The sequence below is a fragment of the Desulfoconvexum algidum genome (genome assembly GCF_055382125.1).
In genome coordinates this window covers 1,728,494-1,786,164 of the sequence record NZ_AP042394.1, presented here as the reverse complement: position 1 = coordinate 1,786,164, position 57,671 = coordinate 1,728,494, and the positions used below count along the sequence as shown (strand labels likewise).

The following is a 57,671-nucleotide window of genomic DNA, read 5'->3' as shown; positions in this document are numbered from 1 at the left end:
GGAAACGCCTGACTCGGCACAATGAAGTTCAGGTCCGCCAAGTTCATTGGCCGTAACTTCTTCACCGGTTGCAGCAAGAACAAGAGGAGGGCCGCCAAGAAAGATGGCACCGTGTCCTTTAACATGAACAATCTCATCGCACATGGCAACCCCATAGGCGCCGCCGGCAGTGCACAACCCCATAACACCCACTATCTGGGGAATACCCATTTTTGACATCTTTGCCTGATTGTAAAAAACCCTTCCGCCGGTATTGGCATCCGGAAAAATTTCCGACTGCAAGGGAAGATAGGCACCGGCAGAATCCATTAAATTAACAAAGGGCAAGCGGTTCTCCATGGCAATGGTTTGTGCCCGGATCGTTTTTTTTACTGAAAGCGGGTAAATTGATCCCCCCTTAATGGTTGCATCGTTCAGCGTCACAAGCACTTCGCGGCCTCGAATAACACCGATCCCCACAACGATTCCTGCCTTATGAATTTTACCATCATACATATTTTTGGCAGCCAGGGGGGAAAGTTCAAGAAAAGGCGTGTTCTTGTCCAGCAGGAGTTCAAGCTTTTTCCTTGCCGGAAGCTTCCCGGATTCTTTTTCCCTTTGTCGTGATTTTTCAGATCTTTCATCCCAGGACCTGTCCAGCTCTTTTTTCAAATCATCAACAAGACCGGTTAAATCCTGGTAGTTTTTTTTGTATTCTTCTGAATTCACATCAATTTTACTTTCAATAACATCCATATCTTTCCACCTCGTAATATATAGTTTTAAAACAATTCAATGTTAATTATTCACCTTGCCTGTTTTCAATTTGTACTTTTATCGGGTTCAACGGGCTGTCCTGTCTCTCTTTTGATCGAATTCCTTCAAGAACAGTATCGACCAAAGGATCGACAAGATCGGTCAGATTTTCCGGCTTTCCCGTCATAAGCCAGTTTGTAACAAGATGTTCAATGGTGCCTATTATGATGGATCGAATGAGATACACATTGATATCATCTCTGAACTCACCGGTTTTAACGCCTTCGTCAATTGTTTCGGTAATCACCCGCAACGCTTTTTTGATTTTCAGGTGCCCCTCTGTATTCAGAAACCGTTTATTTTGTTTTAAAAGAAGCATAATGATTGAGGCATTATCAGGGCGTTCCTCATAGGATGAAATAAAGAGGTAGATAATGGATCGAAGCTTGTTTCCAGACCCCCTGATTAATTTAAGATGAAATTCAATCAAATCATAAAGGTCAGATGCATATTTGGTTGGAATGGTAAAAAGAAGTTTTTCTTTTGTGGTAAAATACTCATAGATGGATGCTTCTGAAATTTTCGCCACTTTGGCAATTTCAGATATGGTTGCGTCCTGAAATCCTTTTTTTCCAAAAACATGTTCTGCCGCTGTCAGGATTTTATTTTTCCTAATTTCCAGTTTTACTGAATTCACCACTTCTAACCTCTCGATATTGTAAAAGATTATTTATCCGGCCCGATCCAGCGTGTCGGTTTGCCAAATAAAACAAAGGGTGCAGGATTTATGGACCCGCCTCCGGCCAGCATATATCCCATTCCGATAATTAAATGCTCATTTATTTTTCTCAATTCATCGTGCATTGAATGGACCATACCGCTGTTGTATGATTTATAAACAATATGAAAAGAGTCATTCTCATCTATTTTGGAGGGTCCAATAAAGGTGTCCATTTCTCTGGTTCTGTATAATTTTGAGCCTGTATCTTTAAATATATTATACCCTTTTCCCAGGTTTCCCTTAATCGGAGAAAATGCTTTCCCAATCCAGCGGCCGGGTCCGAAAAAATTATGGGTAAAAAAATCAGCTGCTGGAGACAATATGCCAGCAGGTATGGTTTTGGCTTTATATTCACCGTTAATCTCTAAAAAAGAAGGGGGGTTTGCTGAATAGAACAGCTGCATCAATTGATGTTTTGAAAGCTTTTCTATATCTTCAACACTTGCTTTTTCCACTGCAACACCCAGTATCTGGGATGAATTTTCACCCTTCCATCCCCCTGTACCGTTTTGAAGAATACTAACCCCCATTAAGAGTATATTGATAAGGAGCAAAATTCCTATTCCAAAAAATATTTTTTTTAGTAAGCTCATAAGATTCTCCTTTCCTGATTTTTTTTCATTTATCTACCCTTCCACGAATCATTAATACGCCACAGGCCTAAGAGTCGATTTAAAAAATCCATGAGGTTAACCGGCAAGATAAGTTTGGACAATGGGGTTAAAAATTTTACCGGAATTGAGGGAATCGCCAATGCAGCCTGATTTTTTTTGATTGATTTTATTATTTTTTTACTTACATCACGGGGATTTAATTCCCGGGTTCCGGTTGCCATTTTAGACCCCTCAAACATTCCTGTTCCAACCGTATTGGGGCAGACATAGGTAAACCCTATTTGATGTTTGTTTTTTTTCATTTCCTGGCGCATGGAATCGGTAAATCCGATGACACCAAATTTACTGGCACAATACGCTGCCAGATCGGGCAACGCCAGGATTCCACCTGCCGATGCGATATTGACAACATGCCCCTCATCGTGTGAAATCATTCCAGGTAGAAAGGCTTTCGTTGTCCAGAACATGGATGCCAGGTTGACATCAAGTATCTTTTTGATCTGAATTTCATCCATCTCAAGAAGCCCTTTGGCAACGACAATCCCTGCATTATTGACAAGGACAGATACGGTTCCCATACTTTTTTCAATTTTCATGGCAAGGGTTGAAACTTCTGCCGGTTCTGAAATATCGCAGACGTAGCTTTCACAAAAACCGCTTGAGGATAATTCACTTTGAGTTTTTTTAAGAATATCTCGATTGATGTCAACCAACGCTACTTTGCAACCCTCCTTGAGAAGAAGCTCTGAAATGCATTTTCCCATTCCCATTGCAGCACCGGTAACCACTGCAACTTTTCCCGATAAATGCTTCATGATTTTATTTCCTTTTTAAAAAAAAAAGACAAATGCGCCATAAACAATGCTTCCCAGCAGGACCTTCGTTGAAATAGAAATACCTATGTTCAAAAAGAATCGTCTAAAATTTCCATGGCAGCAGCATCACTGGCTGCAATGGCATCAAATTTTCCCATGGTAACGGGCAGCTCTGAATTGATGAAAAATTGGGCTGTACGGAGCTGGCCTTCATAAAATGCTATTTTTTTATTGGCTTGGGCCATTTTTTTGCGCTCTGTCGGTTCAAGGCTGCCACACTGATCCTCCAACTGGGCGATTGATTTGATCGCCCGTTGCAAAAGCATCCATCCCATGCTGACATCCCCAAGGGCCATTAAAAAAGGGTGGGAAAAACAAAAGGCGGTCATCACATTGGGACTCATGGCGATGGTGCCTAAATGCATGGCCACGTCACCCGCCTTTTTGACAGCAGCGTCAAGCTTGTCTGCCAGGTCTTTGATCGGGTTAAATTCCCGGGCCTGGTCAATGGTTTTCTGAATTTCCCCCAGAAAATCCATGAACCACTTTCCATTTTTCATTCCCAGTTTGCGCCCCAAAAGATCCATGGACTGAATACCGCTTGTCCCCTCGTAGATGCTGGTGATCTTGCTGTCCCGAAGGTATTGTTCCATGGGAAATTCCGTGGTATAACCATATCCCCCGAATACCTGCAGCGCCTGGGTACAGACATCAAAACTTTTCTCTGAACAATAACATTTAAGAATGGGGGTTAAAATTTCAATCACCCCTTTATACTTTTCCCTCTCCTCTGTACTTTCATCCAATTCAGAAATGTCGAGACAATGGGCCGTAAAATAGATAAGGCTGCGCATGCCTTCAACATATGCCTTCATCCACAAAAGCATCCGTCGCACATCCGGGTGTTGGATGATGGGCACCTGGACCGCCCCGGGATCAAACATCTGCAGCAGATTTTTACCCTGGCATCTCTGTTTGGCATGGGTAAGCGCATGGGCATAGGCTACCCCGGCAACAGACTGCCCCTGCATGGCAACCCCGATCCTGGCTTCATTCATCAAGGAAAACATGGCCTTCATCCCTTTATTTTCCTCTCCGATGAGGATGCCCCGGCAGCCATTCTTGCTTCCCAGACTTAGACTACAGGTAGCACTCCCGTGGATGCCCATTTTCTCTTCAATACCGGTGCAGACAACATCATTGGGCTTGCCCAGGCTGCCATCGGGATTAAGCCGTATTTTGGGAACGATAAAAAGGGAGATCCCCTTGCTGCCTTGGGGGGCACCCTTGATTCGGGCCAGAACAAGGTGAACAATGTTCTCTGTCAGATCATGTTCTCCGCCCGTGATAAAAATTTTGTTACCGGTGATACAATAAGAACCATCCTCATTTTTCAAGGCAGTGGTGGTAAGTTCGCCCACATCAGAACCCGCCTGGGGCTCGGTAAGGAGCATGGCCCCTCCCCACTGGCCTGAATATAATTTCTCCAGGTACAGATTTTTTTGCTCATCAGTCCCATGGAGTTCAATCACTTTTCCAATGCCGTGGCAGAGACCCGGATACATTATAAAGGCCAGGTTTGCACTTATAAAACATTCTGACACAGCCGCCCAAACAACTGCAGGCATCCCCTGACCACCGACAGTCACATCATCCATACAAGCTATCCAATCCCCTTCACAATAGAGTTTATAAGCTTTATGAAAAGAGAGAGGAACCTTTACCTGGCCGTTTTCAAACAGCACCCCCTCCCGGTCTCCGGGGACATTTGTGGGAGCAATCTCCTTAATTGCCAATTTTCGGGCCTCGGTAATAACCTGCTCAAGGGTTTTTCTATCAAGCCCCTCAAACTTGGGATGGTTTAAAATTTTTTCACCTTCAAGCTGCTCAAAAATCACAAAATCAACATCGCGTCTGTCTGCAAGTTCGTGGGCCATACTCTTATCTCCCTATACCCTGTGGGTCCTGTTTTTTAGGGCCAGGATATCCTGGTCTAACTCTGCTTCCCCCTGAAAAAACCATAAAATACTTTTCTTGAACAAAATATTAAAGTGAAACTATTATAATGTCAATAAAAAAAATGTATAACTTTAATAAATATTATTTTTTACAAATAAATTTTATATATGACTTGATATATAAGAACCTTAGAGCAAGTATATTTTTTATAATTATTTTTTTAAAAAAAACCTACAACCCGGCATTTTTGCAACATACTCGGTATTATCTGAAATATAAGGAGAGTTGACTTCTTAAAATGGATGGAAAAAACAAATGGTTTTTATTTATTCACGATAATAAATAGCCTGGCTATAATATTATATCAAAATTTAGTGTAAAACATTTTTAAATGTTCAAAATTCAAACTATTCCATTGGCAAAAGAAAACTTTGTTGCATATTGCAAATTCTTTGCTTGCAAAATGCAACAAAGTTTTCTACGGTAGAATCACACCCGTTTTCATTCGGAGTTGTGGGAATAAATATTTAAACAAGGACCTTACAAATGCCTTTGGAAATTACAGACAGAGAATCAATTAAAACGATTCTATTCAAGGTCCTCAGAGGTGTATACAGGCTTGAACAATATGAGGTGAATAAATTCGGCCTCACATTTCAACAGATATACCTGTTAAAATTTTTGAACCGCAGCTCAAAACTGTCCATCAGCAATATTGCAAAAGAAATGCGGATGAAAATTTTTTCCGCAACAAGACTTGCTGACCAGCTTGAGGAAAAGAACCTTATTAAAAGGGAAAAAAGCACGACAGATCGAAGAAGTGTTCTCGTCAGCCTGAGCAAAAAAGGTCAAACCCTTATAAAACAAATTGATGACAATGCCCTTGATCTAATCCTTGACAATATAAGCGGGTTTCCAAAAGACAAAATTGAAGCCTTTTTATTAACCTCGGAACACTTTGAAGAAATTTTAAACCCAGAGGCTGCCGATGGAAATAAATAAAAAAAACATTGTCATAACAGGCGCAGGTTCAGGTATTGGCCAAGCCATTTTAAACCATCTAAATTTTATGTTTGATTGCAAAATTACGGCCGCAGACCTGAATACAAACCATATTAAAGAGAGCGCCAGCGTGTTCGCTTATCAATGTGATCTGGGAAAACCTGAAAACATTGACAACCTGTTTGACTTTGCCATATCAAAGATGGGCGGTATTGATATCTTTATTGCCAATGCGGGATTTGCCTATTATGAAAAAATCGACAAACCAGATTGGGACCACATTCACAAAATATATGAGATCAACACCTTTTCCCCGATCTATGCTGCGGAAAAAATGAAACAATTGCATGGTGCCCAGCCATACACAATGGTCGCAACAGCAAGTGCCATGGCTTTTTTGCCTCTTGCCGGGTATGCCCTTTATTCCAGTACAAAAGCGGCCCTTAATGGGTTTGCCCTTGCCTATCGGCATGAGCTGAACAAAAATCAGAAATTACAGATAGTCTACCCCATCGCAACACGAACAAAATTTTTCAATGTCGCCGGAGGAAGTCCCCTTCCCTGGCCAAGTCAAACGGCTGAAGCGGTTTCCCAAAAAGTCATCAAAGGCATTTTAAACAATAGAGAAACCATCATCCCCTCTCGGATATATTCCGCTTTAAGATTTCTGGACAGATTCCTGCCTTTTATCATGCGAACAGAAGCCTTTATTGAAGCCCGGAAATTTAAAACCTGGTTAGCCCCCAAAAAAGGAAATTAAAATGGAAAGCAGATATGGCGGATATATGGGTAAGGTTCTCGACATTCATCTTGGTACAAAAAAATGTTCGACCTATGATATAAGCGACAAGGACCGTGCCCTTTTCATCGGCGGCAGATTTCTCAGCACAAAAATTCTATGGGATGAGCTGCCCAAGGGCATTGACCCCCTTTCTCCTGAAAACCTGATTATCATCATGACATCCCCCCTGACAGGAACGGGAGCCCCTTCTACAAGCCGCTATGACATCTCTGCAAAGAGCCCGCTTACAGGAGCCATAGGCCATTCCAACAGCGGCGGTAATTTTGGCATTTTCCTAAAAAAAGCAGGATATGACGGCATTATTATCCGGGGCAAGGCAAAAGAAAAGGTCTATATTGAGATCATCAATGATAAAATCAGTATAAAAAATGCAGATCATTTATGGGGACTTGACACAGAAAAAGCCCAGAAAGCCATGGGAGAAAAAAAGGGAGGACGCCTTGTTATTGGCCCTGCCGGTGAAAATGGTGTAAAATTCGCAACGATTGTGTCCCAGGAGAGGAGTCATGGCCGGACCGGAATGGGTGCTGTCATGGGCTCCAAAAACCTCAAGGGACTCTTTGCCACAGGAAATGCTAAAATCCAATTAAACGATAAAATAGGGTTTAAAACAACCGTAAAAAAATGGGTTAAACAATTGCAAAGTCACCCGGCAACCGGGACGCAGGCGCCCAAATACGGTACGGCTGCATTTCTTACAGGTCTTTCAAAAAAAAATGCATTACCAACAAAAAACTTTTCAACCGGCTCCTATGACCATGCTGACATGATCGGTGGGGAAGCCCTTTTACAAAATCATCTTATCAAAAACTACGGCTGTACTTCATGTCCAATTCGATGCGGCAGAGTTGTACAAATTGACGGTGAAAATAAAAAAGGCCCTGAATATGAAATTCTTTGCCTTTTAGGTTCCAATTTATTGATAAATGATCTTGAAGCCATTATTCGCTGGAATTATGAACTGGACCTTCTGGGCATGGACTCTGTTTCAACCGGAACTGTTTTAGGATTTGCAGCAGAGCTCTCTGAAAAGGGAATCTGGAAGTCAGGTATCGAATTTGGTAAAAAAGAAAATATTTCCCAAAACCTTAAACTTATGGCCAATAGAGAAGGAATCGGAAAAGACCTGTCTGAAGGTGTGAAATTTCTCTCAGAAAAATACGGTGGCCAAGACTTTGCTCCACATTCAAAAGGACTTGAGTTTCCTGCATACGAACCAAGAGCATCCGTTGGCCACGGCCTTGGATACGCTACTGCCTCAAGGGGCGCCTGTCACCTTGACGGTGGTTACCTTGTCTATTTGGAAGTTACCGGACCTGTAAATCTCAAGCAGTTTCATTATCGCTCAAAGCCGTCCTGGGTTGCCCTTGACCAGGATCTTCTTGCAGCTATCAGCGCCTTTGGGAACTGTCTTTTTACCTCATGGACATTTATTCCGAACATTGCCTTCAAAATTAATAATAGCGGTATGCTCGCAAAACTGATTTCATTTTTTTTGACATATTCATGGCCGCTGGTCACTCTGAGCTATCGTCTCCCACCAATTTTTAAAAGATTTCATCTTCCCATGCTGCCGCATTCCAAAGCCATTATCCAGGCAACCGGCATGAAAATGGACTTTGGAAGAATGATGCAGGTCGGGGCAAGAGGGTATACATTGGAACGCCTTTTTAATATCCGCGAAGGCTTTTCAAACAAAGATGACAAACTCGCCAAACGGTTTACAAACCATCCCCTGATAAAAGGGAATAAACACTCTGTGGTTAAAATCGATAAAATGCTGCCAAGCTATTATAAGTTACGAGGCTGGAACAAAAAGGGTGTACCAACTCAAAAAACACTAAAAAAACTCGGGCTCGATTTTATAAAAAAAATAGGTTAGGACCGCTGAAATAAGTTGGACAGAACAAAACCCCAGTCCTTACCTGTCACATTAATCCGTCCCATCAAAAAAAATTAATATTCTTGGTCTTTTGCAAAAAGCTTATCCAATAGGATTTGAGTACTGACCCCAAAAAGGTGATCTCTTCTGCAGATCGTTGGGCGCGAACCGATTTTTTCAGTGACAGCAACCTGCTGTCACTGAGTCATCACAGCATTCATCGCCTGAGCGATCGGAAATTAAAAGCACTTACATTTTATTTTAGTGAAATTAAATTGAAAGAATTAGATGGGTGGCGGGTTGATTCCCCTGAGATTGGTTGGAAGAAAACACTTCGAAATGGATGGAAATTAAATCCCTGATCCATTGAAATGAGAAACTGTAAAATAGATTGACAAATAAGGCCCCTCAGGTGTATTGTTCTTTCCTTATTTAGATGCGGAAGTGCGCGGCTCACTGGTGGGGCCCTCGGACTTCAAATCCGATGTGCTGGGCTAAGACCCTGGCGGGTGGGTTCGATTCCCATGCACTTCCGCCATCTTCAAAACGTTGACAGTCAGCCTTCTTCAACGTTTTCTCCGAGTCAAATCACACATTAAGTTTACCCTTAGATTAACTGAGTTTTCCCTGTAAAATAAAGTCCGAGTTGACACTATGTTGACACTTTTTTTACCATGGAAAGCTAATGTTCATGGGGGTTTTCAATGTCTATAAGCCTGTTTTGCACCATCTGCTGCCTATAAATCTAAAAAACATTCGGTGTTACACTAATGCATCAAGTGTGTATCAATTCTGTTTTTTTTGGCATTCAAAAGCAACTATTTTTCATGTAACCCACTAAAAAAATGGGATTTATATATGCCTTCAAACATGACATAAGATGCATCATATGTCATATTTGAAGGCATGCCAATCGACTCCATTCGGAAAAACTGGAAAAGCGGTTTAAAATCCAGCCAAAATCATTTTTTTAATCAGCAACCATAATTCAATTCTACCAACAAGGCTCTGGTTTACCTGGATTCCTCTCTACTTTATCGAGAGGTACTTTCAAACGAATTTCTTTTTAAAAACCTCAATTTTACAATAACCCGCTTGTTGGTTTACACTGGTACTCAACAGGTAGACTACTTTATTAAAAGGATATTGTTAAAAACAACATCTCTTGAAACATTCTTTTCAAAAAAAAATAATTGAGATGCATTATATTTAATATTGAATGATAAACGGTGAAGGTTTGTCCAATTACTCGTTTGCTTGTTAATATTAATATAAAATTTCGTTGGCACCGACGGAGCCAAGAAAACCTTAACTTCTTGCTTGCTTTGACGCCCAGAGAAATCCATTTCTTTTAGAGAAAGTTCTTCCCCAAATTCATTTAGAGCCAACGGTCCTTCTGTAGACTTGGACACATAAATAGTTTGAGGCTCGTCGCTTTCATTCAAAAGCTGCAAGGTACAGGAAGAACTTTTATCTTCTCTCTCAATGCAACTTATAATTTCAATTTTCAGCTTGTCGAATTTCTTAGTCTTTCCCAAAGATAAGCCCTCAAATGCATCAATAATATTCATTCTGTCCACAATGTTACCAGTTAAAAATCCGACATGTGCTTTCTTGTCATCCAGAGATGAGCTTTTACTTCCAAAATCTGAAATTTCAACCAACTCATTATAAATATACCATCCTAAAAAGACTGAAATGTCTTTCAGATTAAGTCTATGAAGTTTATGGCTTAGGCCATAAACTTCATAGACATATGTAACATATGCTTTGGCTTCGACTTCCTCAATATTTTCACATATCCCTGCCATCATTCTATGAAAGCGACTATCTTTGTTTAAGCCGCCACTTGAATTGAATTTAACGTTGTTTTCATAACAATGAAGATAATCTATAATTGCATTATCATTGGAAACACGATGAGCAACTTGAGCAAAAGTATTCTGTTCATCAGTTGAAAGATCTTGGTATTGTATTGACTCGGTAGGATAATAAGTCGCTTCAGCCACAATAGGGACCAAAAATACAATCATCATTATTAAATATTTGATCATGAAATTCCTCCTCAGGGATAAGATATTTTGCAATTAATTAAGATTGTTTATCAGAGTCTGCGAAAAGTGGTAGTCCAAAGAGTTTTGGGCTTAGTAGAATCACAACAAATAAGGCTATCGCAAAAAAAGACCATAATAAATACATATTTTCTTCCTTACCACCAAAAAGAAAATCTCTAATATATGTTAGGGGCTTTTTTGTTTTCATGGTTTTAATTTGGTAAGATAAGAAAAGAATCAGGGATATACATTTTCTGACATTGACAACACTATCTTTTCTTTTACAATCTCAGCATGCTCTTTGTTGGCATCAAGAACATTAAACTTTCCAAATGTTGTGTGTAACGTGATGCGTCTCAAATTGTATGTGATAATCAAATATACAACAACAAAAACACATGCCACTGATAAAAGTATATGACCAAATATATATTCACATAATGCAAAGGCTATCAAAACTAAAAAACCTAAAATTAATTCTATTTTCAACATGTTAATAGACACAGATTTTATGTCCTTAATTGATATTGATTGTGATCAGGGATTTGTTTTTGCCCCAAAACCAGGATTCTAAAATGCCCCACACCTGAGTTAGGACGTACCTATCCATTTTGATACTAAAAAAACGATCAAGAGGTCTTATATGCCGGTTAAAAAATTACCAGTTTTTCAGTTTTTATTTTTTTCGATTAATTCCTCTTTCTATAGCTTGGGCCCTCCAATACAAGGATATCAGAGTTGTACACAAGACGGTCGGCAATCGCTGTGGCAACAGTAGTGCTGTCAAAAATGTTTCCCCATTGGGCAAATGGCAAGTTGGTTGTAATCATGGTAGATTTTTTCTCATGCCTTGCACTGATTACCTGGAAAATCAGATTTGATCCCTGTTGGCCAAGCGGAAGGTACCCAATTTCATCTACGACTAGAGTATCCGGTGATTGATAATATTTAAGTTTTTTGAGCAGATTATGATCCGCTTCCGCTGCTATCAAATGATTGATCATATCCATGGCAGTAGTGAAAAGCGTTTTTATTCCAGCCTGGGTCGCAGCAAAGGCGATACATTTAGCCAAATAACTTTTTCCTGTGCCAGGATTACCAATCATGATGATATCTTTTTTCTTCTCAATAAACTCAAGATCCATAAGGTTTAAGATTATACTTTTTTGAGCCTGTCGGGACTTGTGATAATTAAAATCAAATTGATCAATGGTGACCTTTGTATCAAGCCCGGACTGCTTGAACCTTAATACCATCCTGGCTTTATCCCGTTCTTCGATTTCAATGTCGATTAACCGTTCAATGGCTTGAAGGGGAGACAGGTTTTTTTGGTTCGCCTGTTCAATGATGCTTTCTATGTTTTGGGCACAATTTCTCAGCCTTAATGTTTTGAACTTTTCTATAACGGTATTCATGTCTTTTTCCTTTTTTTGAGGACCAGAGCATCATATTCTGCAAGGTTTGGGGAGCAAAGTCTTATCTCGTTGAGAGTATCACTTTTCAGTTTCACAGGTGGATGACAGATTTTGGGTGTCATCTCCTGGTAAAGAATATTCTGGATATAACCCGCACCATATAATTTTAGATCCAATGCTTTGTTCAGGGCGATAATTATTGAACTGTCTCCATATTTGTCTTTCAGGGTCATTATCTGGATGATGTCCTTTTTTAATGGAGACCTTGTTTTTTCAAGTTCATTCAAATAATCCAGCGCCGTTTGACCCAAAGACAAAAAGGCAAGAACGTTTTTGTCAGCAAGCCTTCTTTTTCTAAGCTTATGAAGTTGTGATTTATGGGATTCGAGTTCGATCCTTTGTTTTTTTTCCCAGGACCGAGCATGGACGGCAATACATCGGGTTTTGTAATACATCCATACTTTTTCCTGATTTGCTTTCAAAACAACAGTTTTACCAATCGTCCAAACCGGAACACTATACGTATTGGAGTCAAATCTCACGGAAAAATCTTTATGGACATATAAGGAGTGTATTTCCCTGTAATCCGGGGCAGGATACGGAAACTTTTTAAGTCGGTATCTCTGAAGTCTTTTTACCGGGATTTCTCCTGTCATACTATGTGTCCTGGTGTTGGCAATATTGTTTAACCATTCCATAGCCTGGGACTGGAGTTCTGGCAGGTTGTTAAATTCTCTTAATGGCAAAAAATTGTGCCGGATATAATGAATGCTTCTTTCAATTTTTCCTTTTTCATGGGGAGATCTGATATTGCAGGCCACAGGCTTGATACCAAGGGGGAGTAAAAAATGAAGAAAATTGCCATTAAAACGTATCAGAGCGCCCGTCCGTTCAGTCACCGCTGTGATCATGTTATCCACCACAAGTTCTTCCGGAGGGCCGCCAAAATACTTAAAGGCATCAAACAAAGCCTGATGAAGGGCTTCTTGTTTCTGGCTATGGGTAAAAGAAACATAAAGCATCCTGCTGTGGGATTCGATGACGGCAAGCCCATACAGCTTTCTTTTGGTTTTTCCATAGGAGATGGTCCCAAAATGCCCCCAGTCAACCTGCATTTGTTGCCCGGGTTCTGATTCAAATCGGCTATACGCCTGCTTTTTTAAGGACTGTCCCCGGATTTTACGCAGAAAATCCCTCAAAATGCTTATTTCGCCATCAAAACCCTTTTTTTGTATCTGACGTAAAACAACGGGTGCTTTGAGCTTTGGATATCTGTTTATTATTTCCCGGATATAGTCGTGGTATGGTGACAGTTTCAGCGTCCGGCTTTTCCTTTTAGATGGTTTCGACTCTGGGTTGGAGATATACTTTGATACCGTTTTCCTGCTGCAGCCAATTGCTTTTGAGATTTCTCGATTGGACATTCCCATATCTTTTAACCGGTGGATTTCAAAAATCATTCTCATGTCAATCATTGCTCCTCCTTATATCTTATGGGCACTTTGCGGCAGGGAAAGCACCTGGAACAGGGTGCCGTCATAAACGATAAGGTCTTTGTGGATCAAGCAACTGCGGGCAAAAAGATAATCTTGTTCTTTAAGGCCCAGTTTAGAGCAGATGCTTTTGTCTCCGTAATATGAAAGGCCATGTTTGTCTGAGGCCAACACAAGGAACAGGTATAATGCCAACTCATGCCGGGTCAATGATTGTAAAAATCCGTCTGTAAGGAAACGGTGAGGGATAAAACAAAAACTCTTGCCGGTACGGCGTATCCGGTCTTGAATAAGCACTTTTTTTCTTATCATGATGCCCTCCTGGCCTGATGGGGTTCATGATCTCTGTAACACAAAATTTTTCTCCAGTCCTCGAGTCCATCTTTGCAATTATGGCGAACAGACTGGGGCTGTAGCGATAAAAATTTTTACCGGGTCCATCTTTGCAACGACGGGAACAAGCCAATATTGGCCTAAAAGCCCTTGGTTCCTGGATTTGCTCGAGTCCATCTTTGCAATACCGATAGTTCTTGATGCCTTGGAATGGACCTTGTCTTTTTGAATTTTACAGTTTCTGATTTTCTGTAAAGAGCGGTTCCTGTCAGCTTTTTTCGGATTTCTTTGACGATATTTTGTCCAGTAATAGGGGTTATTCTGAAGCCATTTCTGATTAGCCAATTTTTGATCTTTTTTGTATTCCGGGTCACATACCAATTTTTGTTTTTGCCATAGGGCTTTTCTGGTCCTTTGGCAATCCGGATCGGTACAAAAAATCTGTAGTTTATTTCTTGGCACAAAAAACGAATCGCAACCGGGACAAGGTATCGGATCCATCATTCCCTCCATGTAAACATCGTTGGGTACGAAATGGAATTATATGGAAGAAATTAAATTTTGAAAAATTTATTTTTAAGGGAATTAGATGGATTGAATTAAATCGGGCCGGGGAAGTACATTCCCGGATTTTGGGGCGGAATTAAAATCTTGATCACAATATTGATTGACTTTTTGATTTTACATATTCATCATCCACCATAAAGCCATTTCGCCCTTGATAGTAAATTTTCTTTCCTGACTCTTGATTGACTTTAACTGGGGGAATATTCATTGGATGAGATCCTTCATATTAGAATTATTTTGCGTATAAAGAAACATAATGACTACACTGTATATACAAAAATAGAAAGGCTAATAGGCAGTATCCGTTTGTCTTCCTCAATATTAGATGACATTCCCTTTGTATACTCCAATGTCGACTGATTTTTGTCTAAAAGACCAAGTATCTTTGATATTTTGACTTGTTTTAAAAACAACACCTTGTTCACCGGGAAACTATAATCGAGTAATTTCCCGAGTGAAGCAACTTGTTGCAATCGGTTATCTTGCATCTTGAACTGTTGCAATCTGTTCTTGCGCTTTCCTCCTGAACTCAAGGGGTGCATTGATTTTATGGAAGGGGTCCTTTGTGCCTCCTGTGCCACTTACTGTAATTGATCCAAACCCTAAAATTCTCGCTAAAATGCCCTGCTCCACTTGAATACCTTCAACCTTGTTGAGCAGCACTTCAAGAGAATTCCTACGTATAAACCCGACCTTCACGATAACCCGTTTATTAGTTATTCCGAATTCTGATGTTTTGAGATTAATAAAAGGTGGAATACCTGTAAGTATGGCGATCAATATAAATAAAATACCAGCAAGAGCAACGTCGCCACCACAACTAAAAAATATCAATGCAACGATAAACCATACTATTGGCCAAAAAAAAATAACCCAATGCAAATTCGCACGATAAACAACATTCTCGCTATTCATAAGATTCTTATCAATGTAACTCATCAACCTTTTCCTTTCGCATTCTAAAAGTTTAATTTAGATTAATATTCGTTCAGTTCCTATTGCATAACGCTTAACATCCCTGGCTGTTAAAAGCGGTGTGGCTGTGCGTAGCGAAACCCCACGTTGCTTTTCACAGTATGCCTGTAATGCTTTTGCTACCATCTATAAATGGCCAAACTATTGACGCAACGAAGGCAGGAATAAAACCAGAAAAAAAATTCTTCATAAAAACTTTTTCCACACCCAGTAAATTAAATTTAGCAAACATGCTAAGCGCCGGGTGTTTTTACGCCTAACGATTGACCTGAAGGCCAGGTCGACTTAAACTCGTGACCTCAGTTAAAATTTTTCAATTTCTAAAGCCGCGCATTACGACCGGTCCCACTCAAGCGTCGGTTATATTTATTTAGCAAGATCAATTTTATGTTGATTTTGCTCTATTTCAATTAGCTGTTTTTCAAGATTTTTGACAACCGATAATATTTTAAGATTCGTATCCCGTCGAATATTGATAATTCCCATTTGATACACTATTGACATAACAAGAAGTCCACCAGCGATACTGTACTCAAGACCTGTTGCAGTGCAATAGGCAATAGAAAGAGCAACAGAAACTATAGCGGTAATAAAAAGATCAGATAAGTGTGTATGCTCTGTGAGGTATGAGACGGAAGACTTAATATCCAGGTCTATTTTTGAATACCTGCTCTTACCAGCTAATAACAATAGTTTTATATCATGAATTCTTTGTAAAGCCCTATCTACAGGATTGGAAGGCTTTTCTGGATAGGAAATATATGGAGAAAATGCACCATCGGAATGCTTATTGTCTTCTTCGAATATTCTACCATCTTCACATAATGCTGTTTTATATTTGCTGTGTATATTCCCTGTTACAGAAAAGGCTTTTCTGTAACTATTTACTCCAAATAGCATAGCCTGCATATTGATCTTTCCGCTAATATCTCTTCCAACTTTAATTTTTAACCTAAAAAATGGAAAATAAACAATAACTATAAACATTAACCATACAAGAAACGCCGCGTCTGATATAGAATCTTTTAATCTATATATTTCGTATCCATTTAATCCGTCAACTGATAGCGTCCCTGTATTTACCAAAATATCAAGACCACCAAAAAACCAAAACCCCTAAACGATAAAATAAAACAGTGAACTATAAACCGCCAAAAGGACGACATCAGAAAATTCATAAATAGTCCTATTTTTGTCATAAAAATAACCCGTTTTATAATATAAAGACAGTCTGCTCATAATATCATACAAATTATTATTAATTAGTTTCATTATTACAACCGCATCAAATGGGTTCTTTGACCCACACTTGGGGCAGATATTAGCATCTTCAGATATATTTTTAAAACATTCAGTGCATTTTTCCATCGTCATATCCTTACATTAAGATTTTCCGCCAGCAAAAGATATTGCTCTTTTTGACTGACTTGTTGGGAGATTATGAAATTTTTTATTTTGTTCAATTTCTTTGGTGACACAAGACACCCTTTTTCCCTCAAATCCTGGAGTAAAGCACAGGTTATCTGATTTGCATTCTGCTGGCCGAAGGTCTTTGTTTTGCCGGCGGCTAACCAAATTTGGTTCCCTGATCAAAAATCGGCTCATGGCTATACAGTCGGCCACACCATCTTCGATATCTAAAAGTTTTTGAGTTACTTGGCCTTCTGGAGTGACTAATCCTTCCCATGTTGCAGCCCTGACAAATCTATTTTTAAGTTTCAGGCCATTAATTGTAATTTCCGAAAATGACTTATTCATAACTTTATTCAAGTGGCCTATTAGGTGATACCCGATGATTTAGCATATTTCCTTTAAACCCCAACGCCTGCCATACCATTACAGTCATGAGTGCTTTACTTACATTGTTGGCATTTTTATTATAGTTCTGTCTCTACCTTCACTTGTTTTCTGTTTTGCATGGACATAGTCCTTTGGCTGATATAAATCAATACAAAAGCTCTTCTCTGTGAGTAAAAACACAATTTACTCACATTTCCCGGAATTACCGGTTGAGCTTGATGTTTTTGATAGAATATTTGAATTTTCTCTATCCCCTTTAAACAAAGGAATTCAGGCAAAAGTTATCCGCCTATGACCCAGACATACGCCCATCAGAAAGAATTACATGAAGCCAGAATTGATATCAAGATCCTTGAAAAACTTTTTGCCAATGTAATCACTGAAGGAACCAACTGCTCCCCGTTTGAATCCGATAAAAACGTCCAATCATACCATATAGACATGATCTAAACACTCTATTGAATTCAACTTTTTTTGAGAACACCCCTTTCGGTAACTCAATATTGACAATGGATATACAGTTAATAGCTGGTTTTCAGGCATGACAACCCGGTATAAAAGCAAATTTTCTGTGGAAAATATGTGGAAAATATGTGGAATAAATCCAGGTCTTGAATTCTTTGGTCATAGATTATAAAAATACGTAAAATTTAAAATTTTGGTTCTGTCATCGGATCAAAAGAGTGCGATTGAAAATCTTAAATTGTTTCGATCACTTTGTTGGACAAAAACTTTAATTCTTGAAATATTCTATGTATTTCTCCGGTGAAGATTTTCGTCAGCCTTGTACTCAACAAAATTTCAGGTTTTCATTCAGACACGATATATAAAAATTATTTGCTTCTAAGAGGAAAATTTAAGCGTGGAAAAAATTTGTTTTCTTTTATCGTTAGTAGCTGGTGGTACTTGTGCATATGGAGGGATAATCATTCAGCGGAGTAGTCGTCCATGGGATATTAGGAATCGTTTCAAAATTACTATATCAAAATTGTTCTCAAAATCCCTTAAAAGACTGGGTATTTTTAAAACAAATGATCGAGTAATTTTGGAGCCGATCCTTAGGTATAATTCTTCTTTTCGGCCTTGATCATCGTTCTGGTCTTCTAGATCGCATATTAACATAACACAGCGATAATTTTGAATAACATTTAATCATAAACCAGGCTAAGCACTCGGAGGATAACGTCAATGAGCATCTCGGATTTTAACAAGAACCCCCACTCGGGAGGCGCTTTAAAAATATTAGGAAGCTTTAAAGGTACACTGCCTTACATGAAAGATTCTCTCGGAGAAATATTATTTTTTGATATTGCCGGAAACGCACGCAACGGAATCCTTGTTTTGATTTGCGAAAAATCCTCTTCCGTTCAATATATTCCGACTACTTGGGATAACCCCGAAAGAAAATGGGGGAATATAATTAATTATAATTTCTCGAATTTAGAGGGGGAGTTTCGAAAAGCATTTAACGCCTCCAGTCTAAACAACAACGAAAAAGACGTTTTTTTTGAAAAAACCATACACAGAATAAAAGAAGAATTCTTCAACCACACCTTCCGCCACAACGAAAACAACATCGCCTTGTTCACCGAAAACGGAAAATATGGCGTAACCGATAACGCAGGAACCCCTATAATAACCCCCAAATATGACTTACTCCGTCAACTCGATTTGCCAATTATGAAGGGATTCCTCTTTGAGTCAGGGCCGATGTCTGGGGTACTTGATTCCGATGGTAATATAAGATTTGAGTCAGACTGCAAAATTTCTGCATTTAAAGAACACACTATCTTTATCGAGAAAAACGGCAAAAAAGGCCTGAGCAGTCTTGAAACGGGAAAAATTTCCGTGTATCCAGAATATGATTTCTTAAGTGAAAATCTGGATGGCCATTATGATGTACACAAAGGAAACAAATCAGGCGTCATCAACTCAAAAGGGGAGGTCGTCCAGAAGCTAAAATTAAGTTTAGTCCTCATACTATCCAAACTGATCAAATGAGTCGTGCTAACAAGACTTTTGCAGTGGAGCTCAAAAAGCCGCGCCGGCATGTGTCACGGAGGATCGCGCAAGCAATCTATGCTGCATTAATGATGAGGACAGGCCCCTCGGTTTCGGCTATCTCTATGTGATTGATAGCCCCGATGCCATGCGGTTCTACAGCATGTAACATGCTGACTGAACCCTAACGTTTTAAAAAAGCGTCTTCCGGTATCTTAAACCGAGATGTGGTCGCCGCTCAACATAATGTTAGGCCATTTAATACGCCCAGTGCCTATCATTTTTTAATTACAGGGCGAAAAGGCAAGAAGAAAATATAATGAAAAAGACAAAATTAATTTTGCCCAGTTTGCTGCTTGCAATTCTATTTATGTTCACAGCTCCATTGCAAGCAGCAGATTATACCAACTCTATTGGAATGAAATTTAAAACCATCAAGGCAGGCAGTTTTTACATGGGAAGCTGCAAGCTAAGTGAGGCAGATAAAAAAGCCAATAAAAAACGGGCATTCATGGGTAAAGCATCAAAGGCAGGGTCATGTCCGTCAGGGGCAGGTGCTGACATTGCTGCCGGTGATGATGAAACACCACAGCATAAGGTGCGTATCAGCAAGGCATTTCAAGTGGGGGTGTATGAGGTAACCCTGGGGCAGTTTAAAAACTTCATAGCAGGTGCAGGGCGCGATGATCTGCTTACAGATGATTTTATAAAATATAACAGCCATGGTGATAATGCAGCAGTATGCCGTGTGTCCTGGAATGACGCTCAGGCCTTTATTAAATGGCTGAACAGAAAGGAAGGAGGAAATCATTATCGCCTGCCAGCTGAGGCTGAATGGGAATACGCTGCACGGGCAGGAACAACAACAAAATATTTTTGGGGGAACAGCAGTAGTCAGGCCGAACAGTATGCCTGGTACGCTAAAAATGCCTATGATGCTGGCGGTAAATATGCCCATTATGCAGGGCGAAAGAAACCAAATCCATGGGGACTGTATGATATGCAAGGAAATGTTTGGGAATGGGTACAGGATTGGTATGGTGGTACGTATTATCGTCACAGCCCTGGGACGGATCCTAAAGGCCCTTCATCGGGCCGGGGCCGTGTGTACCGTGGCGGCGGCTGGTGCAGCAGTGATAGGCTCCTGCGGTCAGCCTACCGCTACTACGACTCGCCCGGCTACCGCCTCAACGACATAGGCTTCCGCCTCTTGAGGATACCTTAGTATCACTATGCACTTTTATCAGGATTTATTGCCGTCGGCAAAATCGGACCCGAGCATGGGCAAATTTAATTAAATCCAAAAGCCAATGGTTTGTATCTGGGGTTGGTCAAAATATGATTCCAGCACCTTGGACCCGGGATCAGGATATTCCGATCACCGGAATACGAACCGCCTGGGCAATCAAAAAACGTTACAGAGAAAGAAGTTCTGAAATTTCTTCCGGGGTAAGAACATCGTTGTATTGTGACCGTCTCCTGTCGTTCTGTCTTCTATATCTTTTTCGTCTGTCAAGGCCCAGTCGTGGGTTTATCAAGGAGCGCAGCCAGATGCGGAAAGATCTGGGTTGGCCATTTGGATTTTCCCGAAAATCACGACGTCTTTCCATTTTGGCTCGGCGGTCATCAAGGTTACGCCGGTCATGATTTCTTCGGCGGTCTTGCAGTCCGGTATGGCTTCTCTGCTCGGTTTGATCAAATTTATCTATTTTTAGGCCCATGATACAATACTCTCGAAGTTGACTTCCCCATCCTGAAAATATAGATCCATTTCAATGGGGGAAAATTTGTTGTGCTTTAGGACCGCAAATTTTATAACGTAAACGAAATAGATAGGCTTCTGACCCATCTACTGCATTGCATTAAAGGTTCAATAGACCTGCTATTGAACCTTTAATGCGCCTTGTAGACAAACCAAAATTCGACGCTATTCTTGTTGAACTTATTTCATCTGCATTTTTTGTCTAACTAATTAATTTTACATCATTATTCGCCATAATCTTTGTGATAATTCTGGCCTGTGGATAAATTGTTCAGTCCTTTTGGCAACAGATTTTGTTTGATACAATAGGCGGTGATAAAAGAAAACCCGGTAATGCCAATATCAAAGACCTTCTGCATTTCCAAAATTAAAGATTTGTGTATTTTAAGCATAATGATCTCTTATTTAATAATGATTAAAAATAATGTAACCGGTTCTTTCTGTTTCCTACACCAATCTCATAATAGCAAAACAATGAGGGGACATTTTGTGATAATTATGTGGGTAAACGCTGAAAATGAAAATCCGCCCCCTCGCCGAACAGCACCGCATAGTCGTCAAGGTCGATAAGCTCATGGCCCTCTGTGATACTCTCAAGGCTCGATTGAAAGACGCCCAGGACACCAAGGTCCAATTGGCAGATGCAATCGTTGGGAGGGCAGTGGTATAAGGACCCGGGAATTTACTCTTAGGCCAGTGCCTGGGCAAAAAGTCCAAGGTAACACCCTTCTCAGATAATTCTATGCAATGTCCGGGGCGTTTTAAGGGGGCCGAAGCCCTTATTAAAAGAATGCCATTACAAAAATTATAAATTCTATTATTTATGGCGGTCCTGCTCCTGGAGAAGGATAAATGGTTTACAGTTTTTCGGTACCGAGATTTTTTGGACTCGGATGATTTGGGCCAAAATCATTCGGATCGGATTTTTTGGGGAGTTCATCAAGTGATGTAATAAATTTACTCTTGCATTTTTATACCAGGGATGATTATCTCCAATTAAAATGTAATGAGATCTTGATTTTTTTGATGATGCCATTTTCCATATAATTGAATATCTCTGTACCGAAAATCTAAACATTGGCACTGATTTTTATACCGTCAATATTTATCATATTCTTGTTCCGTCTACAGAGAAGAGTCCTAAGTATGCTCTAACAATCGAGGCGGTTATAGATAACCAAAAACATCTTTATCTATCTCAATAAAAAAAAGTCTATTTGTCTTCCTCCACCACTTCAAATAGAGGGGCTATCAAAAAAAGCATGACTTATAGATTTTCTGCCCTTAACACTCGTTAAATACAATAAATCTCTTGATATCATGGGCATTTTGATTTATAGGTTCTCACCTTAAAAATATATTTACTAAGCGGATTATCCCTAATTGTCATGCTAGGTGATAGTGCAAATTTATACTTCAACGATCAATTTTATTAGAGTTAAAATAAAAACTATGAAAATTTACTTTCTGCTGCTTCTAACCTGTTTGTTATTGCTTGATAGCCAAAACTGTATCGCTGGAACTGGTATTGTTGAAGTCAACTCTGAACCTTCAGGAGCCAAGGTTTACCTTAATGGAACGTATGTGGGCAAAACGCCCTATTCTAATCCTGAAGTATCTATTGGTGCACACAAGGTTGAGGTTTATTTAAGTAATGATTACCCTGCCCAACATTGGGATTTCACCTTAGACGACATTACCCCTCAAACCAAAAAATTCTTTTTTTCCAGTGATGGAGGCGGTAAATTTACAGGTATTGAGGAAGAGGCTATCGTCAAAAAATACCTGGGAAATGTTCAGTTTGCGAGTATCCCCACGGGAGCAGATGTCTATATTAATGGAAAGAAGAAAAAGACAACACCAGTAGGTTTTAGGGACGTAAATGTCGGACACTATGAAGTGAAATTTATTTTAAATGATAAAACTATAAGCGGTGATTTCACAATTGTTAAAGAAGAAACCATCAAGTTGATAGCAGATTTCGAAAATAATGTATTAATCAATAGATGGCATGAAGAGCAACTAAAGCAAATAGATAAAAGAAAAGCACAGAAAGCAAAAGAAGAACTGGCAGCCAAGAAAGCACGTGCAGCTCAGTTGGAGGCCGATCGCAAAAAGCCCAGGAAACTTTTTTCAGGGAATTTGGATCATGGTTTTAGGGATTTGCTATACTCTATTGATGTTCAAGTACCCTTAGACCCACAATTGGTGATAAAATACAAATTACCATCTAACACTATTACCATTAGAACAGTTAAGACTCAATCTTGGGAAAAGGATTATAAGAACCAGAGACGCATGAAGGCTTGGTACGTATACCCTGAAATTTCATGCGGTCCATTCAAAGCAGAAAAGTATTATTGGTGGGATCATAATTTAAGAAAGTGGAAACCGACAAAAAACCCAACAAAAGTTGCCCCATTACTTTTTAATACACATCGTAGTGATATCAAGGGGGTAGTCGTCATTCAGTCATTGGGAGTAATTAAAATAAATCTAAACCTAGCTGGAAAACATATATTATATAAGTATAAGGATCGTCATAAGAGAGATCATTCTGCTCAACCCAATACTATTAATGGCACAGTCACCCTCTTTCCCTACTAACTAACCATTTCAAAGATAAAAAGCAGTTGCTTTAATTGAAGAGCTTTTGGAAAGAAACAGTTATTTCGATGGATTGATAGCTAAAAAAAAATCCTTCTCTTTTATCAAAAAAATCATCATATAAATCAGAACTACTATCAACTTGTAAAAAAAATAAAAATATAGACAAAAAAACTAAAAAGAGTCTTGACGTCAAATATATTTCTAACAGTGTTTTAGGCATAATATGCGTTTTTTTAGCTGGGAGATTACCAGTTTCGTTCCTTCAGAGGTTGTAGTAAGATAGTAACTACACCATAACAATTTTATTGGGTGTATTGACATTTTAAAGACTCAGTCCTGAAAAAATTGTGTGGGCTTGAAATTAGCAGCACCCAGGTCAGCAATGCTTCCAAACTTTTGGATGAAGAACTTGAAAAATGGAGTAACCGCCCAAAAGGAAGGATTCAATACCTCCAGATTGATGCCAGATATGAAAAAGTTCGCCAGGACGGGATGGTCCTATCCTGTGCAGTTTTGGTAGCTATTGGTGTGATGGGAGATGGTAAGAGAACGGTACTTGGGACCAGTGTTTCATTGAGTGAGGCAGAGAGCCACTGGCGCAATTTTTTTTTGGACCTGAAAAAAAGAGGTCTTCATGGAGTAAAACTAATTACAAGTGATGATCATAGCGGGTTAAAGGCAGCATTAAGGTCAGTATTTCCAAGTGTTCCCTGGCAGCGTTGTCAGGTACATTTACAAAGGAATGCGGTTCCATATGTACCAAAGATGGATATGCGGAAAGGAGTTGCAAGAGATATTAGGAATATTTTTAATGCTCCCGATCAGGCAGAAGCTCAGAGGCTGCTGGATTTTAGCATCGAGAAATACAAGAAATCAGCCTCAAAGCTATCAGAATGGATGGAAAGCAATATTCCCGAAGGTTTTACCGTATTTTCTTTGCCGGAAAATCATAGGAAGAAATTACGTTCTACAAATATGGTTGAAAGGCTGAATAGGGAAATTAAACGCAGAACCCGTGTTGCCAAGCTTTTCCCAAATGAAGCCTCACTTTTAAGGCTTGTAAGCGCAATATTATAAGAGACCAGCGAAGAATGGGAAACCGGCCGGAGGTATTTATCTATGGGAGAGATGTAGTAGTCCCTTCCCCCCATAATTTTTCTGGCCCCCACCCAAAAAAAACAACGAAGAGAAGGGATAAGTCCAGCAAAAAATGGCCGCCTTGGTCCCTACTCTGTGGGTAGAATTGGAACTATTCGAATCATACCAGGCAACAGCGTCAGGACTATCACTGCCTGCATATTGCTCTTTTTTTCCGCCGCTCCTGGCTGCATATTCCCATTCCGCCTCTGTGGGCAAACGGAATTGTTTACCTGAGCTTCGATTAAGTTTTTCTATAAAAGCCTGCGCATCTTCCCAGGTTAGCTGTTCCACTGGATACTGATCCCCATCTTTATAATTGGAAGGATTGTTGCCAGTAATTTTTTGATACTCCCCTTGGATCACCTCATATTTAGCCATATAAAAACCATCGACACAAACCTCATGCACCGGTTTCTCGCTGCTTTCACCACCACCAAAGGTATCCCCCATCTGAAAACAGCCGCCCGCAACCCAGACAAACTTCATGCCGGTGCTTGAGTCGGTATAATTTTTACCGAACGGATGGTTGGCTGCCTGTGCTCCTAATATCCCCAGAGTCTAACCATTGACTTCCGCCTTTAGTAGTGTTTTTGCGTCCAAACCAGGAAGATTCATCGTCTTGGATAGAAAAATAAGAATCAGCAGAAGGGTTATTATTATTGGCATCATATGCAGTGGCCCCTTGGCCTTTGAGACCTCCTGCTACAAATGTCCCTACACCTGTCTCCAATCCTTTATACCAATCCATATCACCGATTACGTTAATGTCTTCAAAATCTTCTAATAGTTTTTGTGTTCCTTTTTGAGCTGATATCCAGGTGTCTATATCAGAACTACCTGATTCATAAACACTAATAGTCATAGCAAAAACAGGCGATGCACTCACAGCGATAAGAAAACTATATAAAAATAACAAAAATGTCTTCATCAAAAGCTCCTTTTTTTATTCTCCACGGTACCCCAGATGTCTATCCGAGAAACCTTTGGTCTTTTTAATATATTCAAAATTTTCATTCAAATGAGGACAACACAAGAGCATCAGCAGCTTACGATTCTTATACTTGGTGGTGAAATTCGCTCAGCCAGGATTGTTCCGGCATGGACATCTTGGGCGCCCGGATCAAGACAGTGGCAAAGGATATCTTTGTGCTGGCAGCTGTCTTCTCCATTGGAACCGGTCTGATCCTAAATCTTTCCGGAATGCCCGTGGGATTCATCGCCATGGTTCCCCCGACCCTTTATGATCTTGACATTGATCTGGCCAATGCCTGCTGGTTACTTACCAATGGGCTGCTGGTGGTCATGATTCCCTTGCTAATGTTCATCTTATACCTGATTTGATTTTTCCCGGACAAACATTAAAATGAGGATTATAACTGCCTTCTCAAGGTAAGGGCATCTTCATTTTGGGGATCAATGCGAAGAATCTGATTGAGGTAATCGTCCGCTTTTAATATTTTTTTGTTCATGTGATAAATTTTGGCAATATACAGTTTTGCTTCGACATGACTGGCCTTATGGGAATCGACCATTCTGAAATATTTCAAGGCTTTATCAAAATTGCCGGTGTCATAGAACACAAGCCCTGCCCGATGCACCAGATCGTAGTTGGAGGGATTGTCCCGAATCGCCAGATCCAATATTTTTTTAGGATAATCATATTCCCCGTTATTCAGGCAAATATCAATAATAGCATCCTGAAAAGCGAGTTTTTTACCGGATCTGGCCATCACTTTTTCAAACAATTCAATGCCCAAAGATTTATATCCGTTCACCATGAGCTTTTCCCCAAGAACCATGGCCGTATTAAAATACCGGGTACTCAGGGACATGATTTCAAGATAAATCCGGGCCGCTCGTTCATATTCTTTTTTTTTCAGATAAAACCGGGCCAGCACATCACGGGTAATGGTATCCTGGGGGTTGACCGACATGGCCTTTTGCAAACATTTCTCACCAATACCGGTTTTCCCTATTTTAAAATGAATCAAGCCCAGTTTGCGCAAAATCCTGGATGCAGACGGCTTGTGAATCAGTGCCAGCCGGACCTGTTCAATGGCTCCCTCATAATCATCTGCCTCTTCGCACTCCCGGGCATTTCGCATGAAGGTGGTGGCCTTGTCCGGATGATTGGCAGTCTCCACAACGGCCTTGATTTTTCTGTCCAGGGCTTCAAGGGTCAAGGGCTTTAACAGGTAGGCATCAATTTCACTTTCCGCCACCTCGGAAACAATATCCCTTTCATTCTCTGCGGTCACCATGATCACCGGGATATCCCTCAGGTCCTTATCTTTGCGGATCATGCTCATCATCTGGGTCCCGTTCATCACTGGCATATTCCAATCAATGATGGCAAGATCGCAGGGGGCATTACTCAAAATCGACAGCCCTTCTTTTCCATTTTCAGCAAATCTGAGGATTTTACCGATACTAAGATTCCTCAACATTTTTCGTATGGTCAGACGCATGCTTTTCATATCGTCCACAACCAGAATTGACATATTTTCAATATCAATCATGAAATGACTTCCTTTTCAAAGGCATGAAATTCTTGTTCAATATCAAAAAAGATTCGGGATATGGATGCCAGTTTTCCTCGGTTGGCTTCCTGCTCCATGCACCAGGCCATCTCTTTTAAAATATCAGCATTCACATTTCCGGCCGATCCCTTCAGGGCATGGGCATGGGATCTGATCAGGTCAGCATCTTCCTTATCAATGGCTATTTTGATTTTTCCAATCAATTCAGGGGCCTCCTCAAGAAAGGCATCCAATACGACCTGAATCAACTCTTCATCATTACCAAACCGTTCATATAAAAGGGTCTTGTTAAAACAAGAGGCCCCATTTAATTGTGGAAGATCTTCCCCATAGACCTCCTCTTCCAGTTCAAACCTGTCCGGTTCAGAACTGTCCAGTTCAGAACTGTCTGGGCCAATACTGTCCAGACAAGTACTGTCCAGACAAATACTGTCTGACTCAACACTTTCGGGTTCAACAGAGTTCAAAATTTTGAGCAGCACCTTTTCCTCAAGATGTATCTGAATTTTTCTGGCCAGGATATCCGGCTCCACGGGTTTGGAAATAAAATCATCCATACCGGCCTTAAAACAGTTTTCCCGATCACTTTCAAAGGCGTTACCAGTCATGGCAATGATGGGCACAGGGTCAAGCCCCTGCTCTTTTTCATACATCCGAATCTGCCGTGTGGCCTCTAATCCATCCATCACCGGCATTTGACAATCCATGAGAATCAGATCAAAGGGTGTGTCTTTATGTTTTTGAACCGCCTGTTCTCCATCTCTTGCCTCATCGGTGTAATATCCCTGCTTTCCGATCAGCGCTTTGGCAGTTAAAAGATTGGTCTCCATGTCCTCCACAATCAGAATTCTGCGGGAATGTTTTTTGGTCTCTTCAAGGCTATACCGGGTAATAATCGGCAAGCTCACTGTTTTAGTGCTCCCATGAATGGACAAGGCCGCCTTGATACAGTCGGACAGCACACTTTTTTCCACGGGTTTGCTTAAAAATGCTGTGAACCCGATTTCTTCAAAACTCCTTGCATCTCCTTTTTGCCCCACTGCGGTTAAAAGAATCATCTTCAAATGGTCAAACCGTGGGTCTTTTTGAATATTTTCCCCCAGACGCCTGGCATATTGATCGGATTCCTGGGCCTCCATGATGACCAAATGAAAGGGCATATTATCATCTTGAGCCCATTTGAGCATTTCAAAGGCTTCCACATCGTCCCATGCCTGTTCATAGGGGATATCAAGGGCACAAAGGTTGTCATCAAAAGTTTTCCCCAATGAAAAATTGTCGCTGATGACCATAATCTTAAAGTCTTTAATCGGCCGACGGGTAAGGTTAAAGGAAATGTCTCCCTGGGATTGTTTTTCCAGTGGCAGGTTAAACCAGAAGGTACTGCCGACCATCTCAATACTTTCCGCCCCGATGTCACCCCCCATTTTTTCAACCAACAATTTTGCAATGGAAAGCCCGAGGCCGGTTCCCCCGAATTTCTTGGTAATGGACGCATCCGCCTGGGTAAAAGAACCAAATAAAGAGGCAATCTGTTCCTCTTTAATACCAATCCCCGTGTCATCCACGCTAAAATGAAGACAGGCCTTATTCGGATCTAGTTTTGCTTCATGGGAGCCCTCATCCGATGCCAGGGCAACACGCAGACAGACGTTGCCGGCTTCGGTAAATTTGATGGCATTGCCCGTTAAATTAAGAATAATTTGACGAATCCGGCTGATATCCCCCTTTAGAAGCTGGGGTACCGTGGAATCAATGGAATAGGTAAATTCGACTCCTTTTTGCCGGGCCTGGAGTTCTGGCAAAGAGACAATGTCCTGAATGGCCACCTCAAGATCAAAGGACCGGATATCAAATGCCAACTTGCCTGCTTCAATTTTTGACAAATCAAGGATATCATTCACAATGGACAATAATGCACGGGTACTGTTGTAAACAATTTTGGAATAATGCCGCTGCTCGTCATCAAGATCAGAATCCAGCAGCACATGCAGCATACCAATAATCGCATTCATGGGGTTGCGAATTTCATGGCTCATATTGGCCAGAAACCTATCTTTAATTTTAAGTGCCGCCTGGGCATCCTCGGACTCCTGCCTAAGACGGGTCCCAGATATTTGTAAAGCAAAACAATCCCTTTGATTCTGGCCAACAATCAGGCCCATACCCCCTGCATACAAACCAAAAACAACCACCATAAAAAAAAATCGGTATTGGTTGATATTCAACTCACCTGGGCCCCATACCGGTCCCAGATAGAGCAGGCATAAAAAAACAATGACGGCGCTGTTGTAAAGGGCCATTGATTTTTTTTCAGGAAAAAGGCTGGTCAAAACCGGTATGAAAAACAAGAGCAACAGACCGGGGCTATAAAAGCCACCGGTAAAGCAGACGAACAAAATTGAGAAAATCAAGAAAAGAACGACCAGGATATGACCCGGATATGCCAAACGATCTTTCAAGATCAAAGCGAAATGATTGATCCCCCATACAAACAGCAGGCAAACGCCTGAAGCCGCAAGAAGATTGGCGTTTGCATGGACCGCAAGTCCGGTAAGGGCAAAGATAGCCCCTGAAACAAGGTATGAAAACTGGGTAAGTAAAACTTTATTTGGCATGGTTAAATTCAAAATCATTTAATGCTTTTTTGGAAGTTAGTTGAAGTGATTTGATAGGATCAATTCGTATGGATAAACTATAGCCAAACCCACCTCTAAATGCAAATCTAATTTGTATGTATATTTTCCAAGGAGAAACCTATCCGAATCTTATGTTTTTTTTTAAATAGCCCAAGTGTTATGTTTATATAGATTTAAATTGATGAACTATGAAGAACCCCTATATATTGTGCTTGCATTTTTCCATTAATACTATATAAAGTATATTCACAGATAACGTCAAATTGTTTTCTCCTGGAACCAAAATCAAATTGAGAGAGGTCAAATGGAGACAACCCATAAAAATAACAGGAATTTGGAATATGACAACCCCTAAAGCGCCGACAGAGTCCATACATTTTATCACAAAAAATTCCAGGACGGTGCTGGAAAGACGGTATTTAAAAAAAGACCCATCAGGAAAGGTCTGTGAATCACCAGAACAGATGTTTCGAAGAGTAGCAGCTCATATTGCCCAAGCCGAAAAAAAGCATGATGAACGAGCAGATATCAAAAAAATGGAAGAACTATTCTACAAATTGATGACAGAGTTCAGATTTTTACCCAATTCCCCCACCTTGATGAATGCAGGCAGATCTTTAGGGCAACTGGCAGCCTGTTTTGTTCTCCCCGTGGAAGACAGCATAGATGGTATTTTTGAAACGGTTAAAAATGCTGCCACAATTCACAAGTCTGGCGGTGGAACAGGATTCTCATTTTCACGAATTCGTCCAAAAAACAGCAAAGTCGGTTCCACAGGTGGTGTCGCTTCGGGTCCGGTTTCATTCATGCAAATTTTCAACACAGCAACCGAGCAGGTGAAACAAGGTGGTACAAGGAGAGGAGCCAACATGGCGATTCTTCGTGTGGACCACCCGGATATAATGGAGTTTATAAAATGCAAAAGCAAGAAACAAGCATTGACGAATTTCAATATTTCCGTTGGCGTGACAGACAAGTTTATGACTGCGGTTTCAAAAAATGCCGAGTATGACTTAATCGATCCCCGGACACACGAGTCTTCCGACAAATTGAATGCTGCGGCTGTCTATGAAGAATTAATCAGTCAGGCATGGACCACAGGAGATCCCGGCATCATTTTTTTAGATGAGATCAACCGGCATAATACAACGCCTGGTCTTGGAGAGATGGAATCTACCAACCCCTGCGGAGAACAACCGCTTTTACCCATGGAGGCCTGCAATCTGGGGTCCATAAACCTGATGGCATTTGTGACCGCAAATCAAGGGACCCCTGCCATTGATTTTGACAAATTAAAAGAAACCATCCATCTTTCGGTTCGGTTTCTCGACAATACGATCGATATGTCAAAATACCCCATTAAAGAGATAGAACAAATGGTTCACGGGAACCGAAAAATAGGCCTGGGCATCATGGGATTTGCAGACACGCTTTTTGAATTGAATCTACCCTACGATTCAAATGAGGCCATCGACCTTGCAGAACTTGTCATGTCATTTGTACAAAAAGAATCCCATGCAGCTTCGAGTTCATTAGCCGCTGAAAGGGGGGTGTTCCCCAATTTTGATCAAAGCGTTTTCAAGGACAAAAAAACACCGATGCGGAACGCCACCACAACCACCATTGCCCCCACAGGAACTCTGAGCATTATCGCAGGGTGCTCCAGCGGGGTAGAGCCTGTTTTTGCATTGAGCTATGTTAGAACTGTAATGGATAATGACAAGCTTTTAGAGGTAAACCCTGTTTTTGAAAAAGCGGCTAAAGCCAAAGGGTTTTACGATAAAAAACTAATGGAAAATATTGCTGAGAAAGGAACTGCTAAAGGTATCGCCCAAATTCCCATTGATCTAAGAAAGGTGTTTGTTACAGCACATGATATCAAGCCTTCGGACCATATCAAAATGCAGGCAGCATTTCAAAGGCACACAGATAACGCTGTTTCAAAGACGGTTAATCTTCCCCGGGAGGCTAAAAAGGAAGATGTGAAATTTATTTATGATGCGGCCTATACGCTCAAATGTAAAGGCGTGACCATTTACAGAGACGGCAGCAAAGACAATCAGGTGCTTTCTATTTCCGGCAATACCCATAAAGAGAATGGAACTGACTTTCTGCATGCCGGACGAGAGCGTCCCAATATTCTCGAAGGATTTACCCAAAAAATGAAGACCGGTATGGGATATCTCTATGTAACCGTGTCCGAGTTCAATAACAAGCCATTTGAACTTTTTGCAACCATTGGGAAATCCGGTAAGTCCACAACAGCCAAGACGGAAGCCATCGGCAGGCTTATTTCGCTGGCCTTGAGATCAGGTATAGAAGTAACCGAGATCATAGACCAGATTAAAGGGATTCGAGGTGAACATGCTGTATTTCAAAATGGCGGCTTGGTGCATTCCATTCCCGATGCCATTTCCAAGGTACTTGAGAACCGATATTCACCGACCGGCAGTGCAGAGAATGCAAAGCCGTCTCAAAACCATCTCAAATCGAATCTGTGTCCTGAATGCGGACAGACCATCGCCTTTGAAGAAGGCTGCATGACATGTCATTCATGCGGCTACACCAAGTGCGGTTAAATCTGAAAGGATTATTTCACCAAGTGCTAAGGACCGCAAATCCTATCTGCGGTCCTTACCCGTAACTTGGCACGTCCAAGCCATTGGAGGTGCCAAATTCTGTACCGGTACTTTTGATGCTTTGTTTATCTCCGGCCAGGTGCCGCCTGAGTTTTTCTTTGTTTTTTTTAACCTGTAATTTTAATTTATCTGCCAGGGTATCAATTGATGCATACATATTTTCCGATGCTTCTTTCCCATGAATTCTAAACCCGTCACAGCTGAGGTTTATTTCAACAATGTGACGAATTTTTTCAACAGATAAAACAACATGGGCTTTGGCCGGTTTATCCAGCATTTTGTCCAGTCTGTCAAATTTTTCCTGGACATAAGATTTTAAAGGATCTGAGGGATCAATTTTCTTGAAGGTAAGAGATATTTGCATAAAACCTCCTATATAGGTGACGTTCTGTTTTTCACAATACCATATCTTTGGATCACTATCAACGATTGTAAAATCGACTTTTCTTTTTCTTGCCAATTTGCCATCTGATATGATAATTTTATAATTTTTTTTGGGACGGCAAAATGATTCACCTGACAAAAATATCCAAACAGCACGGTTCTCAGATCCTTTTTTACAATGCCAGTCTGCAGATTCTTCCCGGCACACGCATAGGACTTGTGGGCGCCAATGGAACCGGCAAGACAACCATCTTCCGACTGATCACAGGGGAGGAAGAGGCAGACGATGGAGAGATCTCCCGTGCAAAAAAAATTAAAACGGGTTACTTTTCCCAGGATGTGGGGGAGATGGCAGGTGGATCAGCCCTTCAAGAAGTGATGTCTTCTGCCTCCGATGTGGTGATGCTGGGGGAACAAATGAAAACGATGGAAGCAGCCATGGCTCAGCCCATGGATGAAACAGCCATGGAAATTTTGCTTGGTGAGTATGGGGATGCTGCCGAAGAATTTGAAAATCGCGGCGGGTATGATCTTGAAACCCGAGCACAGACCGTCCTAACGGGCTTGGGCATTGGTCCTGGTGATTTCACACGCCCCGTGGAATCTTTTAGCGGTGGATGGAAGATGCGCATTGCCCTGGCAAAAATCCTAACCATCCGTCCGGATGTCCTGCTCCTGGACGAACCCACCAACCATCTGGACATGGAATCCATCATATGGCTGGAAAATTGGCTGATCAATGATTTTTCGGGTGCTCTTTTAATGACCTGCCATGACCAGGATTTCATGAACAAGGTGGTGAGCAGAACCGTTGAGGTGGCCAACCACACCACCACCACCTATGGCGGAAACTATGATTTTTATATCCGGGAGCGGGAAATTCGACTAAAACAGCTCCTGGCCAGCCACAGGCGCCAGCAGGAGATGCTTGCCAAGGAAGAAAACTTCATTACCCGTTTCAAAGCACGGGTATCCCATGCAGCCCAGGTGCAGTCCCGCATCAAAAAACTGGAAAAAATAAAGCGAATTGAATTGCCGGAACAGCAGCGGATCATCAAATTGGAATTTTCCGCACCTCCGCGTTCAGGGGATGATGTCGTTCTTTTGGATGGGCTTACAAAAACATGGAAAACACCAGACAGAGAGCCAAAAACGGTTTTCTCTGATATTACCGGGCTGATTAACCGACAGAATAAAATTGCCGTGGTCGGGGTCAACGGAGCCGGTAAGTCCACCTTTTTAAAGGTGCTGGCAGGCGAGACAAACCCGACAAAAGGCGAGGCCAAAATCGGTGCCAGCGTAAAAATAGGTTACTTTAGCCAACACGCCATGGATCTCCTTGATTCAAAAAAAACCATTTTTGAAACCATCCAGGAAGCGCTGCCCCTTGCAGGGATAGGCATTATTCGCAACCTATGCGGTGCGTTTCTCTTTTCAGGAGATGATGTGGATAAACGGATCGCCCAGCTTTCAGGTGGAGAAAAAAGCCGGGTGGTCCTGGCAACCCTCCTGGGACAGCCCATAAATTTTTTGATCCTCGACGAACCGACCAACCACCTGGATATTCAGTCCCGAGAGGTTCTGCTCCATGCCCTGAAGCAATTTGCCGGCACCATTGTTCTGGTAAGTCACGACCGGCATTTTCTCCGCTGCCTTGTGGATCATGTTTTTGAAATCGACCAGGGAAAGATGACCGTTTATAAAGGTGACTACGAATACTATCTGTCAAAAACAGGACGGGATCACAAAGAAATATAGGACCACGCCCCTCCATTACATTTTAGTTTTCCCTATTTTATGCGATTCACCTCATTGCTTGCAAGTAACACAAAAAAACGGTATACGAAATAAACGGGTCGAAAATTCCGCCCAGGAGCATAATAACCGTCTGCCTACTTGAACAGGGAAATTGATAAAAATGGAAAATTCGCTGGCTGGAGAAAAAACCATTGCTTTTAGTATTGCCCAGGAAATTTTATCCACAAGTGTCAATATCCCCACGATTCCGGCCAACGGAACAAAAATCATTGCCATTACCCGGCAGCCCATAGATAAAATAGATATCCTCCGTTTTGTAAAACTTGTGGAATCAGACCCCGGGCTTTACACCAGAATTCTGCAATTGGCCAACTCGCCCTTTTACGCTGAGATGGATAAGATTGTCAGCCTGAGGGCTGCCATTACCCGCATCGGTCTTGTTGAAATCGTAAGTTCCGTCTGCCTGCATTTTTTCCAGAAAATGCTGCCCAAGTTTCCTGATATTAAAGGATTTTCCTATGATGATTTTTGGTCATATTCCTGGGCATGCGCTGTGGCCAATCGACGGCTTGGCCACCCCAATTTAGGGATGGGGGTTCTACCAGGAGAGCTGTATATGACCGGAATGCTCCATGGGGTCGGAAAACTGTTGATGGCCATTCACAATCCCCATGAATTTTCCCTTTGTCTCAAAAAAGCCAGGGAGCTTAAGCTTCCCTTGCACCAGGTGGAAAAAGATGTATTTGGAACCACAGATGCCTTTGTGGCCGCCGCTGTTTTGAAATCTTGGAATCTCCCCCCTAATATCTGCGAAGGGGTGGCCTTTCATCAAATGCCCGAATTGGCACCACCGGAACACGTCACAATTGCAGGACTAACCCAATTTGCCTATGTGATTGCGGGCATGTCCGGGCATGGTTGCAATGGGGATGGTCTTGGTATGGATCTGGCCGCCACTTATTTGGGGCAATTGCCCAAACTCAAATTTTCCGAGCCAGAGGTCCAGAAACGACTTGTTCAGGAAATAATGAACTCCCTGAATGGAAAATCAAATAAAGTTACCCCCAGGCCCCCTGAACCTCAAGTTAAAGAGCGTGGGTCAAAAAAGACTGACAATGTCTCTGCTAAAACCCCGGCCCTGACCGAACCGGCAAAGAAAGGCGTATTTGGCTGGATTAAATCTCTTTGGAGTTAACCCTATACCCCCGAAAAAAGAGTCATCTCCACTTCTAACGGTGTTAAATAACCTTGATCTGGTCCTGTTTTATTATCTCTTCAAATGGAACACATTGGTATATTTTGACCTTAAACCCAAGGGTTTTAGGGGCACAAATCGTAATGGCCGCCTTGAAACTATCGAGCAAAGCAAACCTGAAAAAAGAAAAATTATTTGCATCATCGTTGTTACCGGAATGAAATTGGATTGCAGTGCCCACCCGGCTGATCGTAAAGCTGAATTTATCAAGGGGAATTGACAAACCACGGCCCTTTGCCTTGATATAGGATTCTTTTAAGGTCCAAAAATCAAAAAACAAGTTTCGTTTTTCATCTTCCATTGTCTGTCCAAGCACCTCGGATTCCTGTTTTGAAAAAAAACGGTTTGCTATATTCATATCAATTTTTCGGGTTGAATCTTCCACATCGATCCCGATTTCATGGTCAAGGACCACGGCACAGACACTCAAACCATTTGCATGGGAAAGATTAAAAAAAATGGGGATGTCCGTCATGCCCGATATGAGGCGGGGCTTTCCATGACTGTTTTCCTCAAACCCAAGGGTTTGGGGGGAAATTTTCGTACATTGGGACAAAACAAACCGGACGAGACCTCTGGTCACAAGACAGGTGTGGCGATCTTTTTCAAATATATACCTGTCTATTTTTGATTGTTCTTTTTTGCTGGATATCTCCCGATAGGTTCTCAGTAAAGACGGGGTTTGGATCTCACCCGTCCGTGTATAAAAGAAAAGGATTTCCCCGGGGTTTAAAACAATTTTTTCCAATTAATTTCCTTAAGACTCAGTTGTCGGCACACCCATTCCTGCCCTGTCTTTTCCTACACTGTTACTTTGTTTGTAATATCACAAAATGTAGCCAAAGCATAGTCAACCAGCCCATTGCAATTATTAAACATACCAATACTTAAGGATTTCTCTCCAGAAAAAATAGCAAGAAATCGTTTCCTGGTTTTAATAAAATTTAAGAGGCTGTCTTAAGGTCTTATTCGACAATTTCCAAAATCACTCGTTTCTGCTCTTTAGCCGAGGCACAAGATAAAATGGTTCGCATGGCTTGGGCGGTTCTCCCTTTTTTGCCAATGACCTTACCAAGGTCATCCTTTGCAACCCTTAACTCCAGAACAAGGGTTTGCTGGGCCTTGATTTCTTCAACACTTACCTCATCGGGATCATCGACCAATGCCTGGGCAATATACTTAATCAACTCTTTCATAACGCGATCTCCTTCGTCCAAGGTGATAATGAAAATGTAATTTAAGTTTCAGCTATCATGTTGCGGTAATTAATATTAGGGCTACTTTCGAAATATTTTTTAACCATATCATAACCGACTATAATCACAAGTATTATTTCTGGCCTTTCGGGGGTTAGATTCACTTTTTTTTATGACGCCTCGTATTCATGCTATTTTTTTTTGTAACAATCACCCATTTCGCTTGACATAAAAAAGAAATTAATTATTTTAGGGGGGACATTAAATTTGTAAATCTGAATATTTTAGTATACTGTCCAGTAAAATATTCTTTTTATACTTAGGACAGAACAAAAGGAACGCTTGTGGTCACTGAAACTGTATTATCAACTGCTGAACGTAAAATGCTGTCAGAAGCCGGTTATGCCAATCCGGCAATCAATTATTTTCTCGAAAAAAAATATATGGGCCACCTTGAAAATGCCGATCAGGTATCTCAAAAGATTGGATCCTGCGGCGATATTATGAAAGTCTACATCAAGCTAGGCGAAAATGACATCATCGATGATGTCCGGTATGAAATAACGGGCTGTGCCGGGGCCATTTCTGCTGCCATGGCAGTTGTGGATCTGGTCAAAGGGAAAACCCTGGATGAAGCTCTCAAGATAAATGATGGAGATGTCTTTAAGGTATTGGAAAATATCCCGGAAAAGAAACATCATTGTATTCAGCTTGCTGTAAAAACCATGCACCAGGGGATTGAGGAATTAAAATCTGGCAAAAACTAAAATAAAAAGGTGGTTCGCCTATATTCTTGTCACCTTTGTCCTCCTGTTAAACGGGTGCACCTCTGCCACAGATTTTCACCTGGAAAATCTTGCCAAGACAGACGTCAATCTGATATTGGAAATTCATATCAACCAGGTGGCAGATCTCTTAAAAACCCTGACCCGAAAGCTCTATAGAATGAATTCCATGGAGCTTGGCAAGACACCCGGGGCAACAATTGATTCACAGGTGACCAGGATATTCCAATGCCCGCCGGTTCAAACCGACAGCACCCTTGAGAACAAAGAGGGGGCCGATGCTATTTTGCTTGGGTTTGAACCCGGGTATGAAGGAGACCGGGTTTTTGCAATGATGTATGGACTTTATACCATGCTCCATGCATCATACAGCAAAAAATGTGATCTTTTTCTGCTGGACTTTTTAGATGCCCAAAGCCTTTACAACAGCGCCCGGAATATTGAAATTCTTGTCTGGAGACTTAAAGCTCGGCATCTGCCAAATGGTGACCTTTTCCTGGTAACCAACGTGTGTGACGGCCCCATTGAAAACTTAAGTTTTGAGCGAATTTTCGGCAAACTCATTTCCCTTCAAGACACCATGGCCCTGATTGTCGCAACCAGAACCGGACGGCTGATAACAGATGCCGTCCACATAACAGGGATGGCCTTTTTGCCCATTGGCTTTTAAAACAAAATCTGGCTTAAAAAAAGCTTTGTTCTATCGCTCTGGGGGTTATTGAAAAAGTCGTGTGGGTTATTTTCTTCTATAATTTCACCGGCATCCATGAAAAGCACCCTGTGGGCAACACTCTTGGCAAACCCCATTTCATGGGTGACAACAATCATGGTCATCCCGTCCTGGGCAAGGTTGATCATGACTTCGAGAACCTCTTTTACCATCTCAGGATCAAGGGCAGATGTGGGTTCATCAAAGAGCATAATATTGGGTTTCATGCAAAGGCTTCTGGCAATGGCCACGCGCTGCTGCTGGCCGCCGGACAACTGGCCGGGAAATTTTTGTGCCTGCTCAGCTATCTGTACCTTTTCAAGATAGTACATGGCCGTTTCTTCCGCTTCTTTTTTAGGAACCTTTCGAACCCAGATAGGGCCCATTGTTAAATTTTCAACAATGGTAAGATGGGGAAACAGGTTAAAATGTTGGAACACCATGCCCACCTCTGATCGGACTTTTTCAATATTTTTCAGGTCCTTGGTCAGCTCAATGCCATCTACAATAATTTTTCCCTTTTGATGCTCTTCAAGCCGGTTGATACATCGGATAAGGGTTGATTTTCCAGATCCGGATGGCCCGCAAACAACAATACGTTCACTTTTTTTAACATCCAGATTAATGTTTTTTAAAACATGAAAATCTCCAAACCATTTGTGCATATCAGAAATTTTAATGATGGTCTCTTCACTTGAAACATCGATTTTGTTTGTGTTGTCTTGGTTCATAAATTATCGCTTAATAAATAAAGTTATTAAAAAATTACAGCCCTGTATCCAATTCTTTTTCCAGTTGTCTGCTGTAGTTGGACATGAAAAAGCAGCAGACAAAATAAATCAGTGCAATAAAAATGTAGGCTTCTGCTGAAAACCCCATCCATCTAGGCTCTGACAAGGTTGACTGGGTTGTTTTCAGCAAATCGTATAACCCGATAATGACCACCAGGGAGGTATCCTTAAACGCTGAAATCAAGACGCTGACCGACGGCGGAATAACAATTTTCAATGCCTGGGGTAAAATGATCAATCGCATGGTTTGAGGATAGTTTAACCCAATGGACTCGGCAGCCTCAAATTGGCCCGTATTCATGCCCTGGAGCCCGCCCCTGACCACCTCTGCTATATATGCTGCCGTAAACAAGATAATGGCGACCTGGGCCCGCAAAATACCGCTGATTGTGACACCCTCGGGAAGAAACAAGGGAAAAACAACCGATGACATGAACAAAAGACTGATGAGGGGGACACCGCGAATCAGTTCGATATAAAAAACACTGAAGGTTTTTATCACCGGCAGATTGGACTGCCGGCCAAGGGCCAGGAGTATCCCCATAGGATATGCTGCGGTCAAACCAAAAACAGACAGCAGCAAGGTCAATATCAAGCCGCCCCATTTTCCAATTTCAACGGGTTCCAGCATAAAAATGCCGCCCCGGAGCAAAACCCCCATGACCACCAAAGCGATCAACCAGGCATACCCAAGATAGGGATTCCAATAGCGTCTATTACGGCTGATAAACAGCAGGGAGACAAGTAAAACGATGGCCGTGACGGGACGCCACAGGATATGCTGGGGGTAAAACCCGAACAGCATAACTTTATAGTTGGAGGTGATGACGGACCAGCAGGCCCCGGTTCCCTCCCTGCAGTTTGCATCCGGGTGCCAGCAGGCATCTAAAAATGCCCATTTAATAAAAGGAACGACTGAAAACCATAATATCCCCAGAATAATAAGCGTAAGGATGGTATTGCCGGGACTGCTGAGCAAATTCCCCCGTATCCATCCGATGACCCCTACGCTTGAAATCGGCGGTTTTACGACACTCTTTTGATCTATATTTGCATGTGTTTCCATAATAACCTAAAGGATCACCTTTCTACCAGTTTCGTTTTTTTATTGTACCAATTCATAAAGGCCGAGGTTGATAAGCTGAAGAAAAGATAGACAATCATGATCAACATGACCCCTTCGATGGCCTGACCTGTCTGATTGATGGCAGTCCCTGCAACCGAGACAAAATCCGGATATCCAATGGCAACCGCAAGAGAGCTGTTTTTTGTCAAATTGAGCAGCTGGCTGGTGAGGGGCGGAATAATAACCCGCAATGCCTGGGGCAAAATAATCAGATTTAATAATTGCCCGGGTTTTAAACCGATGGCCATGGCCGCCTCGGTTTGGCCCTTGGAAACAGCCTGGATACCTGCACGAACGACTTCTGCGACAAAGGCTGCCGTATATAATACAAGCCCCAGTAGAAGGGCGGCAAATTCCGGGCTGACAGCCATCCCTCCCTTGAAATTAAATCCCGTTAACACCGGCACGCTCATCTGGGTTGGTGAACCGCCCGCAAGCCAGCACGCAAAGGGGAATCCAAGAACGAGAAGAAAGGATACCTTGATAATCGGAAAAATCTCACCGGTGGCATCCTGCCGTTTTTTTGCCCATCGTTTAATAAAGAAAATAAGAACGGCGGCAAGGAGGATTGAAAGGGCCATATATTTATAAACAGGATGGGCTGCTGGGATGCCAAAAATCAGCCCTCGATTGCACAAAAACAACCCTCCAAAGGGATTGAGCGCTTGCCTGGGTGACGGCAGCATCTCGTAAAAAAAGGCATACCAGAAAAAAAGCTGCAAAAGAACGGGAATATCCTGGAAAAGTTCAATATACCCTGCCGCACATTTATTGACCAGCCAGTTTTTCGATAATCGGGCAATCCCTAAAAAAGTGCCCAGGACAACGGTCAAAAGAATGCCGATAAAAGATACCAGCAGCGTGTTTAAGAAACCAACGGAAAGGGCCTTTAAGTATCTGTCGGCTGCTGAGTATTCGATTAAGGACTCACCGATTTCAAAGGAAGCCTCTTTGTTTAAAAATCCAAACCCGGTAGCAATGTTTTGATTTGCAAGGTTGGTCATGGTGTTGGAAACCAGGTACCAGGCAATAAATGCAACAAAAAGTGCGGTGCCAATCTGGTAAATGATCGCTCGTTTATCAGGGTCATACCAAAACGAAATGTTTTCTGAATTTTTAATCTTCATAACTTTATTCAATATACTCTTTCACAGTACGTTTAAAATCGGTACGTTTAAAACGTATGGTGCAACTTGCATTGCACCATACGTCATTCAAAAAGAATTATTTAAACGGAGGAGAGTACATCAATCCACCATCTGTCCAGAGAGCGTTGAGTCCTCGTTCAATACCGAGCTGGGTATTTACGCCAACATTTCTTTCAAAAACTTCGCCATAGTTACCCACCATTTTAACAATGTTGTAGGCAAATTTTTCATCAAGCCCAAGGGATTCACCGTTACCTGGAGTAACTCCCAAGAATCTTTGGATCTTCGGGTTAGTGCTTTTCAGCATTTCGTCAACATTTTTAGAGGTAATGCCAAGCTCCTCAGCGTTGATCAGGGCCAGCACAGAAAAGTTTACAATATCTTTCCATTTATTGTCTCCATGCCTTACAGCAGGCGCCAGTGGTTCTTTGGAAATGATATCGGGAAGGATGACGTAATCTTTGGCATTTGGGGCAACGGCGCGCTGTCCTGCAAGCTGGGATGCGTCAGAGGTCAGGGCATCACACCGGCCTGCAAAAAATGCCTTGTTAAGTTCGGCCGTATTTTCAATAACAACCGGATTCATTTTCATTCCGTTTGACCTGAAATAATCGGCAACATTCATTTCCGTGGTTGTTCCGGGAAGGACACAGATAGAAGCGCCGTCCAGCTCTTTTGCACTTTTTACACCCAGGTCCTTGCGAACAAGGAACCCCTGGCCGTCGTAGTAATTAACGACACCAAAATCAAGGCCATATGAAGTATCACGGCTCAGGGTCTGGGTACAATTTCTGAAAAGGACATCAATCTCACCGGACTGCAATGAAGTAAATCTTGTTTTAGCGGTCAGCGGGGTGAATTTTATTTTGTCAGGACTGCCAAAAACGGCAACGGCAACAGCTCTTGCACAATCAACATCAAGCCCTTTCCATACACCGTTCTCATCGGCTTTACCAAACCCAAACAGGTCTCCGTTAACACCGACCTGAACATACCCCTTGGCCTTAACATCTTCCAGAGTGCCTGCCATGGCAAATGTGGACATGCCAAGGACGGTGATACAAACAGCTAACAATCTTACAAATTTCATAGATACTTCCCTCCGGTTAATTTGTTAGTAATGCTGAATAATTCATTAAAAATTATTCCTTCGTTAATAAAAAAACAATTGCTTGAAACGCTGATCCTAAGGGCATACTATATTCTTCGAGACAACGCAAGGTTTCAAATACTCTGTTTTTAAAAAAAATAATAATATCTTTGAGGCACACTCCTGGCGTATCTCCGGCAGCCTCAAAGAAATTTATTCGCCCATTTTCTCAAACCGCGCCACCTGCTCCCTGTAATAGGATTGTTTTTCTTTGGCCAGGGACAGGGCTTCTCGTGCCGCCTCAATTGCCTGCGCCTTTCTTTTATTTAAGGCCAGGGCCTCGGCATAGGTATCCAGGACAAATGCCTCCCGCTTGAGTAAAACAGCCTGAAAGGCTAACTCAAGGGCTCTTGGGGCATCCCTGAATTTTTCATCCGGGCAGGTGGCAAGCAGCCAGGCAAGATTATTCAGGGCATGAATATTTTTAGCATCAATAAGAATCACATTTTCATAGGCAACCCTAGCCTTGTCATAGGCTTTTTCATTGTAATGATAATCTCCCACAACCGCATAGATGTCTGAATTCTCCGGATCTACCTCCAATTGCTGGAAGAGTATTTCCTTGGCAACATACTTTTCAAACGCTTCCTTTGCGCCACCATAGCTGATACTATATCCTGTACAAAACAGGGCAAGAACCAATAAAAGATACCCGATCATCAGCGTTTTCACCCGCCTGTGATGACGGGCGATCAACATCGGGGATTCCTGACATTGTTCCAGAAACCGAATTCTTTCACCGATTCCAAAATGATGCCAGTTCGGTTTGTCAATGGGCTGCCGGCTCAAGGCGGCTATCTTATAAAAGGTAGAGACCAGGGAAGCTGCATCCCGTTGAAACCCATATACATGTATATCTGCCTGGCGCTCAAAGTTTCGCATAAAAAACCCGAACACAAACCTGAAATATATCACAAACGAGCCGATCAACGACATACAGATGAGGGCGGGATAGACATCTCCTTTATCGATTCCCAGCAAAGAAAATGTCTGGTAAACCGGACCTGCAATATAAAGCAGGAGTATCATGGGCTCAAAAAAAACAAAATTACACCCGACAAACCCGGCAAAAAAGAAGAGATAAAAAAGCATGTGATATCGTTGAACATGACCAATTTCATGGAGAATAACCGCATCAAGTTCATCGTCATCCAGCGCATCCATCAGGGCTGGTGTAACCAAAATATATCGGAATCGCCCCACAAGCCCCATGACACCGGCGGTGATCATGCTGCCGCCAAAAAGCTCCCATTTTAAGATATCCGCATAGGCTAACCCGGCCCTGGTGCAGGTTGCTTCAATTCGGGCCCGGTAAGCCCCCGGTTCAAGGGAGGTACACCCCCAAAGTTTTTTTATCAGGACCGGACCAAAAACAGAAATAAGGATCAAAAATGTCAAAATATAGACAATTTCACCTGCCGTTGTATTAAAATAGGTTCGAACAGGTCCAGGGGGCAAAAACTGAATCAAATCGGCAAACAAAGACAGAAAAAACCAGGGAAGTAAGGCGGGCAGGGAAAATGAGATGTTTGAACCAATATAACGCTTTTGGGTCAGATTTACGGGAAGATATCGTTTTTGAACCCCATAGGCTGCATTCCAAACGATAACAAGGTAGGCGAGAAAGAGGCCCAGGAACAAAACAGCTGCGAGGGTAGGGATACGGGTAAACAACCAGACATCGGCAAAAAAAAGCGGAAGCCTGAACACATAAATATTGGCAGCAAAAAGTATTAAAGCCATCATGGACAGCTTTGAGATTGCCCTGTTAATGGAATGGTCCAGCCCGAAAGAAGACCCTTTGCCTCCCCTTTGAGCGAGCCGTTTAAACCATGTATGGCAAATCACAGCAAATACAGCCGCAGAGATCAGGCTGTAATAGAGGTTATTCGGGTCAAAATTTTTGGTTTTATCAAAAAGTTCGAAAGAGGCATAGATCACAAGGGCGATCAGAAAATATAAAAAATTTGAAAACACGAGAAAATTTCCTTAACTGATAATGCCGTAATCGGCAAACATGCTTAACACCATCCAGGATTTTACATCAAATTTAAGACCCGGTTTTGAGATCAATCCCTTGGCCGCGTCTCGGGAAAGCAATATCACCTCAATGTCCTCGGACATCTCGTTGAATTCATTGCTGGGGGTTCCTTCACATTCAACAAATAAAAGGCTGATGGTTTCATCTGTCAGCCCCGATGAGGAATAAATGGCGGGACTTTTTTTCAAAACCCGGGTGATTGCCAGGCCTGTTTCTTCAAGAAGCTCGCGTTCCCCTGCCTGGACAATGGTTTCTCCTTTGTCCACAAGGCCTGCGGGAAATCCATACTGCCAACCACCCAGCGCGACCCGAAACTCCTTGATAATCACTAATTTTTCCGCTTGCCGATGAAAGGGGACCACGACCACGGCATCCACACCCACCTTTTCCTGATTCAAGGGATCGGGATCTTGGGATCGGGATGCAAACACCCAGTTTTTAATATTTTTAGCCCGATCCCTGTATTGAATGGAAAACAGGTTCACATGTTTGCAGTCGGTTATTTTTTCTATCTGGCAGATCTCCATCTCAACTCCTCCATCCCAACTCCTCCATCATAGTACCTTTGCCCCAATGGTTTAAGTATATGATAAGCATTGAAAACACAAACTACCCCCCAAAGGCAATGACTGTTACAAAGAAGTCAAAAAATTACAAGAAATTTTAATTGATAACCATCAAATATCGGAAGGAAAGCCAGAAATGGCAGGCACTCCCCAAAAGGACAAAGAGGTGCCATATCTCATGAAAGCCCACTATTCCGGGAAAGGGGTTGGGTTTTTTAAGGGCGTATCCCAGGGCACCAACGCTGTAAAAAACCCCGCCCATGGCCAGCCAGACGAGACAAATGGGTTCAACGGTTTTCACCAATGGATAAATGACCACCAGGCAAAGCCAACCCATCATCAAATAAATACAGGTGGAAACCCACCGGGGTGCCTTTATGTAAAAGATTTTAATGAAAATCCCAATGACCGCAATGGACCAGACGATGGCAAAAAGACTCCATCCCCAGGGTCCCCGAAGAGGCACCAGGCAAAGGGGAGTATAGGATCCAGCAATGACCATGAAAATCATAATATGATCAATTTTACGAAGGGTCAAAAGGGCTTTTTCCGATATGCACAGACCATGGTAAAGAAAGCTTGCCGTATACATAAGAATTAAGGTGATGCCAAAAATGGAAAAAGAAACCACATGCCAAAGATCAGCCCGGTCAGCTGCAAAAACAACCAGAAGGATCAGCCCGATAGCAGATCCGACGGCACCTGCCATATGGGAGATGGTGTTTACCGGCTCCCTGAAAAATTTGATAGAACCATACATGGAACTTAGGATACTGACACTCCCCATGGGTTCAACAAGAACCATGGATTTTTACATTTTTTTTACCAATTTTAAAACCATACAGCCCTTGGCCCATTGCTTACCAGTCACCAAAACGATCATATCCCATCACTCATACAGGATATTGCCGTCAATTTCATGACATCCCATGACCAGATGAACCCCTTTTCCCTCTGCAAGGCTTCTCAATTCATGGAACTGGTGAACATAGCTGCTTTAATTTTTTTCAACCACCGCCTTATGCCTATTGCTTATGGGGAGGAATCTAACTTTTTACCCTATTATTATTACAATTTATCGACACCGGGAATAATTTTTGCATATTTTGACATGAACAGTTTATACAAAAAAATCCAGAGGAACCGGGAAATATGAAAATTTTAAAAGGAGATCTGATTTCACTGGCCCTGTCAGGCAAGTTTGATGTTATCATCCACGGGTGCAATTGTTTTTGCAGCATGGGTGCGGGCATTGCACAACAGATAAGCGAGACCTTTCCCCCTGCCTTTCATGCAGATTTTGAAACCGGACCAGGGGACCGGGAAAAACTTGGAACCTATTCAAGGGCAATCGTTAAGATCAGCGGGAAACCCCTGACAATCATAAACGGATATACCCAATACCATTATTCAGGGGCCCATGTGCTGGCAGATTATGATGCAATTGCGGCCCTGTTTTCCCAAATAAAAATGGATTTTTCAGGGGAAAGAATAGGGTATCCAAAGATAGGTGCCGGACTTGCAGGCGGAGACTGGAAAAAAATAAGTGAGATTATTGATCACCAACTTGCAGGAGAAGATCACACATTGGTTGAATATTTGAGTTTGCATAAATAGTGTTTTTGGCATAAAATAACGATTTAAAAAATAAATCCATTACCAGGTAGGCAAACGATTATGATCAAGGTAGGCATTGCAGGCGCATCGGGCTATACAGGAGTAGAACTTGTCAAATTGATTTCCAACCACCCCCAGGCCCGGTTGGAAGCAATTACGTCCAGCAGTTACAAGGGAAAGCCGCTAACAGATATTTTCCCCTCCATGCGGGGTTTTGAATCCCTCATTTGTGAAGATCTGGATGCACGCGCCCTCGCAAACCGGGTGGACCTCATGTTTCTTGCCCTGCCCCATAAGGTTTCCATGGCCTATGCAGCGCCATTACTAGAGCAGGGAATTAAGGTGATTGACCTGTCTGCTGATTTCAGATTCAGCGACCCTGCTGCCTATGAAAAGGCTTATCAACCACATACTGCCAAGGATCTTCTGGCCCAAAGTGTTTATGGTCTGTCTGAAATCTACCGGGACCAGATTAAGACAGCCAGAATCATTGGAAACCCCGGATGCTATCCCACCACGATCCTTCTGGCCCTGCTCCCCCTTATCAGAGAGAAACTCATACACCTTGACGGAATTATCTCCGATTCTAAATCCGGAGTCAGCGGAGCCGGCAGGTCCCTTTCTTTAGCAGCCCACTATTGTGAGGCAAACGAATCCTTTGCCCCTTATAAAATAGGGAACCACCGGCACACCCCGGAAATAGAGGAAATTTTAAGTATTCATGCCGAAGAAAAGGTCAAAATCACCTTTGTACCCCATCTGGTACCGGTAACAAGGGGAATGGTTTCCACGATTTACGGACAGGCCACCCCATCTGTATGCCTTAAAGATATTCGCCAGGCATACCGAAAATGGTATATGGAAGAACCCTTTGTCCGACTGCTGCCCGACGGATGTTTTCCTTCCATGTCCCATGTCAGGGGAACCAATTGCTGTGACATTGGATGCCATTTTGATGAAGACACCGGTAGAATTATCCTTGTCTCTGCCATTGATAACCTGTTAAAAGGTGCTGCAGGACAAGCAGTCCAAAATATGAACATCATGTTTGGGCTGGCCGATGAGATTGGTTTGGACTATGTCCAGACTCCTTTATAAGGGGGTCAGGCTTGCGTTATTGTGCTTTTAACAAAAGCACAATAACGCAAGCCTGACCCCTACCATAAACATTATGCTTGACAACCATTAATTATCTAAATAAGAAAGTGATAATGAAAAAAAGAATAAAAGTTTGGTTTCATTCCGGTTCAGATTCCGATATCAAGGAGATCTCCATTCACAAACGATGGGTGTTTTTTTTCATCCTTGTTGTCATGGGGGCCGGGGCAAGTCTCACCTATCTTGGATATGACTATCATCGGTTAAAGACCATATCGTTTAAGAACAACGCCCTGACACAGACCATTGATTCATACCGCACTGATATCCATAACCAGAGGGAACAAATTCAGGCTTTTGCTAAAAATATTGAAGTTCTCAAAAAACAAGTAGACAACCTTTCAATACTGGAAGGCAAGGTCAGGTTGATTGCCGACATTAAAATATCCGGAGAATCTTCGGGGTTCATCGGTATTGGCGGGATTCCGGAAAATGACCTTGATCAGGACATACCCCTCGAGGACAGACACAACAACCTAATCCGGGAAATGCATGAACAGGTAAGCCAGACCACTTTGGCTGCCGAACAACAGGTACTTAATTTTAAAGATCTTATCAAACACCTTGAGAAAAAAAAGAATCTTCTGGCATCAACCCCGTCCATCAGACCGGTTGACGGCTGGATCACCTCCAAATTCGGATACCGAAAGTCGCCTTTTACAGGACAAAGGACCTTTCATTCAGGTCTTGATATTTCAAACAAGACAGGGACCAAAATCATTGCAACTGCAAACGGTAAAATCTCCTATGCAGCCCCTAAAGCACATTATGGCAACCTGGTTATCATTGACCATGGATATGGCAGGGTAACCAAATACGGCCATCTGAAAAAGGTTCTGGTCAAACCGGGCCAAGCAGTAAAAAGAGGGGATGTTATCGGCCTTCTAGGCAACACTGGCAAAAGCACCGGTCCCCATGTCCACTATGAGGTTCGCATCAATGGTGTTCCAGCCAACCCTTTGAAATATATTCTCAATTAGCCCCTGCCTCCACTTTTGCTGAATCCCCCCCTATCAAAAGAATTAATTTATTTTAATTTTTTGTTTTATTTTCCTGATTAATGCTTATATATTTTAGAAAGAAAATTTAAATAGCAGCATACTTAACCCTATTATAACTTATGAACAGGTAAAATTTAAATGGTACTCAAATTTTTCACAAAGGTCTTTGGCTCCAGCAATGACCGGCAATTAAAAACGCTTCAGCCCATTTTAGATAAAATCAACCTTCTTGAACCCCAGATGCAGTCACTGTCAGATGAACAAATGCCCCAAAAAACGATAGAGTACAAGACTCGGTTTAAAAACGGTGAAACCCTGGATGACATTTTGCCGGAAGCCTTTGCCCTGGTAAGGGAAGCCTCTGTCAGAATCCTTGGCATGCGCCATTTTGATGTGCAGCTCATTGGTGGAATTGCCCTCCACCAAGGCACCATTGCGGAAATGAAAACAGGTGAGGGAAAAACCCTGATGTCCACCCTTCCGGCTTATTTAAACGCAATTTCCGGCAAAGGGGTTCACATTATTACGGTCAATGACTATCTGGCCCGACGGGATGCCGACTGGATGGCCAAAATTTATAATTTCCTCGGTTTGAGCGTCGGGGTGGTTCTCCATGGTCTGGACGACCAGGAAAGAAAAGAAGCCTATGGCTCGGATATCACCTATGGGACCAATAATGAGTTCGGGTTTGATTATCTGAGGGATAACATGAAATTTGAAAGGGAAAACCTTGCCCAGGGCCCCCTCAACTTTGCCATTGTGGATGAGGTGGACTCCATTCTCATTGATGAAGCAAGAACGCCTTTGATCATTTCAGGCCAGGCTGAAAAATCAACCCATTTTTATACCCAGGTCGATACCATTATCCCGGCCTTTAAGCCAGAAATAGACTATACCGTGGACGAAGAATCCAAAAGCGTCTCTCTCACAGAGGAAGGGATTGCCAAGGGAGAAGAGCTCTTGTCGGTGGACAATCTATATGATCCCGCCAATATTGAAATGCTCCACCATGTCAACCAGGCCCTGAAAGCCCACACCCTGTTCAAGCGGGATACCGATTATATTGTAAAAAACGATCAGGTGGTGATTGTTGATGAGTTTACCGGACGGTTGATGACGGGAAGGCGATACAGCGAAGGCTTGCACCAGGCACTTGAGGCAAAAGAAAACGTTAAAATTGAAAATGAAAATCAGACTCTTGCCTCCATTACCTTTCAAAATTTTTTCAGGATGTATGACAAACTGTCCGGAATGACCGGTACTGCAGAGACAGAAGCCCCTGAGTTCAAAAAAATATATGATCTGGATGTTATGGTAATCCCCACCCATCAACCCATGATCCGGAAGGATTTTCCCGACCTGATCTATAAGACACCGACAGAAAAATACAATGCCGTCATCCTGGAGGTCATACAGCTTCATAAGAAAGGCCAGCCCGTGCTTGTGGGAACCATTTCCATTGACGTCTCCGAAGACCTGAGTAAAAAACTCAAGAAACGAGGGGTTCCCCACACGGTCTTGAACGCCAAGCACCATAAGGAAGAGGCTGAAATCATCGCCAATGCGGGGCAGAAAGGAGCCGTGACCATTTCCACCAATATGGCCGGCCGTGGGACTGATATCAAACTGGGAGATGGGGTCACGGAACTTGGAGGACTGCATATCCTGGGCACCTCCCGCCATGAATCCCGACGAATTGACAACCAGCTTCGGGGTCGTTCCGGAAGGCAGGGAGACCCGGGCAGTTCACGATTTTATTTGTCCCTTAAAGACGATTTACTCAGAATATTCGGCGGAGATAAAATCCATGCCGTCATGGACCGCCTGGGAATTGAAGAAGGGGAACATATTGAACACACCTTTATTTCCAAGGCCATTGAAAATGCCCAGGCAAAGGTGGAAGGCCACAATTTTGAAATCAGAAAGCATTTGCTTGAATATGATGATGTCATGAACCAGCAAAGGGAAGTCATTTACCGACAGCGACGCCAGGCGTTGCAGGAAGACAATTTAAAATCCGTCATCCTGGAAATGATCGAGGACAAGGCCTATGAACTGGTAAATGAATTTTCCGATGAAAAAGCCCCCATTAAAGACTGGGACATGGAAGGCCTTGAATCGGGGGCAAAAAAGTTATTTGGTTTTCCCGTTGATTTGACACTGGCGGTGAAAGAAAATCAGGACCGGGACCAGGTATCTGACCATATCTTTGAATTGGCCAAAGGCTATTACCTTGAAAAAGAAACGCTTATCGGACAAGAGCAGATGCGGCAGCTGGAACGGTTTATTGTCCTTCAGACCGTTGACACCCGGTGGAAAGAGCATTTGTTGTCCATGGATCATCTAAAAGAAGGCATCGGACTGCGGGGATATGCCCAGCAGGATCCCTTGCGGATCTATAAAAAAGAAGGGTTTGACATGTTCCATGGCCTCATGGAAATGATCAAGCAAGAGGTGGTGGATATCTTGTTTAAAATTCAGATAACCGGTCCTCCCCGTGTGGATGAAATAAAGCAAAAGGAGCAACAGAACCTGACCTTTTCCCACTCTGATGAATCCACCGTGAAAAAACCCGTGAAGCGGAGCCAGGAAAAAATCAACAGAAACGATCTTTGCCCCTGCGGCAGCGGCAAGAAATATAAAAAATGCTGTATGCCCTAGGAGAAAAATATGACATCCACCGATTCAACAACAAAAACAGGGATCTCATCGAAATCCAAAGAAGATCATCCGCCCATGTATAAAGTCCTTCTGCACAATGACAATTATACGACCATGGAATTTGTAGTGGAAATTCTTCTTGCAGTTTTTGGAAAATCACTTGAAAAAGCAAACCAAATAATGCTTAATGTACATAATAAGGGAAAAGAAGTGTGCGGGATATATCCTTTGGAGATTGCAGAAACAAAAATGGAAACCGTACACAACCTGGCAAGCAACAAGGGGTTTCCCTTAAAAAGTACAATGGAAAAGGAGTAGCATCATGATCAGCAAAGAACTCAGTACTGCCCTCGGTTTTGCCGTACGGGAAGCAAAAAAAAGAAGGCATGAATATGTATGTGTAGAACACGTTCTTTACGCCATCCTTAACCATGAAACCGGCTTGGAAACCATTGAGAAATGCGGGGGAAGCCCAAATCAGATAAAAGATGAGCTAGAAAAATTCTTTGATGAAAAACTCACCAAAATAGAAACCAAGGATGAATATGTTCTCCAGCAGACCATAGGGTTCCAGCGAATGATACAACGGGCCATCAACCATGCCAGATCCGCTGAAAAAAGTGAGGTGAACCTTGGGGACATTCTTGCTTCCATCTTCCAGGAAAAAGACTCCCATGCGGCCTTCTACCTGGAATCCGAAGGGATCACCCGACTGGACGTGCTCAAATACATTTCCCATTCAAGCGAACCTGATAAAAAGGCCAAAAGCAGCCAGGACCTTTCCCAAAGGATGTTTCCCCAGGCAGATCCCAAGCCCAAGCGTCAGCAGAAGAAAGATCCCCTTGAAGCCTTTACCACTAACCTGTTAAAAAAGGCTGTGGACAATAAAATTGACCCCCTCATCGGCCGTGAAAATGAAATGGATCGGGTGATGCAGGTGCTCTGCCGCAGAAGAAAGAACAATCCCATACTGGTAGGGGACCCGGGCGTTGGCAAAACTGCCATTGCCGAAGGACTTGCCTTAAAAATCCATGCCAATCAAGTGCCGGATCTGTTGGAAGACTGTGAATTGTTTTCCCTGGACATGGGCACCCTTCTTGCCGGGACCAAATACAGAGGCGATTTTGAGCAACGGCTCAAGGACGTTATCAATGCCCTGGAAAAGAAAAAAAATGCCCTGCTCATCATTGATGAAATTCACACGGTCATAGGCGCAGGGGCTACCACCAGCGGTTCAATGGATGCCTCAAACATTCTCAAACCTGCCCTTTCCTCAGGGGATATCAAGTGCATCGGTACCACCACCTATGAAGAATATAAAAACCATTTTGAAAAAGACCGGGCCTTTTCAAGACGATTTGAAAAAATTGAAGTGGCCGAACCCAGTGTGGAGGAGACCTGTGATATTTTAAAGGGACTTCGTCCCCATTATGAAGCCCACCATGGTCTAAAGTATTCGGATAAAACCATAGAGGCGGCTGCCTATCTGTCTGACAAATATATCAACGACCGGCTACTGCCGGACAAAGCCATTGATGTGATGGATGAAACCGGTGCTTATCTGCGCCTTAAGGGAGCTGGCAAACGAAAGAACGTCAGCACCAAAGATATTGAAACCATTGTTGCAAAAATTGCAAAGGTACCCGTCACCTCTGTGACATCAACGGACAGGGCCAATCTTGAATCCCTGCCGGAAAGACTCTTCAAGGTTATCTACGGCCAGGATGACGCCATAACCACATTAACCACCGCCATCAAACGCTCCAGAGCAGGCCTTGGTGCACCGGACCGGCCCATTGGTTCCTTTTTGTTCATGGGCCCGACCGGTGTGGGAAAAACAGAAGTGGCCAAACAGCTGGCAGCCAATATGGGGATTGAATTTTTAAGATTTGACATGAGTGAATTCATGGAAAAGCATGCGGTGTCAAGGCTCATCGGTGCTCCTCCCGGCTATGTGGGATTTGAACAGGGCGGTATTTTAACCGATAGTATCAGAAAACACCCCCACTCAATCCTGCTGCTGGATGAAATTGAAAAGGCCCATATGGATCTGTATAATATACTGCTCCAGGTCATGGATTATGCCACCTTGACCGATAACAACGGCAAGTCAGCAGATTTTAGAAACGTGATTCTTATCATGACCTCAAACGCCGGGGCCAGGGAAATGGATGTCAACAATATTGGATTTGGTTCCCAGAGAGCCCAGATAGATTCCAAAGGATTAAAGGCAGTTGAAAAGACCTTTAGCCCGGAATTTAGAAATCGCCTGGACAATATTGTTCAGTTCAATCATTTGTCTAAACGAGTCATGGAGATGATCGTGGACAAAAACATGGGGGAACTGAAAACCATGCTGAAAGCAAAGAAAATTTCCTTAAGTTACTCTGCCAAGGCCCGCACCCATCTTGCCCTCAAGGGATATGATCCCAAATTTGGGGCCAGACCCCTGGCTCGGCTCATTCAAACAACCATAAAAGACAAGCTCACCGATGAAATTCTTTTTGGCAAACTTGAAAAAGGAGGAAAACTTTCCATCGGCCTGAAGAATGATGAGTTGACCTTTTCTGTAAAATAACTGAATGCCCATTTTCAGGTTATCAGAAAGAATCGAATTCCCGCCGGCACGGCTTGCAAGATCCGACGGACTTCTGTGTATTGGGGGAGACCTTTCTTTGGAGAGACTGTTGCTTGCCTATCAAAATGGTATTTTCCCATGGTTTTCGGAAAATGAACCCCTGCTATGGTGGTCTCCGGACCCCCGACTAGTATTATTTCCCAATACCATTAAAATTTCTCGAAGCCTGAAAAAGAAAATCAACAAAACTCCCTTTCGGATCACGATGGACAATGCCTTTGAACAGACCATTGCCTCGTGTGCCCAACCGCGACGGGACAAGTATGAAGGAACATGGCTCGTGGATGAAATGATAGAGGCCTATATCCAACTCCACAAACACGGACATGCCCATTCCATTGAAACCTGGCATGGGAATAATTTGGTTGGCGGACTATACGGGGTAACCTTAGGGGGATCTTTTTTTGGAGAATCCATGTTCAGCCGTGCGAGTGATGCTTCAAAAATGGCCCTGACAGCCCTTGCAACGCTGTTAAATGCCAATGGATTTGATATGATCGACTGCCAGGTAACCACCCGCCATCTGCTCAATATGGGGGCAGTTGAAGTTTCCAGGGAAGCATTTCTTAACGCTTTAACCCCTTCTGTCACCAGACAAATGAACCCTGACATTTGGGATCCCTGCCGACCGTTGGATCCCCTTCCCGTAAAAGAGAAAAAAAATGAAACCCTCGAACTCCCAGACAATTGACAAGGAGAGTATCTGTATCCTTGGCATTCCCTTTGATGCCAATAGTTCTTTTAAACGAGGACCTGCCCTGGCCCCTTCCAGGATCCGGGAAAGCTATTTTTGTGAATCCTCCAACCTCTGGACAGAACAGGGGGTTGATCTGGGAACCCTAAAGGGTCTCTATGATGTGGGAGATGTGGATTGTTGTAATACAAGCGCTACCTTTGAAACCATTACCCGAAAAGTTACCACACTCCTTAAAAAAGATGCAAGGCTCATCTGCCTGGGAGGAGATCACTCAATTACCTTTCCTATTATCAAAGCATTCGCAAAAGAATATAAAACTTTAAATATTTTGCATCTGGATGCCCACCCGGACCTCTATGACAGTCTTGATAACAACCCGTTTTCCCATGCATGCCCCTTTGCCAGGATCATGGAAAAAAAATTAGCCAGCCGACTGGTCCAGGCCGGGATCAGAACCATCAATGGCCATCAGCGGGAACAAGCGGATCGGCTGGGGGTTGAAATAATGGAAATGAAAGAGGGAAACGGCTGGCTAAACGAGTTACAATTTGACGGACCGGTCTATCTTTCCATTGATATGGACTGCCTGGACCCGGCATTTGCCCCGGGGGTTTCCCACCATGAACCCGGCGGTTTTACCACCCGACAGGTTTTAGATATTATTCACCGGGTAAAAGGCAACCTCATTGGCGGTGATATTGTGGAATACAATCCAGACCGGGATATTAACAGCATGACCGCCATGACAGCAGCCAAGCTGCTCAAAGAAATGATCGCCAGAATTTTTACAGACCGACTCTCGGAATCATAGACCTTTGAAAAAATCATCATATAGATAAGGTTGCCTATGAACTGGTGGCAGGAATTACCCTATAAGATAAGCCCCTATTTATTTCAAATCAAACGGGTTTCAAGTGCGATACTACAGCCTCATGTATCTTGCGGCCTTTGCCAGCGTCTATTGGTTAGTGGCATACCGGCTCAAAACCGAACCCTGGCATTTTCCCAGGGAGCTCGTAAATGATTTTTTTGTGTGGGCAGCTGTGGGCGTTATTCTCGGCGGCAGACTCGGCTATGTGGTGTTCTATAATTTCCCCTATTTTCTGGACCACCCTTTGGAAATTTTTCTTCCCTTTGATCTTTCCAATGGATTTAAATTCACCGGTATTTCCGGAATGTCTTTCCACGGAGGCCTTATAGGGGTTGTGACGGCATTTTTTCTCTATTGCCGAAAACACAAGATGAATATTTGGGATTTTTCCGATTTGATCTGTCCGGCCGTACCCCTGGGGTACACCTTTGGCAGGCTTGGAAATTTTTTCAATGCTGAACTGTTTGGAAGAGCAACTACCCTGCCCTTTGGGATGTATTTTCCCACGGACCCCACCCATACCCTGCGCCATCCCTCCCAGCTTTATGAAGCTTTTTTTGAAGGAATTGTCCTGTTTATAATTTTATGGTCCGTCAAACGCCACCCGAAAGCAAAACATCGCATATTTGCTTTATACCTTATGGGGTATGGCTTCATCCGTTTCATCATTGAGTTTGTCCGGCAGCCTGACCCCCATTTAAATTATCCCTGGTTCATCTTCACCATGGGACAGCTGCTCTGCACCGCAATGATGGCTACCGGGATAGCGATCCTGTTGTTTAAAAAAAAACGGTTAAGGCCTCTGTAATAAGTTTTCTCTGAACAACTTTTAACCAGGATTGTTAGTCTCCAATTATGTTGAACCGATTTCTGTTCAATTGTTTTTATTCTTAGATACTACATTGACAAAGTATTTCGTTTAATATAGCTTCGCCGAATTTGATTAACAAATTAAAATGGACATTTCACCGTCATAATCATACCAAGCGGTCAGCCATAATTAATTTCGTTTTTCATCCTTTGGAGGGAGGTTTAAATGATTACAAGTCTTAGTCTTTGTATCGCTGCGTTTGTTTTTAGTTTTGCTGGATTCGGTTATGGTCTGATCGCAGTTCCTCTTCTGGCACTAATCGTATCAGTAAAAACAGCAGTGGCTATTCAATTTCCTTTTTCGGTGCTGTTGGTATTGCTTAATACTTGGCGGTATGGACGCTCACTTCAATGGCGAGATTTACAACCTCTTCTTATAGGGGCTGCCATTGCCATTCCTCTCGGTGTATTGTCTCTCAACTGGCTCCCTGAGCTTGTAATGAAGCGAACGCTTGCCGTATTCATTATACTAACAGTTATAAGCAGAAGAATTACTTGGAAGGATGATTTGCTTCAGCGTTTTGCAAGGACTTTTGCTGGTGGCATTTTTCTGGGATTTATCAGTGGATGGTTTACAGGAGTCTACACAACAGGGGGCCCTCCGGCAGTTATTTATGCTACAGGCAAATTCTCAGATATAGAAAAAGCTAAGGGAATTCTGGGTATTTATTTTCTGATTACTGATATTGCC

Annotated in this window: 52 protein-coding genes, 1 tRNA gene and 1 pseudogene (2 of these 54 running past the window's edge); 25 read left to right on the top strand and 29 right to left on the bottom strand. The window is 42.4% G+C overall.

Translation table 11 applies throughout. The features are described from left to right. From ACZ45G_RS08205 to ACZ45G_RS08185, 5 genes are all read right to left on the bottom strand, one after another. Positions 1-735: the beginning of an acyl-CoA carboxylase subunit beta gene (locus tag ACZ45G_RS08205; RefSeq protein ID WP_464176865.1), read on the bottom strand. It extends 882 nt beyond the left edge of the window; 735 of the gene's 1,617 nt are visible here — the first part of the coding sequence; the start codon lies at positions 733-735; the stop codon falls past the left edge of the window. 46 nt (positions 736-781) lie between these two features. Further along, positions 782-1,432, bottom strand: coding sequence for a TetR/AcrR family transcriptional regulator (locus ACZ45G_RS08200; RefSeq protein WP_464176863.1), 651 nt, complete (start codon positions 1,430-1,432; stop codon positions 782-784). A 29-nt stretch (positions 1,433-1,461) separates the two neighbouring features. Further along, complete coding sequence (locus ACZ45G_RS08195) at positions 1,462-2,109, bottom strand: hypothetical protein (protein WP_464176861.1); 648 nt, start codon at positions 2,107-2,109, stop codon at positions 1,462-1,464. Positions 2,110-2,138: 29 nt separating this feature from the next. Beyond that, on the bottom strand, positions 2,139-2,945 hold the full coding sequence (locus tag ACZ45G_RS08190; RefSeq protein ID WP_464176859.1) for an SDR family NAD(P)-dependent oxidoreductase: 807 nt from the start codon (positions 2,943-2,945) through the stop codon (positions 2,139-2,141). An 89-nt stretch (positions 2,946-3,034) separates the two neighbouring features. Further along, positions 3,035-4,882: an acyl-CoA dehydrogenase gene (locus ACZ45G_RS08185; RefSeq protein ID WP_464176857.1), complete on the bottom strand. Its 1,848-nt coding sequence runs from the start codon at positions 4,880-4,882 to the stop codon at positions 3,035-3,037. Between the two features lie 568 nt (positions 4,883-5,450). Here ACZ45G_RS08185 and ACZ45G_RS08180 point away from each other — a divergent pair. From ACZ45G_RS08180 to ACZ45G_RS08165, 4 genes are all read left to right on the top strand, one after another. After that, positions 5,451-5,906, top strand: a complete 456-nt coding sequence (locus tag ACZ45G_RS08180) for a MarR family winged helix-turn-helix transcriptional regulator (RefSeq protein ID WP_464176855.1) — start codon at positions 5,451-5,453, stop codon at positions 5,904-5,906. After that, a complete protein-coding gene (locus ACZ45G_RS08175; protein ID WP_464176853.1) occupies positions 5,893-6,666 on the top strand; it encodes an SDR family NAD(P)-dependent oxidoreductase in 774 nt (257 codons plus the stop codon). The genes ACZ45G_RS08180 and ACZ45G_RS08175 overlap by 14 nt, the downstream gene beginning before the upstream one ends. Position 6,667: 1 nt before the next feature. Beyond that, positions 6,668-8,590, top strand: a complete 1,923-nt coding sequence (locus tag ACZ45G_RS08170) for an aldehyde ferredoxin oxidoreductase family protein (protein WP_464176851.1) — start codon at positions 6,668-6,670, stop codon at positions 8,588-8,590. A gap of 440 nt (positions 8,591-9,030) precedes the next feature. Continuing rightward, positions 9,031-9,128 (top strand) — tRNA-Sec (locus ACZ45G_RS08165). Positions 9,129-9,717: 589 nt separating this feature from the next. Here ACZ45G_RS08165 and ACZ45G_RS08160 read toward each other — a convergent pair. From ACZ45G_RS08160 to ACZ45G_RS08125, 8 genes are all read right to left on the bottom strand, one after another. Next, positions 9,718-10,644, bottom strand: a complete 927-nt coding sequence (locus ACZ45G_RS08160) for a hypothetical protein (RefSeq protein ID WP_464176849.1) — start codon at positions 10,642-10,644, stop codon at positions 9,718-9,720. A gap of 689 nt (positions 10,645-11,333) precedes the next feature. After that, the gene (gene istB / locus ACZ45G_RS08155) at positions 11,334-12,059 is read right to left on the bottom strand and encodes an IS21-like element helper ATPase IstB (RefSeq protein WP_464171863.1); all 726 of its coding nucleotides are present in this window, start codon (positions 12,057-12,059) and stop codon (positions 11,334-11,336) included. Continuing rightward, on the bottom strand, positions 12,056-13,534 hold the full coding sequence (istA, locus tag ACZ45G_RS08150; protein ID WP_464176847.1) for an IS21 family transposase: 1,479 nt from the start codon (positions 13,532-13,534) through the stop codon (positions 12,056-12,058). Before istA ends, istB begins: the two co-directional genes overlap by 4 nt. 9 nt (positions 13,535-13,543) lie before the next feature. Beyond that, entirely contained in the window at positions 13,544-13,864 is a 321-nt protein-coding gene (locus tag ACZ45G_RS08145) for a hypothetical protein (RefSeq protein ID WP_464176845.1), read from the bottom strand. A gap of 78 nt (positions 13,865-13,942) precedes the next feature. Continuing rightward, on the bottom strand, positions 13,943-14,389 hold the full coding sequence (locus ACZ45G_RS08140) for a hypothetical protein (protein WP_464176843.1): 447 nt from the start codon (positions 14,387-14,389) through the stop codon (positions 13,943-13,945). 540 nt (positions 14,390-14,929) lie between these two features. Then, positions 14,930-15,391 carry a PH domain-containing protein gene (locus ACZ45G_RS08135; protein WP_464176841.1) on the bottom strand — a complete coding sequence of 154 codons (462 nt, stop codon included), beginning with the start codon at positions 15,389-15,391 and terminating at the stop codon, positions 14,930-14,932. A 402-nt stretch (positions 15,392-15,793) separates the two neighbouring features. After that, the gene (locus ACZ45G_RS08130) at positions 15,794-16,513 is read right to left on the bottom strand and encodes a hypothetical protein (RefSeq protein WP_464176839.1); all 720 of its coding nucleotides are present in this window, start codon (positions 16,511-16,513) and stop codon (positions 15,794-15,796) included. A gap of 297 nt (positions 16,514-16,810) precedes the next feature. Next, a complete protein-coding gene (locus tag ACZ45G_RS08125) occupies positions 16,811-17,185 on the bottom strand; it encodes a hypothetical protein (protein WP_464176837.1) in 375 nt (124 codons plus the stop codon). A gap of 333 nt (positions 17,186-17,518) precedes the next feature. On the opposite strand from ACZ45G_RS08125, the gene ACZ45G_RS08120 reads away from it, so the two are divergent. The 3 genes from ACZ45G_RS08120 (at position 17,519) to ACZ45G_RS08110 (ending at position 20,453) form a co-directional block, all read left to right on the top strand. After that, positions 17,519-17,677, top strand: a complete 159-nt coding sequence (locus tag ACZ45G_RS08120; protein ID WP_464176835.1) for a hypothetical protein — start codon at positions 17,519-17,521, stop codon at positions 17,675-17,677. A 738-nt stretch (positions 17,678-18,415) separates the two neighbouring features. After that, complete coding sequence (locus ACZ45G_RS08115; RefSeq protein ID WP_464176833.1) at positions 18,416-19,228, top strand: hypothetical protein; 813 nt, start codon at positions 18,416-18,418, stop codon at positions 19,226-19,228. 319 nt (positions 19,229-19,547) lie between these two features. Continuing rightward, positions 19,548-20,453: a formylglycine-generating enzyme family protein gene (locus ACZ45G_RS08110; RefSeq protein ID WP_464176831.1), complete on the top strand. Its 906-nt coding sequence runs from the start codon at positions 19,548-19,550 to the stop codon at positions 20,451-20,453. Positions 20,454-20,643: 190 nt separating this feature from the next. Here ACZ45G_RS08110 and ACZ45G_RS08105 read toward each other — a convergent pair whose 3' ends face one another. Further along, on the bottom strand, positions 20,644-20,949 hold the full coding sequence (locus ACZ45G_RS08105; protein WP_464176829.1) for a hypothetical protein: 306 nt from the start codon (positions 20,947-20,949) through the stop codon (positions 20,644-20,646). A 265-nt stretch (positions 20,950-21,214) separates the two neighbouring features. Further along, positions 21,215-21,382, bottom strand: a complete 168-nt coding sequence (locus ACZ45G_RS08100) for a hypothetical protein (protein WP_464176827.1) — start codon at positions 21,380-21,382, stop codon at positions 21,215-21,217. Between the two features lie 1,009 nt (positions 21,383-22,391). Here ACZ45G_RS08100 and ACZ45G_RS08095 point away from each other — a divergent pair. Both ACZ45G_RS08095 and ACZ45G_RS08090 read left to right on the top strand, forming a co-directional pair. Beyond that, positions 22,392-23,597 carry a PEGA domain-containing protein gene (locus ACZ45G_RS08095; RefSeq protein WP_464176825.1) on the top strand — a complete coding sequence of 402 codons (1,206 nt, stop codon included), beginning with the start codon at positions 22,392-22,394 and terminating at the stop codon, positions 23,595-23,597. A 339-nt stretch (positions 23,598-23,936) separates the two neighbouring features. Beyond that, positions 23,937-24,674: pseudogene (locus ACZ45G_RS08090) on the top strand (IS256 family transposase); the annotation flags it as partial. Positions 24,675-24,713: 39 nt separating this feature from the next. Here ACZ45G_RS08090 and ACZ45G_RS08085 read toward each other — a convergent pair. Further along, complete coding sequence (locus ACZ45G_RS08085) at positions 24,714-25,226, bottom strand: formylglycine-generating enzyme family protein (RefSeq protein WP_464176823.1); 513 nt, start codon at positions 25,224-25,226, stop codon at positions 24,714-24,716. A gap of 25 nt (positions 25,227-25,251) precedes the next feature. Then, positions 25,252-25,668, bottom strand: a complete 417-nt coding sequence (locus ACZ45G_RS08080) for a hypothetical protein (RefSeq protein ID WP_464176821.1) — start codon at positions 25,666-25,668, stop codon at positions 25,252-25,254. A 170-nt stretch (positions 25,669-25,838) separates the two neighbouring features. On the opposite strand from ACZ45G_RS08080, the gene ACZ45G_RS08075 reads away from it, so the two are divergent. Then, positions 25,839-26,081, top strand: coding sequence for a hypothetical protein (locus ACZ45G_RS08075; RefSeq protein WP_464176818.1), 243 nt, complete (start codon positions 25,839-25,841; stop codon positions 26,079-26,081). Between the two features lie 29 nt (positions 26,082-26,110). Here ACZ45G_RS08075 and ACZ45G_RS08070 read toward each other — a convergent pair whose 3' ends face one another. Together ACZ45G_RS08070 and ACZ45G_RS08065 are read right to left on the bottom strand one after the other, a co-directional pair. Next, positions 26,111-27,259, bottom strand: a complete 1,149-nt coding sequence (locus ACZ45G_RS08070; protein WP_464176816.1) for a response regulator — start codon at positions 27,257-27,259, stop codon at positions 26,111-26,113. Continuing rightward, complete coding sequence (locus ACZ45G_RS08065; RefSeq protein WP_464176814.1) at positions 27,256-29,898, bottom strand: response regulator; 2,643 nt, start codon at positions 29,896-29,898, stop codon at positions 27,256-27,258. Before ACZ45G_RS08065 ends, ACZ45G_RS08070 begins: the two co-directional genes overlap by 4 nt. Positions 29,899-30,260: 362 nt before the next feature. Between ACZ45G_RS08065 and ACZ45G_RS08060 the strand changes: the two genes are divergently transcribed. Further along, positions 30,261-32,498 (top strand): vitamin B12-dependent ribonucleotide reductase, encoded by a 2,238-nt coding sequence (locus tag ACZ45G_RS08060; RefSeq protein WP_464176812.1) that lies wholly within the window; start codon positions 30,261-30,263, stop codon positions 32,496-32,498. A gap of 55 nt (positions 32,499-32,553) precedes the next feature. Here the strand turns inward: ACZ45G_RS08060 and hpf are convergent, their stop codons facing one another. Further along, positions 32,554-32,922 carry a ribosome hibernation-promoting factor, HPF/YfiA family gene (gene hpf, locus ACZ45G_RS08055; protein WP_464176810.1) on the bottom strand — a complete coding sequence of 123 codons (369 nt, stop codon included), beginning with the start codon at positions 32,920-32,922 and terminating at the stop codon, positions 32,554-32,556. Positions 32,923-33,065: 143 nt separating this feature from the next. Here hpf and ACZ45G_RS08050 point away from each other — a divergent pair, with 143 nt between their 5' ends. Together ACZ45G_RS08050 and ACZ45G_RS08045 are read left to right on the top strand one after the other, a co-directional pair. After that, positions 33,066-34,700: an ABC-F family ATP-binding cassette domain-containing protein gene (locus tag ACZ45G_RS08050; RefSeq protein ID WP_464176807.1), complete on the top strand. Its 1,635-nt coding sequence runs from the start codon at positions 33,066-33,068 to the stop codon at positions 34,698-34,700. Between the two features lie 160 nt (positions 34,701-34,860). After that, positions 34,861-35,895: an HDOD domain-containing protein gene (locus tag ACZ45G_RS08045; protein WP_464176805.1), complete on the top strand. Its 1,035-nt coding sequence runs from the start codon at positions 34,861-34,863 to the stop codon at positions 35,893-35,895. Between the two features lie 43 nt (positions 35,896-35,938). Here ACZ45G_RS08045 and ACZ45G_RS08040 read toward each other — a convergent pair whose 3' ends face one another. Then, complete coding sequence (locus ACZ45G_RS08040) at positions 35,939-36,703, bottom strand: 4'-phosphopantetheinyl transferase family protein (protein WP_464176803.1); 765 nt, start codon at positions 36,701-36,703, stop codon at positions 35,939-35,941. Positions 36,704-36,920: 217 nt separating this feature from the next. Beyond that, complete coding sequence (locus tag ACZ45G_RS08035) at positions 36,921-37,151, bottom strand: KH domain-containing protein (protein WP_464176801.1); 231 nt, start codon at positions 37,149-37,151, stop codon at positions 36,921-36,923. Positions 37,152-37,495: 344 nt separating this feature from the next. Here ACZ45G_RS08035 and ACZ45G_RS08030 point away from each other — a divergent pair, with 344 nt between their 5' ends. Continuing rightward, on the top strand, positions 37,496-37,918 hold the full coding sequence (locus ACZ45G_RS08030; RefSeq protein ID WP_464176798.1) for an iron-sulfur cluster assembly scaffold protein: 423 nt from the start codon (positions 37,496-37,498) through the stop codon (positions 37,916-37,918). A 115-nt stretch (positions 37,919-38,033) separates the two neighbouring features. Next, a complete protein-coding gene (locus tag ACZ45G_RS08025; protein ID WP_464176796.1) occupies positions 38,034-38,606 on the top strand; it encodes a hypothetical protein in 573 nt (190 codons plus the stop codon). On the opposite strand, the gene ACZ45G_RS08020 is transcribed toward ACZ45G_RS08025, so the two are convergent. The 7 genes from ACZ45G_RS08020 to trhA form a co-directional block, all read right to left on the bottom strand. Beyond that, the gene (locus tag ACZ45G_RS08020) at positions 38,603-39,376 is read right to left on the bottom strand and encodes an amino acid ABC transporter ATP-binding protein (protein WP_464176794.1); all 774 of its coding nucleotides are present in this window, start codon (positions 39,374-39,376) and stop codon (positions 38,603-38,605) included. The genes ACZ45G_RS08025 and ACZ45G_RS08020 overlap by 4 nt on opposite strands. Positions 39,377-39,410: 34 nt before the next feature. Continuing rightward, the gene (locus ACZ45G_RS08015; RefSeq protein WP_464176792.1) at positions 39,411-40,502 is read right to left on the bottom strand and encodes an amino acid ABC transporter permease; all 1,092 of its coding nucleotides are present in this window, start codon (positions 40,500-40,502) and stop codon (positions 39,411-39,413) included. A gap of 14 nt (positions 40,503-40,516) precedes the next feature. Further along, on the bottom strand, positions 40,517-41,689 hold the full coding sequence (locus ACZ45G_RS08010; protein WP_464176790.1) for an amino acid ABC transporter permease: 1,173 nt from the start codon (positions 41,687-41,689) through the stop codon (positions 40,517-40,519). Between the two features lie 97 nt (positions 41,690-41,786). Beyond that, a complete protein-coding gene (locus tag ACZ45G_RS08005) occupies positions 41,787-42,800 on the bottom strand; it encodes an amino acid ABC transporter substrate-binding protein (protein ID WP_464176788.1) in 1,014 nt (337 codons plus the stop codon). A gap of 213 nt (positions 42,801-43,013) precedes the next feature. Continuing rightward, entirely contained in the window at positions 43,014-44,837 is a 1,824-nt protein-coding gene (locus ACZ45G_RS08000; protein ID WP_464176786.1) for a M48 family metallopeptidase, read from the bottom strand. A gap of 12 nt (positions 44,838-44,849) precedes the next feature. Continuing rightward, positions 44,850-45,428, bottom strand: a complete 579-nt coding sequence (locus tag ACZ45G_RS07995) for an NUDIX domain-containing protein (protein WP_464176784.1) — start codon at positions 45,426-45,428, stop codon at positions 44,850-44,852. Positions 45,429-45,564: 136 nt separating this feature from the next. Continuing rightward, complete coding sequence (trhA, locus tag ACZ45G_RS07990) at positions 45,565-46,272, bottom strand: PAQR family membrane homeostasis protein TrhA (RefSeq protein WP_464176782.1); 708 nt, start codon at positions 46,270-46,272, stop codon at positions 45,565-45,567. 347 nt (positions 46,273-46,619) lie between these two features. Here trhA and ACZ45G_RS07985 point away from each other — a divergent pair, with 347 nt between their 5' ends. From ACZ45G_RS07985 to ACZ45G_RS07940, 10 genes are all read left to right on the top strand, one after another. After that, on the top strand, positions 46,620-47,084 hold the full coding sequence (locus ACZ45G_RS07985) for a macro domain-containing protein (RefSeq protein WP_464176780.1): 465 nt from the start codon (positions 46,620-46,622) through the stop codon (positions 47,082-47,084). Positions 47,085-47,144: 60 nt separating this feature from the next. Next, positions 47,145-48,182 carry an N-acetyl-gamma-glutamyl-phosphate reductase gene (gene argC / locus ACZ45G_RS07980; protein WP_464176778.1) on the top strand — a complete coding sequence of 346 codons (1,038 nt, stop codon included), beginning with the start codon at positions 47,145-47,147 and terminating at the stop codon, positions 48,180-48,182. Positions 48,183-48,295: 113 nt separating this feature from the next. Next, positions 48,296-49,222, top strand: coding sequence for a M23 family metallopeptidase (locus ACZ45G_RS07975; RefSeq protein ID WP_464176776.1), 927 nt, complete (start codon positions 48,296-48,298; stop codon positions 49,220-49,222). Positions 49,223-49,381: 159 nt separating this feature from the next. Beyond that, positions 49,382-51,904: a preprotein translocase subunit SecA gene (gene secA, locus ACZ45G_RS07970; RefSeq protein WP_464176774.1), complete on the top strand. Its 2,523-nt coding sequence runs from the start codon at positions 49,382-49,384 to the stop codon at positions 51,902-51,904. 9 nt (positions 51,905-51,913) lie between these two features. After that, positions 51,914-52,222 carry an ATP-dependent Clp protease adaptor ClpS gene (locus ACZ45G_RS07965; protein WP_464176771.1) on the top strand — a complete coding sequence of 103 codons (309 nt, stop codon included), beginning with the start codon at positions 51,914-51,916 and terminating at the stop codon, positions 52,220-52,222. Between the two features lie 4 nt (positions 52,223-52,226). Further along, entirely contained in the window at positions 52,227-54,482 is a 2,256-nt protein-coding gene (clpA, locus tag ACZ45G_RS07960) for an ATP-dependent Clp protease ATP-binding subunit ClpA (RefSeq protein ID WP_464176769.1), read from the top strand. A gap of 97 nt (positions 54,483-54,579) precedes the next feature. Further along, on the top strand, positions 54,580-55,233 hold the full coding sequence (aat, locus tag ACZ45G_RS07955) for a leucyl/phenylalanyl-tRNA--protein transferase (RefSeq protein WP_464176767.1): 654 nt from the start codon (positions 54,580-54,582) through the stop codon (positions 55,231-55,233). Continuing rightward, positions 55,205-56,050 (top strand): agmatinase, encoded by an 846-nt coding sequence (speB, locus tag ACZ45G_RS07950; protein ID WP_464176765.1) that lies wholly within the window; start codon positions 55,205-55,207, stop codon positions 56,048-56,050. The genes aat and speB overlap by 29 nt, the downstream gene beginning before the upstream one ends. A 103-nt stretch (positions 56,051-56,153) precedes the next feature. Continuing rightward, positions 56,154-56,918, top strand: a complete 765-nt coding sequence (gene lgt / locus ACZ45G_RS07945; protein WP_464176763.1) for a prolipoprotein diacylglyceryl transferase — start codon at positions 56,154-56,156, stop codon at positions 56,916-56,918. 228 nt (positions 56,919-57,146) lie between these two features. After that, positions 57,147-57,671 carry the 5' portion of a sulfite exporter TauE/SafE family protein gene (locus ACZ45G_RS07940; RefSeq protein ID WP_464176761.1) on the top strand. 195 nt of this gene lie beyond the right edge of the window, so the window shows 525 of its 720 coding nt (coding positions 1-525); the start codon lies at positions 57,147-57,149; its stop codon lies off the right edge, out of view.

Coding starts and splice junctions, on each gene's coding strand:
- ACZ45G_RS08195 (WP_464176861.1), bottom strand. CDS start 2,109: ATGAGCTTACTAAAAAAAATATTTTTTGGAATAGGAATTTTGCTCCTT.
- ACZ45G_RS08190 (WP_464176859.1), bottom strand. CDS start 2,945: ATGAAGCATTTATCGGGAAAAGTTGCAGTGGTTACCGGTGCTGCAATG.
- ACZ45G_RS08185 (WP_464176857.1), bottom strand. CDS start 4,882: ATGGCCCACGAACTTGCAGACAGACGCGATGTTGATTTTGTGATTTTT.
- ACZ45G_RS08180 (WP_464176855.1), top strand. CDS start 5,451: ATGCCTTTGGAAATTACAGACAGAGAATCAATTAAAACGATTCTATTC.
- ACZ45G_RS08175 (WP_464176853.1), top strand. CDS start 5,893: ATGGAAATAAATAAAAAAAACATTGTCATAACAGGCGCAGGTTCAGGT.
- ACZ45G_RS08170 (WP_464176851.1), top strand. CDS start 6,668: ATGGAAAGCAGATATGGCGGATATATGGGTAAGGTTCTCGACATTCAT.
- ACZ45G_RS08160 (WP_464176849.1), bottom strand. CDS start 10,644: ATGATCAAATATTTAATAATGATGATTGTATTTTTGGTCCCTATTGTG.
- istB (WP_464171863.1), bottom strand. CDS start 12,059: ATGAATACCGTTATAGAAAAGTTCAAAACATTAAGGCTGAGAAATTGT.
- istA (WP_464176847.1), bottom strand. CDS start 13,534: ATGATTGACATGAGAATGATTTTTGAAATCCACCGGTTAAAAGATATG.
- ACZ45G_RS08145 (WP_464176845.1), bottom strand. CDS start 13,864: ATGATAAGAAAAAAAGTGCTTATTCAAGACCGGATACGCCGTACCGGC.
- ACZ45G_RS08140 (WP_464176843.1), bottom strand. CDS start 14,389: ATGATGGATCCGATACCTTGTCCCGGTTGCGATTCGTTTTTTGTGCCA.
- ACZ45G_RS08135 (WP_464176841.1), bottom strand. CDS start 15,391: ATGAGTTACATTGATAAGAATCTTATGAATAGCGAGAATGTTGTTTAT.
- ACZ45G_RS08125 (WP_464176837.1), bottom strand. CDS start 17,185: ATGAATAAGTCATTTTCGGAAATTACAATTAATGGCCTGAAACTTAAA.
- ACZ45G_RS08120 (WP_464176835.1), top strand. CDS start 17,519: ATGACCCAGACATACGCCCATCAGAAAGAATTACATGAAGCCAGAATT.
- ACZ45G_RS08115 (WP_464176833.1), top strand. CDS start 18,416: ATGAGCATCTCGGATTTTAACAAGAACCCCCACTCGGGAGGCGCTTTA.
- ACZ45G_RS08110 (WP_464176831.1), top strand. CDS start 19,548: ATGAAAAAGACAAAATTAATTTTGCCCAGTTTGCTGCTTGCAATTCTA.
- ACZ45G_RS08105 (WP_464176829.1), bottom strand. CDS start 20,949: ATGGGCCTAAAAATAGATAAATTTGATCAAACCGAGCAGAGAAGCCAT.
- ACZ45G_RS08100 (WP_464176827.1), bottom strand. CDS start 21,382: ATGCTTAAAATACACAAATCTTTAATTTTGGAAATGCAGAAGGTCTTT.
- ACZ45G_RS08085 (WP_464176823.1), bottom strand. CDS start 25,226: ATGAAGTTTGTCTGGGTTGCGGGCGGCTGTTTTCAGATGGGGGATACC.
- ACZ45G_RS08080 (WP_464176821.1), bottom strand. CDS start 25,668: ATGAAGACATTTTTGTTATTTTTATATAGTTTTCTTATCGCTGTGAGT.
- ACZ45G_RS08075 (WP_464176818.1), top strand. CDS start 25,839: ATGGACATCTTGGGCGCCCGGATCAAGACAGTGGCAAAGGATATCTTT.
- ACZ45G_RS08070 (WP_464176816.1), bottom strand. CDS start 27,259: ATGATTGATATTGAAAATATGTCAATTCTGGTTGTGGACGATATGAAA.
- ACZ45G_RS08065 (WP_464176814.1), bottom strand. CDS start 29,898: ATGCCAAATAAAGTTTTACTTACCCAGTTTTCATACCTTGTTTCAGGG.
- ACZ45G_RS08060 (WP_464176812.1), top strand. CDS start 30,261: ATGACAACCCCTAAAGCGCCGACAGAGTCCATACATTTTATCACAAAA.
- hpf (WP_464176810.1), bottom strand. CDS start 32,922: ATGCAAATATCTCTTACCTTCAAGAAAATTGATCCCTCAGATCCTTTA.
- ACZ45G_RS08050 (WP_464176807.1), top strand. CDS start 33,066: ATGATTCACCTGACAAAAATATCCAAACAGCACGGTTCTCAGATCCTT.
- ACZ45G_RS08045 (WP_464176805.1), top strand. CDS start 34,861: ATGGAAAATTCGCTGGCTGGAGAAAAAACCATTGCTTTTAGTATTGCC.
- ACZ45G_RS08035 (WP_464176801.1), bottom strand. CDS start 37,151: ATGAAAGAGTTGATTAAGTATATTGCCCAGGCATTGGTCGATGATCCC.
- ACZ45G_RS08020 (WP_464176794.1), bottom strand. CDS start 39,376: ATGAACCAAGACAACACAAACAAAATCGATGTTTCAAGTGAAGAGACC.
- ACZ45G_RS08015 (WP_464176792.1), bottom strand. CDS start 40,502: ATGGAAACACATGCAAATATAGATCAAAAGAGTGTCGTAAAACCGCCG.
- ACZ45G_RS08010 (WP_464176790.1), bottom strand. CDS start 41,689: ATGAAGATTAAAAATTCAGAAAACATTTCGTTTTGGTATGACCCTGAT.
- ACZ45G_RS08005 (WP_464176788.1), bottom strand. CDS start 42,800: ATGAAATTTGTAAGATTGTTAGCTGTTTGTATCACCGTCCTTGGCATG.
- ACZ45G_RS07995 (WP_464176784.1), bottom strand. CDS start 45,428: ATGGAGATCTGCCAGATAGAAAAAATAACCGACTGCAAACATGTGAAC.
- trhA (WP_464176782.1), bottom strand. CDS start 46,272: ATGGTTCTTGTTGAACCCATGGGGAGTGTCAGTATCCTAAGTTCCATG.
- ACZ45G_RS07985 (WP_464176780.1), top strand. CDS start 46,620: ATGAAAATTTTAAAAGGAGATCTGATTTCACTGGCCCTGTCAGGCAAG.
- argC (WP_464176778.1), top strand. CDS start 47,145: ATGATCAAGGTAGGCATTGCAGGCGCATCGGGCTATACAGGAGTAGAA.
- ACZ45G_RS07975 (WP_464176776.1), top strand. CDS start 48,296: ATGAAAAAAAGAATAAAAGTTTGGTTTCATTCCGGTTCAGATTCCGAT.
- secA (WP_464176774.1), top strand. CDS start 49,382: ATGGTACTCAAATTTTTCACAAAGGTCTTTGGCTCCAGCAATGACCGG.
- ACZ45G_RS07965 (WP_464176771.1), top strand. CDS start 51,914: ATGACATCCACCGATTCAACAACAAAAACAGGGATCTCATCGAAATCC.
- clpA (WP_464176769.1), top strand. CDS start 52,227: ATGATCAGCAAAGAACTCAGTACTGCCCTCGGTTTTGCCGTACGGGAA.
- speB (WP_464176765.1), top strand. CDS start 55,205: ATGAAACCCTCGAACTCCCAGACAATTGACAAGGAGAGTATCTGTATC.